Consider the following 56636-nt stretch of genomic DNA (forward strand, 5'->3'; position numbering starts at 1 on the left):
TGGGGGGGCGGTACTGTTGACGCCGCAGGCCGTGCAGGCGCTGGAAGTGAATGAGGGCGATTTCGTGCGCTGCGTTCCTGTTAATCCAACCGAGAAAATCGTATGAGCACCTTGTGTATTGCAGGCCAATGGCAAGCCGGCGCCGGCGACCATATGAGCAAGACCGATCCGGCCAGTGGCGAGATGTTGTGGCAGGGGCGTTCTGCCAGTGCAGATCAGGTGGATGCGGCCGTTGCTGCTGCGCGTGCGGCCTTTGTGCCATGGGCACGCCTGACGCTGGATGCGCGCCTGGCCGTGGTGCGTCGTTTTGGTGAGTGTCTGCTGGCCAAGCGTGAACAATTGGCCAGCGTGATTGCACGCGAAACCGGCAAGCCGCGTTGGGAGGCCTTGACCGAAGTCACCACCATGGCCAACAAAGTGGAGATTTCGGTTAAATCCTATCTGGAGCGCACCGGTGAGCGCTTTGCCGTGATGGGGGATGCGCAAGCCGTGCTGCGCCACAAGCCGCATGGCGTGGTGGCTGTGTTCGGCCCTTACAATTTTCCAGGTCACCTGCCCAATGGCCATATCGTGCCGGCGCTGATTGCCGGCAATAGTGTGGTGTTCAAGCCGTCCGAGCTGACGCCATGGACGGCTGAAGTCACCGTCCAGCTATGGCTGGAGGCGGGCTTGCCGGCAGGGGTGTTGAATCTGGTGCAGGGGGCGCGTGAAACGGGTATCGCGCTGGCCGGGCATGCCGGCATCGATGGCTTGTTCTTTACCGGTAGTTCGGCCACCGGCGGCGTGCTGCATCGCCAGTTTGCCGGTCACCCCGACAAGATTCTGGCGCTGGAGATGGGCGGCAATAATCCGCTGATCGTCACCGAAGTGGCCGAGCGCGATGCGGCTATCCATCATGTGATCCAGTCGGCCTTTATTTCTGCCGGTCAGCGTTGCACCTGTGCGCGGCGTTTGCTGGTGCCGATCGGGGCATGGGGCGACGCTTTTGTTTCCCGTCTGGTTGATGTCAGTCGCGATATCGTGGTCGGGCGCTGGGATGCCGAACCGCAGCCGTTTATGGGGGCGCTGGTGTCCAATGCGGCAGCCGATGCGCTGCTGCTAGCGCAGGACGCATTGCAGTCCATGGGCGGCAAAGTCTTGCTCGCCATGCGCCGTCTGGAAGAGGGCGCCGCCTTGCTGACACCGGGTATTATCGACGTCACGGCAGTCGGTACGCGGCCGGATGAAGAGTATTTCGGCCCCTTGCTGCAAATCATCCGCTATCGCGATTTTGATGAAGCCATTGCTGTCGCCAACGATACCCGTTTTGGTTTGGCCGGCGGGGTGCTGTCCGATGACAGGGCGAGCTACGAGCGTTACCTGCTGGAGAGTCGCGCCGGGGTGGTGAACTGGAACAAGCCGCTGACTGGCGCTTCCAGTGCTGCACCATTTGGGGGCGTTGGCGCATCGGGCAATCATAGGGCGAGTGCCTATTATGCGGCGGATTACTGTGCGTGGCCGGTCGCGTCGCTGGAGTGCGAGTCTTTGCTGTTACCGGCGCAGATCTCCCCAGGTTTGCATTTTTAGTCCTGATCGTTGATGGCACATTTTTTGCAAAAAGCCCGGTTCGTCCGGGCTTTTTGCAAGCTATGGCCTAGCATGGCGAGCGGCAGTTACTTAATAGGCATGGGTTTTGCACCAGTCTGTGATGAATGGCCGGGCAAATGCCGCAGATGTAAGGGAGGCTGGGGTGAAAATGCTACGGCTTTGCTGTATTGGACTAAGTTGGCACAGGGCGTAAGATAAAAACCCATTTATTTTCAATGGTTTGCATTTTATTTTCCCTGTTGAAAAAATAGCCTTTACGAGCATGTATTCTGCATTGACAGTCGATTGTAGACAAACGCATAATCCAGCCGTGTTTGACACATTTTGAACATAAAGTTGTGCTAGCGCACGATACGTGGGTGGAATATAAGAGGCTATAGCCCAATCCGCCGACTTGCAGCTCAATCAAAGGGGAGTCCTCATCGTGGACATTTTTCTGCAACAAATCCTTAACGGCCTGGTGCTGGGCAGTATTTATGCCTTGATCGCACTGGGTTACACCATGGTGTACGGCATCATGGGGCTGATCAACTTTGCGCACGGGGAAGTGGTGATGGTCGGCGGCATGGTCACGGTGACCGTGGTGTCCGCCCTCTTAGGCATGGGCATCAACTTGCCGGCACTGGCGTTGATCCTGATCGGGGTGATGGTGGCGATTCCGGCTTGCATGTTGCTGGGCTTTACCATCGAGCGCGTTGCTTACCGGCCTTTGCGCAATGCGCCGCGTCTGGCACCGCTGATTACCGCGATCGGTGTTTCCATCGTATTGCAGCAGCTGGCCATTCTGGTCTGGGGCCGCAATTACATCCCGTTTCCGCCCATTCTTGACCATGATGTGGTCGAGATCTTCGGCGCCAGCATTACCAAGCTGCAAGTGAGCATTGTGGTGCTGTGCTTTGTCATCATGACGGCGCTGCTGGTGGTGGTGGAAAAGACCAAACTGGGTCGCGCCATGCGCGCCACCAGCCAGAATCCGGCAGTCGCGGGCCTGATGGGGGTGAATGTGAATACCATCATCTCGACCACTTTCGTTATCGGTTCGGCTTTAGGCGCGATTGCCGGCCTGATGGTGGCCACCAACTATGAGCAAGTCCATTACTACATGGGCTTTATGATAGGTCTGAAGGCCTTTACCGCTGCGGTGCTGGGCGGGATCGGCAATCTGGGTGGTGCTGTCGCTGGCGGCATTTTGCTGGGCATTATCGAAAGTCTGGGTGCCGGCTATATCGGGGATCTGACCGGCGGCTTCCTGGGGTCGCACTATCAGGACATCTTTGCCTTTATGGTGCTGATTGCGGTGCTGATTTTCCGTCCGTCCGGTCTGATGGGCGAAAAAATGGCCGATCGCGCCTGATACAAGGGGAAGCATAATGACGGTTTCAGTTACAACAACGCCGCCGGCCAACGGCAAGAAAGTCCTGGGCTTTCTGGCTTCGGCCATCATTCTGGCCATCCTGCCTTTTGTTGTCGGTAATGCTTTCGGCAACTCGTGGGTACGTACGCTGGACTTTGCCCTGCTGTATGTGATGCTGGCACTGGGTCTGAATATCGTGGTGGGCTTTGCCGGGCTGCTGGACTTGGGCTTTATCGCGTTTTACGCGGTGGGGGCTTATACCTTTGCCTTGCTGGGTTCACCCCATTTCGGCATCCATCTGCCGTTCTATATCACGCTGCCTCTGGGCGCGCTGATTGCCGCCTGCTTTGGCTTGTTGCTGGGTACGCCGGTACTCAAGCTCAAGGGGGATTATCTGGCTATTGTCACGCTGGGTTTTGGCGAGATTATCCGGATCTTCCTGAACAATCTGAACGCGCCTTACAACCTGACCAACGGTCCGCAAGGGGTGAATCTGATTGATCCGGTGTCGGTCGGCGGTTTTTCGCTGGGCAAGACGCACGAGTTTTTCGGCATCTCCTTTAACAGCGTCTACATGTATTACTACTTCTTCCTGGCGCTGACCGTGCTGGTGGTCATCATGGCGTGGCGCTTGCAACACTCGCGCATCGGTCGCGCCTGGGTTGCCATGCGTGAGGACGATATTGCCGCCGCCGCCATGGGGATCAATATCCGCAATATCAAGTTGCTGGCTTTTGCCCTGGGCGCTTTGTCCGGTGGTGTGGCCGGTGGCCTGTTTGCCTCGTTCCAGGGCTTTATCTCGCCCGAGTCTTTCGGCTTGCTGGAGTCGATCATGATTCTGGCCATGGTCGTGCTGGGCGGCATGGGACATATTCCGGGGGTCATTCTGGGGGCGGTGGTATTGACCATCGCGCCGGAAATCCTGCGCGATGTCATCGGCCCGCTGCAAATGGCGACCTTCGGCAAGATGATTGTCGACCCGGAAAACGCCCGCATGCTGCTGTTCGGCTTGGCGTTGGTGGTGATGATGCTGGTGCGTCCGGAAGGGATGTGGCCATCCAAGCGGCGCAAGGCCGAGTTTGACGATGCGAAAAAGGGGCACTGATTTATGGCTGAAGTCCTGCTGAAAATAGACGGAATCGTCAAACGCTTCGGGGGTCTGGTCGCGCTTAATCAAGTGGCCCTGACCATCAATAAGGGCGAGATTTACGGCTTGATCGGGCCTAACGGTGCCGGCAAGACGACCTTGTTCAATGTGCTGACCGGTCTGTATATGCCGGACGAGGGCAGCTTTAGCTTTGACGGGAAAAACTTGTTCCGCGCCCAGCCGCATGTGGTGGTCGGCACCGGCATCGCCCGGACTTTCCAGAATATCCGTCTGTTTAAGGAAATGACGGCGCTGGAAAACGTGATGGTCGGCCGCCATATCCGCTCCAAGGCGGGTGCCTTGGGGGCCGTGCTGCGCGACAAGGGTACCCGGGCCGAGGAGGCCGCGATTCGCGCCAAGGCACAGGAGCTATTGGCCTATGTCGGGATTAGCGATGTAGCCGACGAGTTTGCCAAGAACCTGAGTTATGGCCATCAGCGCCGGCTGGAAATTGCCCGTGCGCTGGCGACCGAGCCCAAGCTGCTGGCACTGGACGAGCCGGCAGCCGGCATGAACCCGCGCGAAACCGAAGAGCTTAAGGCGCTGATGGAGAAAATCCGCAGCTCCGGTGTCACCGTGCTGCTGATCGAGCATGACGTGAAATTGATGATGGGCCTGTGCGACCGCATTGCGGTGCTCGACTACGGCAAAAAAATCGCCGAAGGCGTACCCGAGGCGGTACGCAAGGACCCGAAAGTGATCGAGGCATACCTTGGGGTGGCACATTCATGAGCATTCTTGACATCAAGAACCTGCAGGTTTCCTACGGCGGCATTCAGGCGGTCAAGGGTATAGACCTGCATATCGAAAAGGGCGAGCTGGTCACGTTGATTGGTGCCAACGGTGCCGGCAAGACGTCGACCTTGCGGACTCTGGTCGGTATGGAAAAGAAGTCCGGCGGCAGCATCAGCTTTGATGGCAAGGATACGGCGGGCACACCGGTGTATAACTTTGTGCGTCAGGGTCTGGTGATGGTGCCGGAAGGACGCGGTGTCTTTTCCAAGCTGACCGTGGCCGAAAACCTGCGCATGGGCGGTTACCACCGCAATGATGAAGACGGCATCAAGGCCGACATCGAGCATGTGTTTGAACTGTTTCCGCGCTTGAAAGAGCGCGAGAAGCAGTTGGCCGGCACGCTGTCCGGTGGCGAGCAGCAGATGGTCGCCATGGGGCGCGCCATCGTGTCCAAGCCCAAGCTCTTGCTGCTGGATGAGCCCTCCATGGGGCTGGCACCCTTGATCGTGGCCAAGATATTCGAAATCATCCGCATGGTGGCGGAGCAGGGTGTGACCATGCTCTTGGTCGAGCAAAATGCGCGTCTGGCACTGGAGGTGTCGCAGCGCGGCTATGTGATGGAGAGCGGGCGCATTACCATGAGTGGCAATGCGCAAGATCTGCTTAACGATGACCGGGTTCGCAACGCTTATCTTGGCGAGTAAACTGTCGGCTCTCGGCCCTGCCCCCGCATGGGAGCAGGGCCGTTTTACGTTTAAACAGGCGCCGGGCTTTGCTGCCGGCGCCTTGTCTTTAGTCTGGAGAGATGTGCGTGACGACTGCGCCGGGTGTGTTGTTCAATCAGGTTTTCGGGGCGCTGTTGCTGCCGCCGGTCAATTGCCTGCTGTTGGCCGGGTTTGGCTTTTGGCTGTTTCGGCGTAAAAAGCGGGGCGGGCTCGCCTTGCTTGTCCTCTCCATGTTGCTGCTGTATGCCTTTTCTACCCCGCGCATGGCGATAGCCCTGAATGCTGCACTGGAAAACCAGACCGTAGCCCGCCTTGCCGATGTACGCCAAAGCGGTGCCATTGTGGTGCTGGGGGGCGGCAAGAAGCCGGCCCCCGAATATGGTGAGAATGTACCGAGTGGCGACACGGCGGCGCGCTTGCGCTACGCCGTGCACCTGCATAAGGCCAGTACCGTGCCCTTATTGCTGACCGGCGGTGCACCCTTGGGCGGCGAGCCGGAAGCCTGGGTCATGCAGCGCATGCTGTGGCGTGATTATGGGGTCAAGCCTTACTGGGTGGAGTCCGAGTCGCTCAATACCGAAGCCAATGCGCGATTGTCGGCGGCCATGCTGAAAAATGCCGGTGTAAAACGCATCACGCTGGTGACGCAAGCCTGGCACTTGCGCCGTGCCGTGCCCTTGTTCGAAGCGCAGGGGCTGGAGGTGGTGCCGGCACCGACCGGATTTACCCGTTACGACGGCGAGGGCATTATTTGGTATCTGCCATCGGGCCGTGCCATGCAGGAAACGCATCAGGCGCTACGCGAGTGGGTCGGCATGTTTTATCATGGCATCAGAAATTCTTTCTCCTGAGGTCATCAGCATGAATGTAGGCGCGATCATTATTGGCGACGAGCTTTTGTCCGGCAAACGCCAGGACAAGCATCTGGCGGCACTGATTGCCATGCTGGCCGAGCGCGGCATGAAGTTAGCGTGGGTTGAATATCTGGGGGATGATCCTGTGCGCCTGCAGGCCTCTTTGGTGCGCGCCTTTGCTAGTGGTGATCTGGTGTTCAGCTTTGGTGGTATCGGCGCGACACCGGACGATTACACCCGTCAGTGCGCGGCGGCTGCCCTGGGGGTGCCGCTGGCCATCCATCCCGAGGCGCGCACGATTATCGAAGGACGCTTTGGTGCCGAGGCCTATCCGCACCGTATCAATATGGGCAATATCCCGGAAGGGGCGCGCCTGATCCCTAATCCGGTGAATCAGATGCCGGGCTTTTCTGTGGGAGATGTCCACTTTGTACCGGGCTTTCCTGCCATGGCTTGGCCCATGATTGCCTGGGTGCTGGATACGGCGTATCCGCAATTGAAAAACACCGTGCCCGATATCGAGCAAACGGTGATTGCGCTGGATGCACGCGAGGGTGATCTGATTACCTTGATGCAGGCTTTTACTGCCCGCTATCCGGCGCTGAGATTGTCCAGTCTGCCCAGTTTCGGTAGCGAGACTATCCCGCAGATGCATATCGAGTTCGGCTTCAGTGGTCAGCCCGCACGGGTGGCGCAGGCCATGGGCGAATGGCGTAAAGCCTTGCAAGACGCCGGCTATGCTTTATGCGAGCGCGGCACGGTAAGCAATTGAATCCATAGCGATGTATGAGGCTGAGTTAATTCAGCCTTGAAAGTCATGCAAAAGCCGGTTACGGTGGCAGCTTTTTGCGGCTTTTCATGAAATTCTGCTTTATTCCCCTTATCAGTGCCTTGCTGGTCGCGTGCTCCGGTCAGGGTAATGCCGAAACAGCGGCGCTTGCCAAGACGGCACAAACCACGCCCGTAGCCGCCATTTCGCTGACCGACCCTATCGTGCTGGTCAGCGGCAAGAACAGCGTCGGTCCGCGCGACTTCAATAACGCCAAAAAAGTGCTGCCTAGTGTTTTTAACGGTGAAGAAATCGATTTTTACTGTGGCTGCCCTTATACCGGCAAAACAATGGATCTGGCCTCCTGCGGCTATCAGCCGCGCAAAAATGCCAACCGTGCCAGCCGTCTGGAGTGGGAGCATGTGGTGCCGGCCTGGGTGTTGGGCCATCAGCGCCAATGCTGGCAACAGGGCGGGCGCAAGAACTGCACCGCTAGCGACGATGTGTTCCGTATGGCCGAGGGTGATCTGGTGAACCTGGTGCCGGCGGTAGGCGAAGTCAATGGTGACCGCAGCAACTTCTCGTTCGGCGCCTGGACGCGGAGTCCCGAGCCCATGTATGGCCAGTGCCAGACGATCGTCGACTTCAAGGGTCGCCGCGCTCAGCCGCGTGAAGAGGTCAGGGGACGCATTGCCCGTATCTATTTCTATATGCACGGCCGCTATGGCTTGAAAATGAGCAAGCAGGACACGCAGCTAATGTGCGCCTGGGCCAAGACCTATCCGGTCGATGCTTGGGAAAAGTCGCGCGATGCCCGTATTATCAAACTGCAAGGTAGCGGTAATGTCTTTGTACAGAACCCGCAGCAATTGGCTAGCGTGTGCGGCAAGCCGGCCTGATCGGGTCGTGTGCTTTAACCGGCCTACGCTGTTAAGGCGTGGGTCATGGCATATTTTACTCGCATGAGCTTCGCGTCACGGCTACCCCGGGTGCGCTGGTCTAGACTGAGTTCAGGCCATTTGAGCCTGACTATCAGGGAGGATAAGCATGCGAGTGCCGGGATGCGGTGTTTTGGCCTTAGGGCTGGTATTGGCCATGACGGGTTGTGCCAATACGGGCGGGATGGGAAATTTGGGGGAGTTGGGCAATCTGGGTGCGCTGGAGAACCAGGGGCAAGGTGGCGGGGGGTATAACAACCCGCAACTGCGTTTTGGTCGTGTGGTTTCCATTTCGCCAGTCCAGATTCCAAGTGCCAGCCACTTGGGTATCGGCTCGGTGATAGGTGCTGTCGCCGGCGGACTGCTGGGGAGTCAGGTAGGTGGAGGGACGGGGCGTGATGTCGCGGCCGTACTGGGCGCACTGGGAGGCGGCTATCTGGGTAACAGGCTGGAGCAAAACCAGAACGCGCAGCCGCAAGCCGGCCAGTATGTGGTTGTCAGCCTGCAAAATGGCGTAAATGTCGGGGTGACCCAGCCTGCCAGTGGCCAGCTCTTTGTCGGGCAGAATGTGGTGATCGAGGGGAGTGGCAACGAGGCGCGTGTCGTGCCCCAATAGTTCGGTGTGGCCGTACGGGTATAAGCGCATGCCGTTCACCTGCACATGGTGGGCGGCTTTTTTATGGCCAATTGAGCGGGCTGGGTCAGGTGCAGTTTTTGCGGCAGGCTGTTTCCCCTGACAGGGAGTACTGTGGCGTGCTGGCACTAGCCAGCTAGGCGCGTGCTTATGCCCTTCTAATTGGCATGCACGGTAGGGATCGCGCATGATAAAATCGATGGCATAAATTTAAGCACAGCTTGCGCCTTGAGCGATCCCCTGTAAACACTGGAGTTTGTATGAGCACTTCGATTTTCGCCGGCGTTGCGCTGGCTCCGCGTGATCCTATTCTTGGCCTGAACGAGGCTTATAACGCCGATGCGCGCGCAACCAAGGTTAATCTGGGCGTAGGCGTGTATTTTGACGAGAATGGCAAGATTCCATTGCTGTCTGCGGTGAAAGTTGCCGAGAAGGCGCGTCTGGAAGCCATGCCGCCACGCGGCTATCAGGCTATCGAGGGTAATGCCCAGTACAACCAGGCGGTACAAAAGCTGCTGCTAGGCGCAGACAGTGAATTGCTGGCCGCCGGCCGTGTCGTGACGGCACAGGCTCTGGGCGGCACCGGTGCACTGAAAATTGGTGCGGATTTTCTCAAGGGCCTGAAGGCCGATGCCAAGGTGTATATCAGCGATCCGTCGTGGGAAAACCACCGCGCGCTGTTCGAGGCGGCCGGTTTTGTCGTGGAAAACTACCCCTACTACGATGCGCAAACCCGTGGCGTGAACTTTGTTGCCATGAAAGCCTTCCTGCTGGGTCTGGCACCGGGTTCGGTCATCGTGCTGCATGCCTGCTGCCATAACCCGACGGGCGCCGATATGTCCGACGCGCAGTGGGCCGAAGTGGTGGATGTTTGTCGCGAGCGCGCTTTGGTGCCTTTCCTGGATATGGCATACCAAGGCTTTGCCGAGGGCATCGAGCCGGATGCCGTCGCTGTGCGCCTGTTCAGTGCCTCCGGTTTGCAGTTCTTCGTGTCCAGTTCCTTCTCCAAGAGTTTTTCCCTGTATGGCGAGCGTGTCGGTGCTTTGTCCATTATTACGGCGGACAAGGACGAGTCGGCGCGCGTGCTGTCGCAGCTTAAGCGCGTGATCCGCACCAACTATTCCAACCCGCCCATTCATGGCGGGGCGGTCGTTGCTGCGGTATTGAGCAGCCCAGAATTGCGCCAGATGTGGGAAGACGAGTTGGGCGGCATGCGGGTGCGCATTCGTGCGATGCGCGAGGGGCTGGTGTCGGCACTCAAGAGCAAGGGTGTCGCACAGGACTTCTCTTTTGTGACGGCTCAGCGCGGCATGTTCTCCTATACCGGTCTGAGTGCGGCGCAGGTTGAAGTCTTGCGTGCCGACTACGGCATTTACGCCGTTTCGACCGGCCGTATCTGTCTGGCTGCGTTGAACCAGAATAATCTGGCTTATGTCGCCGATGCGATTGCGGAAGTCGTTAAAGGCTGATCGCCGCGATAGTCATGAAACAAAGCCGCCAGCAATGCTGGCGGCTTTGTTTTGGTCTTCGGCTTACAATTCGTACAGGAATCTATGGCAGGAGGCCGTATGGTAAACGCACCGTCCCTTATCGCCAGCGATGATGATCAGCGCTTGGCCGAGCTTAAGCGCATGAAGGCCATCGCACTGGCCTTGCTGGTGGGGGCGCTATTGCTGGTGTTGCTGGCGCACTGGCAGCACGACGCCCATCCCTTATGGCCGTTTGTAGCCGCTTTTGCCGAGGCCGCGACAGTCGGTGCCATGGCTGACTGGTTTGCCGTAGTGGCGCTGTTTCGCCATCCGCTGGGGCTGCCAATCTGGCATACGGCGATCATTCCGCAGAATAAGAGCCGTATTGCGCGCAATCTGGGCAGTTTCGTCGTGGAGCATTTCTTTACCTCGTCGGCCTTGCTGTCGCGACTGGCGACATACAATCCGGCACAGCTGGCCGGTAACTGGCTCTCCCGTGTCTCGGTCTCGCCACGCGTGGCCCGTTTGGTCGCGGACGCAATGGCTACGGTGATTTCGTCGCTGGATGATCATGCGATGCGAAGCCATCTGGCAGACGGCGTGCGCTCGGGCCTGATGCGTATCGATATGGCGACGCTGGGCGGGCGCGTGTTAGATGGCTGGCTGGCCGGTGAGCGCCAGCATGAGTTGCTGGACACCCTGTTTAGCGGCATGGGGCGCAAGCTGGAAGCCGAAACCGTGCGCGAGCGTCTGGTTGCATTGCTGACCGAGTCGCTGCATCTGGAAGACGTCAAGGTCATGGGGGTGTCGCTGGGGAGTACTTTGCGGCCGTTGGCCCGCTCTGCCGCCGAGCGCCTGATCCAGCGCCTGCAGGCCGAGATGAGCGCGGCCGCGAGCGACCCGGCTCATCCGTGGCGCGAGATGCTGGACGTTTACCTGCATGAGTGTGCCTTACGGCTCAAGGCCGACCCGCGCTGGCGGGCCCGTGTCACGCGCAGCATGCAGGCCTTGCTGTCTGATCCGGTGTTTGATGCTTTGCTGGATGATGTCTGGGCGAGCATCAAGGACTGGGTGCTGTCTGATGTACGTGCACCCGATTCGAGGCTTGTGGCGGCCGGTATGGTGCTGTTGCGGGGGCTGGGTGAGCGTCTGGTGCACGACGCGCGTATGCAGGGGCGGCTTAACCGGCGGCTCATGGCTTTGTTGCCCGCTCTCGTCGAGCGTTATCGGCCGGCCGTGGCGATTTTTATTTCGGACAAGCTCGACAGCTGGAGCAAGGAAGAGGTGAGCGAGCGTATCGAGCTGGCGATCGGGCATGATCTGCAGTTTATTCGCATCAACGGGACACTGGTTGGTGGTGCGATTGGCCTGTGTCTGTATTCTGTGTCGCGCGTGTTTTATTAAAGGCGATCGCCGGCTTGCGAGTTTGAGCGATAGAAAAAGCGCCGCGCCCAATCCGGGCGTGGCGCTTTATGCTTGGCGTACGGCTTATTTTTTATTGCTGTACATGAAGCTTTCCATGCCCAGTTCAGCCAGATTGAACCAGCCATGCTCCATGGCGCGGAATTTCTTCCATGGGCCGTAGATCTTGGCAAAGGCCGGATTCTTGGCGGCTTCCTCTTCGTACAGTTTGAACGCTTCGGTGTGCGCGGCCTTCATGATATCGGCCGGATACTTCTTCAGCTTGACGCCTTTTTGCAGCAAGGACACCAGAGCCTGCGGGTTTTTGGCATCGTACTCTGCCAGCATCAGGAGGTTGGCTTCGGCAGACGCGACTTCAAACGCTTGCTGGTATTCCTTGGGCAGTTTGGCCCATTCTTTGCTGTTGACGTAGAACGACAGGTTCGGACCCGGTTCCCAGAAGCCCGGGTAGTAGTAGAACTTGGCAACCTTGTAAAAGCCCAGCTTCTCGTCGTCGTACGGGCCGACCCATTCGGTGGCATCGATGGTGCCTTTTTCCAGGGCCGGATAGATGTCGCCGCCGGGAATGGATTGCGGAATGGCACCGAGTTTGGCCATGATCTCGCCGCCAAAGCCCGGAATGCGCATTTTCAGGCCTTTGAGGCCGGCCAGATCCTTGACTTCATTGCGGAACCAGCCACCCATCTGGCAGCCGGTGTTGCCGCCGGGGAAGTTGACGATATTGTACTGGGCGAAGAGCTCGCGCATCGCCTTCATGCCGCCGCCGTAGTAGAGCCAGGCATTTTGCTGGCGAGCGGTCAGGCCAAAGGGCAGGGAGGTGTCGAAGGCAAAGGCCTTGTTCTTGCCGACATAGTAGTAACTGGCGGTGTGGCCGCACTCGACGGTGCCGTTTTGCACCACATCCAGGACCTGGTTGCCCGGGGCGATTTCACCACCCGGAAACACGCGGATCTGGAACTTGCCGCCGGTCAGTTCGGCGACACGCTTGGACAGCTGTTCGGCTGCGCCGTAAATGGTGTCCAGGCTTTTGGGAAAGCTGGATGCCAGGCGCCAGCGTACGGTGGGACCGTCGGCTGCCAGTGCGGGGGCGCTGACAACGGCAGCGGCAACGCCGGTAGCACCGGCTTTTTTCAGAAATGAACGTCTCTCCATCTTCTTCTCCTCCAGGGGTGGGCATTTGCCCGGTCGCAAAAGCGTCCGGCACCTTGGCTGCGGTCTTATGCCGCTTGATTGGCCAGGGTGCGAATAATTTAGCACATGGGATATTTGACCCGGTTTTTACGTAGGTAATGGGTATAAAAAACGGGGCATGACTGCCCCGTTTGTCGTTTATTTGCTGCGGTTGGTGTACATGAAGGATTCCATGCCCTGTTCTGCCAGGTTGAACCAGCCATGCTCCAGTGCGCGGAATTTTTTCCATGGGCCGTAGATCTTGCCAAAGGCCGGGTTTTTCTTCGCTTCTTCTTCGTACAAATTAAAAGCGATGGTCTGTGCGGCCTTCATGATGTCGGCCGGATACTTCTTCAGCTTGACGCCTTTTTGCAGCAGACGCACCAGCGCCTGCGGGTTCTGTGCGTCGTACTGGGCCAGCATGGTCAGGTTGGCTTCGGCTGCAGCCACTTCAAACGCCTGCTGGTACTCTTTGGGCAGCTTGGCCCACTGCTTGTTATTGACGTAGAACGACAGGTTCGGGCCCGGTTCCCAGAAGCCTGGATAGTAGTAGAACGGTGCGACCTTGTAGAAGCCGAGTTTTTCGTCATCGTACGGGCCGACCCACTCGGTGGCGTCGATCGTGCCTTTTTCCAGCGCCGGATAGATGTCCCCCGCCGGCAAGGACTGGGGGATGGCACCCATTTTGGCCATGATCTCGCCGCCAAAACCCGGGATGCGCATCTTCAGGCCCTTCAGGTCGGCCATCGATTTCACTTCATTGCGGAACCAGCCACCCATCTGGCAGCCGGTATTGCCGCCCGGGAAGTTGATGATGTTGTACTGGGCGTACAGTTCGCGCATCGCCTTGAGGCCGCCACCGTAGTAGAGCCAGGCGTTTTGCTGACGGGAGGTCAGGCCGAAAGGCAAGGAGGTATCGAAGGCAAAGGCCTTGTTCTTGCCGACGTAGTAGTAACCGGCGGTGTGGCCGCACTCGACGGTGCCGTTTTGCACCACATCCAGCACCTGGTTGCCCGGTGCGATCTCGCCGGCCGGGAATACGCGGATCTGGAATTTGCCGCCGGTCAGCTCGGAAATGCGCTTGGACATGCGCTCGGCCGCACCGTAAATGGTGTCCAGACTTTTCGGAAAGCTGGACGCCAGACGCCAGCGGATAACCGGCGTGTCTGCCGCCAGTGCAGGGGCGCTGACTGCGGCGGCTGCCGCGCCGGCAACACCGGCTTTTTTGAGGAAGGAACGTCTTTCCATGGTTTTCTCCTTTGATGGGGTAGCTTGTGCCGTGCCGGCTATTAGCCGGCACGCTTATTGTTATTGGCCGGACAACTGCTTAAGCAGCGCCGCACCATCGTCGGCAGCTTCACCGCTGGCAGCCGAGGCTTCGCCATCGGCAGGCGCCATGTTTTCCGGCAAAGCCGCATTGTCGATGGACAACTGTTCCAGCACCTGTTCCGACTTGGATTCATCGACCACGATTTCCTTGTCGCGGAATACCGTAGTCAGCGACGGGAAGGCGATCACCAGACCTATCATCACAATCTGGATGAGCACAAACGGGATCGCGCCCTTATAGATGCTGCTGCTCTTGACCTCTTTCGGTGCCACGCTACGCAGGTAGAACAGGGCAAAACCGAATGGTGGGTGCATGAACGAGGTCTGCATATTGACCGCCAGAATCACGCCGAACCACACCAGATCAATGCCCAGGCTTTGTGCCACAGGTGCCAGCAGCGGTACCAGAATAAAGGCGATTTCGAAGAAGTCGAGGAAGAAGGCCAGGAAGAACACCATGATGTTCACGGCAATCAAGAAGCCGACTTCGCCGCCGGGCAAGGCGGTCAGCAGGTGTTCAACCCACTGGTCGCCATTGACGCCCAAAAAGGCAATACGGAAGACGCGGGCACCGATCAGGATGAACACCACAAAGGTGGTCAGCTTGAGCGTCGAGTCCATCGCCTGCTTGAGCAGCTTGATATCCAGCTTGCGGTTGATCATGGCCAGTACGATGGCACCGACTGCGCCCATGGCGCCGCCCTCGGTCGGGGTGGCAATACCAAGGAAGATGGTGCCCAGTACCAGGAAGATCAGCAGCAGTGGCGGCACCATCACCAGCAGCACCTGCAGCATCAGCTTGCTGCCGCGCAAGGTGCGCGCCTCAGGTGGCAAAGCCGGTACCCATTGTGGGCGGAACAGCGAGATGCTGAAAATATACATGGCGTAAAAAACGCACAGCAGCAGACCCGGCAGCATGGCGGCAGCGTACATATCGCCTACCGAGGTGCCCAGCTGGTCAGCCAGTACGATCAGTACCAGACTTGGCGGAATGATCTGTGCCAGTGTGCCGGAGGCGGCAATTACGCCGGTGGCGACACGTTGGTCATAGCCGTAGCGCAGCATGATGGGCAGCGAAATCAGCCCCATCGAGATGACCGACGCGGCGACTACACCGGTGGTGGCCGCCAGCAAGGCACCCACAAAGATCACCGCATAGGCAATACCGCCTCGCACCCGGCCAAACAGCTGGCCTATGGTGTCCAGCATGGCCTCGGCCATGCCCGAGCGTTCCAGTACCAAACCCATAAAGGTGAAGAACGGAATCGCCAGCAGGGTGTCGTTGCGCATGATGTCGAACACCTGGCGCGGCAGTGCCTGCAATAGCTCGGGTCGGAGCAGGTCAAAATAGATGCCTACCCAGCTGAACAGCAGACCGACTGCAGACAGGGCAAAAGCAACAGGGTAGCCGATCAGCAAGAAGAAGATCAGCGACACAAACATAATGGGGGCGAGCATCTCGAGGCTCATACATGCTCCTTGTGCGGATCCAGTGCCTTGTCCAGCGGGTCGGCGGCGACGCCGGCAATAAAGCCCAGGCGTTTGATGATTTCGGACAGGCCTTGTGCCATCAGCAGGCTAAAGCCGATAGGAATCAACACCATGACGGGCCAGCGGATCAGGCCGCCGTTGTCGGAGGACATCTCGCCGCTGGTCCACGCGTCCATAAACATGGGCCAACCGTAGGCAATGATCAGGTAGCACATGGGGAACAGGAACAGCACGGTGCAGACGATTTCCAGCATGGCCTGCGCGCGGCGCGAGAGCTTGCTCGCCAGAATATCGATGCGGATATGCTCGTTTTTTTGCAGGGTATAAGCGCCGCCTAGCAAGAACATGGCGGAAAACAGATACCACTGAATTTCAAGAAAACCGTTCGAGCTGATATGAAGTGTTTTGCGGACAACGGCGTTGCCGGCACTGATAAGGACGACGACGAGGACAATCCATGAGGCGAACTGTCCTATGCGTGCATTGATCGCGTCGATGAGGCGCGATAGAGCGAGCAGCGACTGCACAAGTTTCTCCCGAGTATGAAGCATTGGAATTGTTGTAATTGGCAGGCGTGGAGTAGCCCCTGACCAGCGGGCAGTTTAGTCGCAATGGGTTTTGCTTGAGAAGACTCTAGGCATAAGGGGTATCCCTATGTCGTGATGCAGCCGCAAGCGGCTGCATGGAAGTCTAGGGTCGTTCGGGCGGGAAGCGGCTGGCGTTGAGCCGGGGGGTCAGTTAAACAGGGTGCGGGCGCCGTCAAAACGGCTCATAAACCAGGGGTTGTCCAGACGTTCGACCCGGATCTGGCTATTGGTGCGCGGGGCATGGACGAATTTGCCGTCGCCGATAAAAATGCCCATATGCGAGTAGCGGCGGTTCATGGTGTTGAAAAAGACGAAATCGCCGACCCGCAGCTGATTCATGCTGATCGATCTGCCTGCTTCGGCAATCTGTGCCGCAGTGCGTGGCAACTCGACACCCAGTGCATTGCGGTAGATGTAGCCGGCCATGCCACTGCAATCGAGACCGGCTTCCGGATTGGTGCCGCCGAATTTGTAATCATTACCCAATAGCCCCAGTGTCACCATCAGCACTTCGCGCCCGGCCCCATCGGCTTGAAGCCCGGCCAGCGAGATGCCGGGGCGCGGCTTGGGTGCGGGTTTTTTGGGCGGCGTGGTAGAGCAGGCAGCCAACAGCGTCAGCATGGCCAGCGTCGAGAGATGTTTGGCATTCATGGAGTCGTCCCTTGCAAGTCTTGCCTGCCCGTGTGCGTACTTGGGCAGGCAAGGGTGTGAGCTGCGATTTTTAGTTTTGCTTGGCTTCCAGTTCTTCCCAGCGCGCAAGTTTATCCAGCATGGCCAGCTCGATTTCCTCGATGCGCAACTGCCAGGCATGGGCTTGTTGCGGCTGATCGCGAAACACGGCCGGATCCAGCAGTTTTTGCGTCAACTCGGCCTGCTCGCCTTCCAGTGCGGCAATTTCATCCGGCAACTGGGTCAGCTCGCGCGTCTCATTAAACGATAGTTTGTTGCGGCTGGCCTTGTTGCGTTCGGCCTTGGCCGTGCTGGCGGCTGCCGGCTTGGCGGCGGCCTCGGCCGGTTTCATAGCGGCCATGCGTGCCTTGGTGTCGACCCAGTCCTGATAGCCGCCCGGGTATTCTTCCAGCTTGCCGTCGCCTTCAAACACGATGGTCTGGGTGACGACATTATCGAGGAAGGCACGGTCGTGGCTGACCAGAAACACGGTGCCGGCATACTGGGTGATCAGTTCTTCCAAGAGCTCCAGCGTATCGATATCCAGATCGTTGGTCGGTTCATCCAGCACCAGTACATTAGCCGGGCGGGTAAACAGGCGGGCCAGCAGCAGGCGGTTGCGCTCGCCACCGGACAGCGATTTGACCGGGCTGCGCGCGCGCGCAGGCTCGAACAAAAAGTCTTCCAGATAGCTCATGACATGCTTTCTGTGGCCGGCGACTTCGATAAAGTCGTTGCCCTGGCTGATCACGTCAGCCACGCTCATTTCTTCGTCCAGCTGGGTGCGGAACTGGTCGAAGTAGGCAATGTCGAGCTTGGTGCCACGCTTGATGTCGCCGCTATCGGCCTCCAGCTCACCCAGAATCAGTTTGAGCAAGGTGGTTTTGCCGGCACCATTGGGGCCGATCAGGCCGATCTTGTCGCCGCGCAGGATGCGGGTGGTGAAGTCGCGGATCAGGGTGCGGCTGCCAAAGCCCTTGCTGACATGTTCCAGCTCGGCCACCAGTTTGCCCGAACGCTCGCCCGGATCCAGCTGGAAGTTGACCTGGCCCACGCGCTCGCGCCGTTGCGAGCGGGCAACACGCAGCGCTTCCAGGCGGCGTACGCGGCCTTCGTTGCGGGTGCGGCGCGCTTCGACGCCCTTGCGTATCCACGCTTCTTCCTGTGCATGGAATTTGTCGAACAGACGGGCCTGCTCGGCTTCGACCGCCAGCTCTTCTGCCTTTTTGACGTGGTAGGCGGAGAAGCTGCCGGGGTAACTGCGCAGAATGCCGCGATCCAGTTCGATAATGCGCGTGGCGACATTGTCGAGGAAGCGGCGATCGTGAGTGACCAGCAAGACCGAGCCGGCAAAACCCTTGAGCAGGCCTTCCAGCCATTCGATGGCGGAAACGTCCAGATGGTTGGTCGGTTCGTCCAGTAGCAAGACATCGGGCTTGGCCGCCAGCGCGCGCGCCAGCGCCACACGCTTTTTCCAGCCGCCGGACAGGGCGCTGATCTTGACGTCGGGCTTGAGCTCGAGATGGGACAAAGTGGTGGCAATCAGCGCATCGAATGCCCAGCCGTCACGCAATTCGATCTCGTGCTGGATATGGGTCATGCGGTGCATCAGACTGTCAAAGTCGGCATCGGGTTGGGTCAGCGCGTCGGCCAGCGCGTGATATTCGGCCAAAAAGGCCTTGAGTTCGCCCAAACCCTCGGACACGGCTTCGAAAACGGTATGTTCGGGATTGAATTCGGGCTCTTGCGGTACCCAGCCTATGTTCAGATTGCCCTGAATATTGATGCGGCCATCGTCGAGGCGCACCATGCCGGCGATAGACTTGATCAGGGAAGATTTGCCGGCGCCATTGCGGCCGATCAGGCCGACGACTTCGCCTGCCTCCAGGGAAAAATCGACACGGTCCAGTAGGGCGTGGTGTCCGAAGGCAAGGCAAGCCTTCTCGACAGAAATGAGGGCCATGGATGGCTCGCTGGGTAGTTTGGGATGGCGCGATTGTAGCACGCCATGCGCGCCTGCCTTCGCTACGCCGTGCTAGCCATGTACAATGCGCGCCGTGATGGCTTGCCTTTCATTTTTTGCCATCACGTTTTGCCCGTCACCCAAGGATAAACCATGTATTTCGTTGATCGTTCCGTCGCCATTATCAAGCCGCGCGCGCCTTTTCTTGCGTGGCTGCGTACCGTATCCGGCGAGGACATGATAGATCTGACGCTGGACAGCCTGCGTGCCGACTGCACCGCCATGCTTTTGCCCGAGTTCGACGAGCCGGAGCAGGCGGTTGCCTATATCGACGAGATGGCCGAACAGCTATTCCGTATGGAGCTGGCCAGCTGGCACGAAGACGAGTCGGCCTGGCCTGGCGATATCTCGCTGCTGGCGTTCTGGCAGTGGTTCGATGTCGAGTTCCACAGCATGGTGCTGGATAGCGTGGACGCCGACATTCTGAATACGCCGACAACCGAGTTGTAAGCCCGGCATGGCGCTGCGGCCGTTTCGCGTGACTTTGCGCCGGTCGCGGCTGGCGCTGCTGCTGTTTTGCCTGTTGGCGGCCTGCTTTGCACTGGCGCTGCTGTATTGGCATGGGCCATGGCTTTTGCTGCTTGTGGATCTCGCCTTGTTGCTGGCTTGTTTGCAAAATGAAGGCTGGCTTGCCAATCGCCGCCGGCCCTTGTGTCTGGACGTGAGCGCCTCGGGTGTACTGAGTGCGGTGTTTGCGGATGGGTGTGAGCTTTGGCTGCTGGATGGCAATAGCCGCAGCAGCCCATGGTTGAGTGTCGTGATGGCGCATGCCGGCAGTCAAAAGCGCAGGCTGACCTTATGGCCGGACAGCGCAGACGCCGATGGCTTGCGTAAACTGCGCGTTTTTTTGCGCTGGCAGCCGGATGCGCGCCAGCCTTGACCCACCCTGACCCCATAATGAGAGTTGTCACCATGATGATACCCAACGCCAGTTCCACGCTTGAGCAGTGGCTTGCCTATCTGGAAGCCGCCCATCCGGTCACCATCGATATGGGGCTGGCCCGGGTCAATGCGGTCAAGGCGGCCATGCAGCTGGATACCGATTTCCCCGTAGTACTGATAGGCGGCACCAATGGCAAGGGTTCGGTCGCCGCCATGCTGTCGACCATTCTGAATCGCGCCGGCTTCAAGGTGGGCACTTATACCTCGCCGCATATCAACGACTACAACGAACGCGTCTCGATTGACCTGCAAAGCGCCAGCGATAGTCTGCTGATTGCCGGTTTTGTCGCGGTGGAGCAGGCGCGCGCCGCGGTGGGGGTGAGTCTGAGTTATTTCGAGGTGGGAACACTGGCGGCCATGCATTGCTTTATCGGCCAGCAGGTCGATGTCGCAGTGCTGGAAGTGGGCTTGGGCGGGCGGCTGGATGCCACCAATGCCTTCGATGCCGATGTTGCCGTCGTGGTGAGTGTGGATATTGATCATCAGGCTTTTCTGGGGAATGACCGGGAAAGCATAGGTTTTGAAAAAGCCGGTATTTACCGTAGCGGCAAGCCGGCCATTTGCGCCGACCCGAATCCGCCGGCTTCGCTGCTGGCTCATGCCAAGGCCATCGGTGCGCGTCTTGCGTGCATCGGGCGTGATTACAGCTATAGCCGCATGGATCATCAATGGTCGTTCCGCATGGGCGAGCGTGCCTTACATGCTTTGCCGGTGCCGGCGCTGCGCGGCGGCTACCAGATGGGTAATGCCGCGGCGGCCTTGGCCGTGCTGGAGGCGCTGCGCCCGCGTTTGCCGGTCAGTCTGGGGGCGATCAAGCGCGGCTTGCTCGAGGTTGAGTGGCCCGGGCGTTTTCAGGTGCTGCCGGGACGGCCGGTGACGGTGCTGGATGTCGGGCATAACCCGCATGCCGCGCGGGCCTTGTCGGCCAGCTTGCGCCAGCTGGCGTTTGCCGAAAACCGCTATGCGGTTTTCTCCATGCTGGCGGATAAGGATCTGGACGCGGTGGTCGAGATACTGCGTGACGATATCGACCATTGGTATGTGGGTGGACTGGATGGTCCGCGCTCGCAAAGCGGTGCCGAAATCGCCGAAAAGCTGGCCGCACATGGTCTGCGCAATATCCATGTTTTTCCCAAAGTAGAAGACGCATGGCATAGCGCCTTATCGCATGCCACAGAGAATGATAGAATCACCGTTTTCGGATCGTTTCATACTGTAGCGGCCGTAATGGCCGCACGGACCCAATCTGCTTGAGGGCGGCATGACCGGACTATCGAGAGATCAAGAACTTACCCAGTTGCGCAAACGTGCGCGCCGGCGTCTGGTCGGCGCTGTAGCGTTGGTACTGATTGCAACTGTTGTGTTGTGGAATGTGCTGGGCGCCATTCCCGACCAAAAAATGAAACCGGAAGCCATCGAGGTGATCGGGCATGCCGCATCGGAAGCCGCTGCCGCAGTCGCCGTGCCCGATGCGTCCGCGCCGGTGCTTGACGCCGTGCCCGAGGCATCCGGCCCGACCGAGATTGTGGCAAGCCTTCCGACCGAACCCGAGCCTGTGCCGTTACCGGCCGTTGCCGTTGCGTCGCCACCGGCAAGCTTGCCGGTCGTGAAGCCGGTGCCAGAGCCGGTCAAGGTTGCACCCAAACCCGAGCCGGTCAAGCCGCAGCCCAAGCTTGAAACCGTTAAGGCACCAGCGGCGGTTGAACGGGATCCGCTGGCCATTCTGGAAGGGCGTGAAAGCCATGCGCCGGCCAAGACCGAGGCGGCGCCATCCGGCCGCTTTATGGTGCAATTGGCCGCGCTAAGTGACCCGGCCAAGGTGGATGCGCTGCGCGCGCGTCTGGCGGCTAACGGCATGTCGGCCCAATTTAGCAAGGTACAGACCAGCAAGGGCGAAGTGGTGCGTGTGCGCATGGGGCCTTATGGCAGCCAGGCCGAAGCGCAGGCTGCGCTGGCCCGTTTGTCTAAAGCAGGCGTGAGCGGCATGGTGGTGTCGGCTAAATGACGACTTTTGACTATGTGATGCTGGCCGTGGTGGTCGGCTCCATGTTGCTGGCGCTGATGCGCGGGCTGATTGCCGAAGTCTTGTCGCTGACCGCCTGGCTGATGGCGTTCTGGGTGGCCAAGACCTTTGCGCCACTGGCAGCCCATTATCTGCCTTTACCTGGTGATGGTCTGCGTTTGATTGGCGGTTTTATCGTTCTGTTGCTATTGACCTGGCTTGGCAGCGCGCTCTTGCGTCTGACGCTGACCAGTGTGGTGGATTCGGTCGGTCTGGGCGGGATAAATAAATTGCTGGGGCTGTTTTTCGGGCTGGCGCGTGGCTTATTGCTGGCTACCGTGCTGGTGATGTTGGGCGGCTTAAGCGACTTGCCCAAAAGCCCGACATGGCAAAATGCGCTACTGGCGCAGCCATTTGAACAGGTTGCCTTGTCGTTACGGCCATGGCTGCCGCAAGTGCTGGCCGAGCGCATCAAGTTTGGCTGAGCTATTTTTGCCATCGGGCAGCATCGCTGCGCCGATGGCGCGTTCTACCCTTTAAAAACAGAAACCTTCGGGGAAGTCTTGATATGTGTGGAATTCTCGGCGTTGTTGCCCAGTCGCCCGTCAACCAGTTGCTGTATGACGGACTACAAGTCCTGCAGCACCGCGGTCAGGATGCAGCAGGGATTGCGACGGCCAATGGCAAGACCTTTCACATGCACAAAGGCAGCGGCCTGGTGCGTGATGTGTTCCGTACCCGCAATATGCGCTCCTTGTCCGGCCATGCGGGTATTGCGCATGTACGTTACCCGACAGCAGGCTCTGCCGATAATCTGGCCGAGGCGCAGCCTTTTTATGTGAACTCCCCCTTCGGTGTAGTGCTGGCGCATAACGGCAACCTGACCAACACCGAAGAGCTCAAGGCCGAGATGTACCGGCATGATCTGCGCCATATCAATACCAACTCCGATTCGGAAGTGCTGCTCAATGTATTCGCCCATGAGCTAGCCAACCGGGTCGAGGGCTTCGAGCTGTCGGTGGATGCGGTATTTGAAGCCATTGCTGCCGTCCACCGCCGGGTCAAGGGTGCTTATGCGGTGGTGGCGATGATTGCCGGTTATGGTCTGGTGGCCTTTCGCGATCCGAACGGCATTCGTCCGCTGGTGATCGGCACATGCGAGCAAAATGGCCATACCGAGTATATGTTTGCCTCCGAGTCGGTGGCGCTGGATTGCTCCGGCTACAGCCTGTTGCGCGATGTAGAGCCGGGTGAATGCGTATATGTCAGCTTTGAGGGTGACTTTCACAGCAAGATAGTCGCCGAAGGTGCCCAGCATGCGCCTTGCCTGTTTGAGTATGTGTATTTTGCCCGCCCCGATAGCGTGATCGACGGCGCCTCGGTCTATCAGGCCCGTCTGGTGATGGGCGATATGCTGGCCGACAAGGTGCGCCGCGTGTTGCCCGAGCTGGATATCGATGTGGTGGTGCCGATTCCGGACACGAGCCGTCCTAGTGCATTGCAACTGGCGGTAAGCCTGAATCTGCCATACCGCGAAGGCTTTATTAAAAACCGTTATATCGGCCGCACCTTCATTATGCCGGGCCAGGGCGTGCGCAAAAAATCCGTACGCCAGAAGCTCAACCCGGTGGGCTGCGAGTTCCGTGACCGCAATGTCTTGCTGGTGGACGACTCCATTGTGCGCGGCACAACCTCGCGCGAGATCGTGCAGATGGCGCGTGACGCCGGTGCCAAAAAAGTCTATTTTGCCTCGGCGGCCCCGGCGGTACGTTTCCCCAATGTTTACGGCATCGATATGCCGACCCGGGCCGAATTGCTGGCTACCGGTCGCAGCGAAGCCGAGATTGCGCGTGAAATCGGTGCCGATGCGGTGATTTACCAGGATCTGGAAGCGCTGGAAGAGGCCGTGCATTCGGTCAACCCCAAGCTTAAGCATTTCGAGACCTCGTGCTTCTCCGGGATCTATGTGACCGGCGACATCGATGATGCCTTCCTTGACCGTGTAGAGAGTGCACGCAAGAAGGGCAGTGAAGGCCCCGAAGCGCAGATGCTGGATTTGAATCTGAATGTGGCCGAGCAGAACCTGATATAAGGTCTGGCTATTCAAAGATAAAACGGGGATTTGGCGTCGTGCCTGGCACGGGTGCTGATCCCCGTTTTGCGTATCCGTTTTCTCTCAAATAAATTTATAACCACGACAAAAGAAACCATGATGAGCGAACCGAAGCTGCACCCAGAAACGCTGGCCATCCGTGCCGGGCGTGAAACCAGCGAATTTAACGAGCACAGTCAGGCGCTGTTTTTGTCGTCCAGTTTTACTTACGACAATGCCGCCGACGCCGCCGCGATGTTTCTGGGCGAAAAAGAAGGCTACACCTATTCCCGTTTCAGTAACCCGACGGTGACGGCTTTTCAGCAACGACTGGCGGCGCTGGAGGGCGGGGAGCGTGCCATCGCCACCGCCAGCGGCATGGCGGCCATTCAGGGCGTGATGCTGACCTTTCTGAAGGCAGGCGACCATATTGTCTCGTCGCAAAGCCTGTTCGGTTCGACCATCAACCTGTTTTCCGGCTTGCTGACCCGTTTTGGTGTCGAGGTCAGCTTTGTTTCGGCGACAGACCCCGCCGCTTGGCGCGCCGCCATGCGGCCTAATACGCGCTTGCTGTTCCTGGAAACGCCCTCCAATCCCTTGACCGAGATTTCGGACATTGCCGCGCTGGCCGAACTGGCGCACGCGCATGATGCGCTTTTGGTGGTGGATAACTGTTTTTGTTCGCCGGCCTTGCAGCAGCCTTTGCGTCTGGGGGCGGATCTGGTGGTGCACTCGGCGACCAAGTCGCTGGATGGCCATGGCCGCGTACACGGGGGGGCGGTCGTTGGTAACGATGCGCTGATCGAGCAGATTTATCTGCATGTGCGTACCGCAGGGCCGACCTTGTCGCCCTTCAATGCCTGGGTGCTGCTGTCGGGGTTGGAAACCCTGTTTATCCGCATGGAGCGCCAATGCGCTTCGGCGCTTGCTCTGGCGCAGTGGCTGGAAACGCAGCCTGGCGTCAAACGCGTGTTTTACCCCGGGCTTGCCAGTCACCCGCAGCACGCGCTGGCGATGCGCCAGCAAAATGCTGGCGGCACGGTGGTTTCGTTCGAACTGGAAGGCGGACGTGAAGCGGCGTGGCGTATTTACGATGCCTGTCAGGTGTTGTCGCGAACGGCCAACTTGGGTGATGTGAAGACGACGATTACCCATCCAGCCTCCACCACGCATGCGCGTGTCACACCAGAGGCGCGTGCCAAGGCGGGCATAGGCGAGGGATTGTTGCGTATTTCGGTTGGCCTTGAGCATATTGACGACCTGAAGCAGGATTTGCAGCGTGGATTGTGCTAAAGCGCAACAAATATAGAATAGTTACTCATTTTTCATACGTATAATTCAAACGGCAGCTACTTTAGCTGCCGGTTTTTTTTACCATGTGGCCATGCCATGGGCAAATTTGCTTGACATGGATCAACTTAAAACGTAAGTTTCAAACGATTGTTCGAACAATAAAATGAATACAACAGACCTCACTGCAAACATACAAAAGACGCTTAATGCTATGGAAGTGAATCGCTCCGATACCGCCACCCGAATACTCGAAGTTTCCGAGTTGCTGTTTGTCGAGCACGGATTCGAGGCGACTTCACTGCGCATGATTACCCAGCAAGCTGAAGTCAATCTTGCGGCGGTCAACTACCATTTCGGCTCCAAAGATGCGCTATTCGAGTCGGTATTCATGCGGCGCTTTACGCCGCTGATTAGCGCGTGCCTGACGGAACTGGATGCGATCGAGGCAAAAGGGGCAGGGGATTCGATAGAGCAGGTGGTGATGACGTTTATTCGTCCTTGCCTGGCGTTATCGCGCGATCCTGCGCGTGGCGGTGCCTTGTTTGTGCGGCTGCTATCGCGTGCGCTGGTGGAAAACCACAGATTGCTGCGCGAGGCGCTGTCACGCGAATACAGCGAATTTGTCGAGCGTTATACGCAGGCTTTTCGCCGTGCTTTGCCTGAGCTTGGCGAGCAGGATCTGTCATGGCGCATGCACTTCGCCTTTGGGCTGATGTTCAATGCCTTTGCCGGTAATGATGTGCTGAAAATCTTCCGTAAAAGCCCGGTGGTGACCGCGCGGGATCCGGAAGCCATTGTCCAGCATCTAGTGCCCTTTGTACTTGCAGGTCTGACCATGCCTGCTTCTGACTGAAACGGGTCAATACGAGGAAACCATAAGATGATTTACGCCCTTGCCCTTGTCTTGCTGATCGGTGTGCTCGCCTACTGGCGTGCTCCGGTTATTGCCTGGACGCTGCTTATTGCTGCCTGGCTTGCTGCCGCCCAGTTTATGGGTGGCTGTTCGATTGCTGCCGGGCTGTGGGGGGCATTTGCCGTTGTTGCGCTGATCCTGAATCTGCCGCCTTTGCGGCGTGCGGTCTTTACCGGTCCGGTGTTCAAGATTTTCAAGAAAATTACACCGGCCATGAGCCAGACCGAGCAGGAAGCCATTAACGCCGGCACGGTGTGGTGGGATAAGGATTTGTTTTCCGGCAAGCCTGACTGGAAGCGCCTCCTGGCTTTCCCCGATCCCAAGCTTTCGCCAGAAGAGCAGGCGTTTATCGATGGTCCAACCGAAGCGTTGTGCGCAATGGTGGACGACTGGAAAATCACCCATGAATTGAAGGACCTGCCGCCTGAAGTATGGCAGTTCATCAAGGACAACGGTTTCCTCGGCATGATCGTCAAGAAGAAATATGGCGGTCTTGAATTCTCCAACTACGCGCATGCCAAAGTGGTCACTAAAATCGCCACCCGTGGCGGTACGGCGGCGGTGTCGGTGATGGTACCCAACTCCTTGGGGCCGGGCGAGCTATTGCAGCACTACGGCACCGAGGTACAAAAAGACTATTACCTGCCACGCCTGGCCAAAGGCCTGGAGGTACCGTGCTTTGCGCTGACCAGCCCGTCGGCCGGCTCGGATGCGGGTTCGATTCCGGACTATGGCATTGTTTGCCGCGGTTCCTATACCGACCCGCGCTCGGGTGAGCACTTTGACAATGTGCTGGGCATTCGTGTGAGCTGGGAAAAGCGCTGGATTACGCTGGCGCCGGTAGCCACCATTCTTGGTCTGGCGTTCAAGATGTACGACCCGGATCATCTGATCGGGGATAAAGACGAGCTGGGCATTACCTGTGCGCTGGTGCCGACCGAGCATGTGGGGGTCGAGATCGGCCGTCGCCACTATCCGGGTGGTGCTGCCTTTATGAACGGCCCGACTTCGGGACGCGACGTATTCATTCCGATGGACTGGATTATCGGCGGTCAGGCTAATGCCGGTAAAGGCTGGCGCATGCTGGTCGAGTGCCTGTCGGTTGGCCGCTGCATTTCGTTGCCGGCCATGTCGGTTGCGACCGGCAAATTCACCAGCTTTGCCACCGGTGCTTTTGCCCGTGTACGCGACCAGTTCGGCCTGCCTATTGGCAAGTTCGAAGGCGTGGACGAAGCCATGGCGCGTATTGGCGCTTACACCTACCAGATGGAAGCGGCGCAGAATCTGGCGCTGGTCGGGCTGGACATCGGCGAGAAGCCATCGGTCTTGTCCGCCGTGCTCAAGTATCACAACACCGAGCGCATGCGCAAAGTGCTGAATGACGCGATGGATATACATGGCGGCAAGGCCGTGGTGCTGGGGCCGCGCAACTATCTGGGACGTGCCTATCAGGCTATTCCTATCGGCATTACGGTGGAAGGCGCCAATATCCTGACCCGTTCCATGATCATCTATGGTCAGGGCGCGATCCGTTGCCATCCTTTCGTGTTGCGCGAAATGAAGTCGGCCATGGCCAACGATGCGGTGGAGTTTGATCAGGCCATTACCGGTCATATCAACTTCGTAATCAGCAATATTTTCCGCTCGCTTTGGCTGGGCTTGTCCGGCGCGCGTTTTGCTGCGAGCCCGAAAGCCGGCGGGAGTGCACGCTACTACCGCCAGCTGACGCGTTACTCCAGTGCTTTTGCCCTGCTGTCAGATATGGCCATGTTTAGCCTGGGCGGCACGCTCAAGTTCCGCGAGAAACTCTCGGCCCGTCTGGGTGACATGCTGTCCGGCCTGTATATCGCCTCGGCTTCGCTCAAGCATTTCGAAGATCAGGGTGCGCAAAAGGATGATCTGCCGCTGATGCACTATGCGGTACAAAGCGCCATCTACGATGTGCAGCAGGCGATGGATGGCTTTTTGTGCAACTTGCCAAGCAAGCCGCTGGCCTGGGTGTTGCGCAAGATCATCTTCCCGTGGGGCATGACCGCCAAACCGGCTAGTGACCGTACCGGCACCAAGATTGCCCGCCTGATGATGACGCCGGGTGGCGCCCGCGACCGACTGGTGCAGGGGGTTTACAAGCCGCAGGATGAAGCGGATGCGGTAGGCGTGCTTGAGCCGGCCATGCTGGCCATCATTGCAAGCGAAGCGGCAGAGGCCAAGCTCAAGAAGCTGATGCGCGATGGCAAATTCGCGACCATTACCGCGCGCGAACGACTGGACGAGGCTTTGGCCAAGGGCTGGCTGTCGCAGGAAGAGTTTGATGTCGTGACCCGCGCCCGTCGCCTGAAGCGTGAAGTAATCATGGTCGATGATTTCGACAAGAGCATGACCCATCACGACGAGCAGATGTTGTCGCGCGTAATTTTCTGAGTATTGCTTGAGTGCGGGCTTTGCCCGCATCATCAAAAAAACCGGTTGCCTGAGTAAGGTAACCGGTTTTTTTGTAAGCAGCCCAGCTGCTCCAGCTTGCTAAACAAGCTTGGGGGTGGTTAATGCTTGATGGGGGGGCGTCGCGGCGGATACGTGTCAAACCCGTAAAGCTGACAGCTCGCGGTAATGGTCGGGCCGCTCTGTTGCCAAACTTTGAGATGAGTGTATGCGTATAGCGTGGTGCTGGGCGTGAGCGTTTATAGCATTTTTGGCTGGGGAAAACGCCGAGGATGCGTGTTGCTATTTTGGGATCGCAGGGTGGCTGGATGCTTGCTGCAGATTTCACGCTTCCGGTTTTTGCTTGGGGGCTGGTTTGCGCCCTCGCTTGGAGGGTGGCCTTGTCGATTGGGCATGGTACCACGTCTCGAGCGCCTCCTGTGCGTGGAGGATATGCTGGCGTAGAAAGGCAGTTGCGCTGACGCTGTCCTTTTTTCGGCATAGTTCGAGCAGTTGGTTGTGTTCGTGGTGGGCACGGTCGCTAAAGCCGGTCAGCAAGATCTGCATGCGGGTGTAGCGGTCGGTGCGGTTATGCAGTTGCTCGATGATTGCCAGTATCTGCGGCTGCCCGGCAGCACGGTATAGTTCGAGGTGAAAGCGTGCGTTGAGAATACCCCAGGCGGCGATGTCTTCGTCGCGTAGCGCGGTCTCGAACTGAGCGAGTAGCGCCTCAGCCTTGGCGAGATCGGTGCTGGTCTGGCGTGGAATCGCCGTCATTAGTGCATCACACTCGAGCAGTACACGTACATGCAGCAGTTCGACGATTTCCGGTAGCGATAGTTGCGATACCACCGCCCCCTTGTTTTCGACGATGGTTACCAGCCCTTCAGTTTCGAGTTGGCGCAGAGCCTCGCGGATTGGTACCCGGCTCATTCCCAGTTCGCGCGATAGCGCCTCCTGCCGCAACTGGCGTCCATCAGACCACTCTCCGGCCAGGATGCGCTGGCGGAGAGAGTCAGTGGCGATCGCGGTCAGGCTCTGAGAGGAGGGGGAGGTCTGTGTCATGCTGTTTTCCTTGCTGGCGGCGGCGCTACCATACCACAGCCGCCGCCGGCAATTCAGCTCTAAAGTTCAGACTAAGGGCAAGGTAGGACGGGTGGATAGGCGCTCTTCGATTACCGCAAGTACCCGTTCACGTTCGGCTCCGGCCAGAGGCAGGCGCGGCGCGCGCACATGTTCGGTGCCGACGCCAACCCTCGCCTCGCACAGCTTGAGGTTCTGCACGAGCTTCATCGACACGTCTAGGTGCAGCAGCGGCGCGAACCAGCGATATAGCGTGCGTGCCTCACTCCAGCGGCCCGCGCGTGCGAGCCGGTAGATGGCGACGGTCTCTTTGGGAAAGGCGACCACCAGCCCAGCCACCCAGCCGTCGGCGCCCATCAGCAGGCTTTCCAGTGCGAGATCGTCGACGCCGCAGAAGATCGCGTAGCGGTCGCCGACCGCGTTGATTACGTCGGTCAGCGTGCGGATGTCGCCGCTGGACTCCTTGATCGCGACGAACTTCGGTTCGGCAGCCAGCGCCCGGTACATGTCGGGGGTGATGTTCACGCCGTAGGCTACCGGATTGTTGTAGATCATAACCGGCAGCGGGCTGGCGTCGGCCACGCACCGGTAGTGGTTGAGCGTCTCGCGCTCGTCCGACACGTAGCGCATCGCCGGCAGCAGCATGATGCCGTCGGCACCCTGCGCGTGAGCAGCGGCGGCGAGCGCGCAGGCGGCGCGGGTGCTGTCCTCGGCGACGGTCAGCAGTACCGGCTTGTCGCCGGCGACCTCCTTGGCTGTCTGCAGGATGGCGAGCTTCTCGTCGGCCGTGAGCGTCGACGCCTCGCCCAGCGAGCCGCACACGATGATGCCGTCGGCGCCGCAATCGAGCTGCCAGCGGATATGGTGGGCGGTCGCGGCCAGGTCCAGAGATTCGTCGGCGTTGAACTTGGTGGTGACGGCGGGAAAGACGCCGCTCCAGCGTTGGGTCATGGCAGTGCTCCTTGCGTGGGGAATGCAGCTCTTTTTCATGCTGGTATTTCTGGATACAAAATTCAACTACTTTGCATGCAAAAACAGCTTTTTTAGTGCGGTTTGCGCTGCCATGAGTAAGTGGCGTATTTTTGCGACAAAACGTTAAGCATCTGTTTTAAAGCACATTTAAGTAAATTTGTGGTCGGCGAATGTGTTTTGTTGCTGTTGTATTTCAGCAAATTTAAGGCGTTAGATTGTATTCAAAAATTCGTGATCCTAGAGTGAGACGACACATTACGAGGAGCTCATGCGATGGCGATCACCGAATTCGAATGCATCGATGGCCACACCTGCGGCAACCCGGTCCGCCTAGTCACCCGCGGCGCGCCGGCGCTGGAGGGCGACAGCCAGGCCGTGCGGCGGCTCGACTTCCTCGCGCGTTACGACTGGATGCGTACCGGGCTGATGTTCGAGCCGCGTGGCCACGCGCAGATGTCCGGCGCCTTCCTCTACCCGCCGACGCGCGACGACTGCGACGTGGCAGTGCTCTACATCGAGACCAGCGGCTGCCTGCCAATGTGCGGGCACGGCACCATCGGTGTGGTGACGATGGCGATCGAGCACGGCCTCGTCCAGCCAGCGACGCCCGGCGTGCTCAATCTCGACACCCCGGCCGGCAAGGTCGTCGCCCGTTACAGGCAGGAAGGCGGCAAGGTGAAGTCGGTGAAGCTCACCAACGTGCCGTCCTTCCTCTTGATGCGCGACGTCGAGGTGGAAATCCGCGCGCTGGGCCGGCTCAAGGTCGACATCGCGTACGGCGGCAACTTCTACCCGATCGTCGAGGTGCAGCAGAACTACCGTGACATGGCCGACTACACGCCGGGCGAACTGGTGGCGATGGGCAACGAACTGCGCGACTTCCTGAACGCGCACTACGACGTCGTGCACCCGCTGGACCCCGACATCCGCGGCGTGCGCCACGTGCAGTGGACCGGCGCGCCCAAGCAGCCCGGCTCGCACGCGGCCAACGCCGTGCTGTACGGCGCAGCGGCGCTTGACCGCTCGCCGTGCGGCACCGGCACCTCGGCGAGGCTCGCGCAACGCTACGCGCGCGGCCTGATGAAGGCGGGCGACGTGCTGGTGCACGAGAGTCTCATCGGCAGCCAGTTTACCGGCACCATCGAGGCGGAAACCGAGGTCGCCGGCCTGCCGGCCATCATCCCGGGCATCGAGGGCTGGGCGGTGACCACCGGCTACAACCGCATCCTGCTCGACGATGCCGACCCGTATGTGCACGGCTTTGTGGTGGGCTGAAGGGTGAACGCGCGCGCAAGCCTCCGCCCAGGCCGGGTGCTCGTGGCCGGCGCCGGCGTGGTCGGCATCGCCACCGCGCTGCAATTGCGGCTGGCCGGCTGCGAGGTGGTACTGGTCGACCGCGGCGAGCCGGCGATGGCCACCAGCTACGGCAACGCCGGCGCCTTCGCCGTCAGCGACGTCATCCCGTTGGCCGAGCCGGGCGTACTGGCCAAGGTGCCCGGCTGGATGCTCGACCCGCTGGGGCCGCTGGCGGTGCGCTGGCGCTACCTGCCGACGCTCGCGCCGTGGCTTGCGCGCTTTGTCGCCGCCAGCCGCCCGCGCAAGGTCGCCGCACTGACCACCGCGCTCGCCGCGTTGTTGGGGCGGGTCAACGACGACTACGTGCCCTTGATCGGGCGCGCGGGGCTTGACCACCTGTGGCGGCGCCACGGCAACCTGACGCTGTACCGCGACGAGGCGGAATTCTCCGCCGCGTCCGCAGCCTGGCAGACCAAGCACGCGCACGGCGTGCGCTGGCGCAAGCTGGGCGGGCGTGAACTCGCGACTCTCGCGCCCGCACTGGCGGCCGAATGGCAGGTGGCGGTCGAGGTGCCGGATTGGTCGCACGTGGACGACCCCTATCTCTTCACCCGCGGCCTGTTCGACGCCTTCCTGCGCGAGGGCGGGCAGTTCGTGCAGGACGAGGTGACGGGCGTCTCGCGCGAGGGCGGCGGTGTGCGCGGCGTCGAGACCGCTGGCGGACAGATCCCGGCCGATTGCGTGGTGATCGCCTGCGGCGTGTGGAGCGACCGCTTCGCGCGGCAGGGGCGCTACCGCCTGCCGCTGGAGAGCGAGCGCGGCTACCATGTCACCCTGCCCAAGGCCGGCGTGCCGCTACACCATTTCATCCAGTGCGCGAGCGAGAGTTTCGTGATCCTGCCGATGGCAGGCGGCGCGCTGCGCCTGGCCGGCACCGTCGAGCTCGCGCACCGCGACGCGCCACCCGACTGGCGGCGCGCGCACCTGCTGCTGGACAAGGCCCGGCGCATCGTCGGCGACTTCGACGCCGAGGGCATGAGCGTGTGGATGGGCAACCGCCCGTCGCTGCCTGACACCCTGCCGGTGATCGGTCCGGCGCCCGACGTGCGCGGGCTCTACTTCGCGACCGGCCACGGCCACCTCGGGCTGACGCTGGCGGCAACTACCGGCGCCATGCTGACCAAACACATCCTGGGCGGTGCGATGGCCACCGACCCCCACCCTTATCGACTCGACCGGTTTTAGGCGGCCCTCGCGGCCAATCTTGGTGTGAAAGAGGAGGAGAACAGCATGGCACAGCAGGCATTTCGCAAGCTTCACCTAGTCCTGGCGCTGGGCGGCATGATGGCGCCGTTCGCGATCAGCGCCGCTCACGCCGACAGCGTGGTCAAACTCGGCTTCGCGTCGCCGCTGTCCGGGCCGCAGGCGCACTACGGCAAGGACAACGAAAACGCGGCGAAGATGGCGGTCGACGACCTCAACAAGCAGAACCTGGTGATCGGCGGGCAGAAGGTGAAGTTCGAGCTGGTGCCCGAGGACGACCAGGCCGACCCGCGCGTCGGCACTCAGGTCGCGCAGCGCCTGGTCGACTCAGGCGTCAAGGCGGTGATCGGCCACTTCAATTCCGGCGTGTCGATTCCCGCCTCGCGCATTTACTCGGACGCCGGCATTCCGCAGCTGTCGGTGGCGACCAACCCGGCGTATACCGCCAGCGGCTACAAGACCGCCTTCCGGTTGGTCGGTTCCGACAGTCAGATCGGCGGCTCGCTCGGCCAGTACGCGGTCAGGCAGCTCAAGGCGCAGCGTATCGCGGTGATCGACGACCGTACCGCCTACGGGCAGGGCATCGCCGACGAATTCGTGAAGTCGCTGGCCGCACAGGGCAAGCAGCCCATCAAGCGCGAGTACACCAACGACAAGGCGAACGACTTCACCGCGATCCTCACCAGCCTGAAGGCGCAAAAGCCCGACGTGATCTTCTACGGCGGGGCGGACGCGCAGGCCGCGCCGATGGCGCGCCAGATGAAGCGGCTGGGGCTCAACGCGCGGCTGATGGGGGGCGACATGCTCAACACGCCGAACTTCATCAAGCTGGCCGGCACCGACGCCACCGGCCACTACTCGGCGGTCGCCGGCGGCGAACTGGGTGCGCGCCCTGCCGGCAAGGACTTTGAACAGCGCTACAAGGCGCGTTACCAGCAGGACGTCGTGTTGCTCGGGCCGCAGTTCTACGACGGCGTGATGATTGTCGCCGATGCGATGAAACGCGCAGGCTCGACTGACCCTGCCAAGTTCCTGCCGTATATCGCCAAGACCGGCTACAAAGGTGTGACCGCCGACTTCGGCTTCGACGCGGCCGGCAACCTGAAAAACGCGCCGGTCACTATCTCTTCGGTGGAGAACAACGACTGGAAGGTCAAGTCGGTCGTCCAGTAAAGTGCACTTTTGGCAAGCTATAACCAAGGCAAGTCGCACCCGCGTTCGCGTGGGTGCGGCGTTGGCAGCGGACAGTCAAAGAGAGATATGTAACTTACCATCCGCAATGAAAACGGGTTATTTTCCGGCCGTGAATACACCAGCTGGTGCGCGGCTGTGATCTAACGCCTACTGGATATCGCTCGCCTCTAACGTTATCGAGCCATTGGCTTAGCTGAAAGAGACGTTCGAAAAGCTCCTCGTTTGGAAAAGCAGTCGCATCGATGATACTTCTCCCCATCAAGCATTAACCGCTCTAAAGCCTGTTTGACAAGGTGGGGCGGCTGGACGCTTGCGTTGAGCGCAGTGCAATAATGCGCTGTGAGTGCGAGCGTTACCCGTACCATCAAAAAAACCGGTTGCCTGAGTAAGGTAACCGGTTTTTTGTGAAGCGGGCTGTTTTACAGGCCCGCTTCGGTCAGGTCTTCGCGTGTCAACAGGAAGACAAAGCCATCGCCGCCGCTGGTTTCCAGCCAGACAAACGGCAGCTGCGGATAGGCTGCTTCCAGTACATCGCGGTTGTGGCCGATTTCGACCAGCAGCACGCCCTTGGGGTTCAGCAGGCGACTGGCTTCGGCCAGAATGACGCGGGTTGCATCCAGCCCGTCACGGCCGGAGCCCAGCGCCAGTTCCGGTTCGTGCAGATACTCTTCCGGCAGTTCGTCTACCGACTCCTGGTCGACATAAGGCGGGTTGGAGATGATCAGGTCGTAAGGCTCTTCCAGCCCTTCGGTCATGTCGGAGTGGATCAGCTGGATGCGCTCTTGCAAGCCGTAGTTTTCGATATTGATGGATGCCACTTCAAGTGCATCCAGCGAGATATCGACGGCATCGACTTGTGCATCCGGATAATGGTGTGCCAGCTGGATGGCGAGGCAGCCCGAGCCGGTGCACAGGTCCAGCGCGCGATGGACCAGCTCCGGGTGTTCGATCCATGGCTCAAGCGGCTCGCCCATCAGTTCGTAGATAAAGGAGCGTGGCACCAGTACGCGCTCGTCCACATAGAAATTGAATTCGCCCTGCCAGGCTTCGTGGGTCAGGTAGGCCGCGGGTACGCGTTCGACGGCACGCCGCGCAATGATGTCCAGCACGGTTTCAACTTCGCCCGGCAAGAGCCGTGCATCCAGATAAGGATCCAGCGTGTCGATAGGCAGCTTGAGCGTGGACAAAATCAGGTAGGCGGCTTCGTCATGGGCATTGCTGCTGCCGTGGCCATAGGACAACTCTGCTTCGTTGAAGCGGGAAATGGCGAAGCGCAACAGGTCGCGGATGGTCAGCAAGGTGCTGGCGGCTTGTGTGTACATAATGGTGTTCCGGTCGGGCTCAATAGGGAAGGGCGTGCATCGCGCACGCCCTGTCATTCAAGCGGATAAAAATCAGAATGGAAGTGCAGCGTCGGTCACGGCAGCTAATGTGCGGCGGAAATCCGCCTTGATGCGCTCCAGTGCCTCTTCGCTGTCGGCTTCAAAGCGCAATACGATCACCGGCGTGGTGTTGGATGCGCGTGCCAGGCCGAAGCCATCACGGTATTCGACGCGCAGGCCGTCCATGGTGATGATTTCTTCGGCGCCATCAAAGACGGCCGTTTCCTGCAGTTTGGCGATGAGTGCATGGTTTTCGCCCTCGGCCGCAAGCTTGATATTCAGCTCGGGGGTGGAGATGGCGTTAGGCAGTGCATTCAAAAGCGCACTAGGATCATCCACTCGCGACAAGATTTCCAGCAGGCGGGCACCGGCATAGAGACCGTCATCAAAACCGTACCAGCGCTCTTTGAAGAATACATGGCCGCTCATTTCGCCGGCCATCAGCGCGCCGGTCTCCTTGATCTTGGCCTTGATAAAGCTGTGGCCGGTACGCGCCATCACCGGAATGCCGCCATTGTCGCGTATCCAAGGCGCAAGCAAACGGGTGGACTTGACGTCGTAAATCACCTTGGCGCCCGGGTTGCGCTCCAGCACATCGGCGGCAAACAGCATCAGTTGGCGATCCGGCCAGATGATATTGCCCGCCTTGGTTACGACGCCGAGGCGATCGCCATCGCCATCGAAGGCCAGACCGATTTCAGCGTCGGTCTTGTCCAGCGCGGTCACCACATCGGCCAGGTTTTCCGGTTTGGCCGGGTCGGGATGATGGTTGGGGAAAGTTCCATCTACATCACAAAACAGCTCGCGCACCTTGCAACCCAGACGGCGGTACAGGGTAGGCGCAAAGGCTCCGGCGACACCGTTGCCGCAGTCGATGACGATATTCATCGGGCGCGACAACTTGATATCGCTGGTGATGCGCTCAAGATAGGCATCGGCAATGTCGTGTTCGCGATAGCTGCCTTCGCCGCTGGCCAAATCCTTGGCCACAATGCGCTGGTACAGGGCTTGAATGTCTTCGCCGGACAGGGTGTCGCCGGCAAGCATCATCTTGAAACCATTGTATTCAGGCGGATTATGGCTGCCGGTGACCATCACACCCGATAGCGTGCCCAGTTCGTAGGCGGCGAAATACAGCATGGGCGTGGCAACCATACCGACATCTATGACATCGATCCCGGCCGCGCGTATCCCTTTGGCAATGGCTGCGGCCAGATCCGGGCCGGACAGGCGGCCATCACGACCGACTACCATGGCCTTGACCTGGCGGGCGCGAGCTTCCGAGCCCAGTGCCTGGCCAATCAGTTGGGCGGTCTCTTGCGTCAGCGTCTTGCCGACTACGCCGCGAATATCGTAGGCCTTGAAAATTTCCTTGGAAAGTTTGGTCATTCCGGGCTCTTTCAGGTGCAAAAAGCCGCCCGCAGGCAGCAATTGAAGGATTAGTTGGCTAATTTTGTGCTCAATTGTACCAGTTCGGTCAGCTTTTCATGTGCCCGGCCGCTATCTATTGCTCGGCGTGCGGCAGCGATGCCGTCTGCCAGCGTAGGCGATACCCCGGCGCAGTAAATGGCGGCACCGGCATTGATGAGTACGATATCGCGCGCCGCGCCACTTTTGCCTTCCAATACCGAGAGCAGCAAGGCTTTGGATTGGGCGGCATTCTCGGCACGGATCTGTGCCGGATCGATGTAATCGAGGCCGTAGTCGCGCGGGTCTAGTTCATATTCGGTGATGTGGCCGTCTTTCAGTTCGGCGACCCGCGTCGTGCCGGTCAGGCTGATTTCGTCCAGCCCATCCCGGCCATGTACCACCATGACATGGCGGCTGCCCAGTTGCTGCAGCACGCGCGCCTGAATGCCGACCAGATCGGGGTGAAAGACCCCCATCACCTGATTGTCGGCCCCCGCCGGGTTGGTGAGCGGGCCCAGAATATTGAAAATGGTGCGCACCCCCAGCTCTTTGCGAATCGGTGCGACATGGCGCATCGCCGAGTGATGGTTGGGTGCAAACATAAAGCCGAGGCCGACTTCATCGATGCAGCGCGCTACGGCGGCGGCATCCAGCTGCAGACTGACCCCCAGTGCTTCAAGTACATCGGCGCTGCCCGAGCTTGAGCTGACCGAGCGGCCGCCATGCTTGGCCACGCGCGCCCCCGCTGCGGCCGCAACAAAAGCGGAGGTGGTTGAAATATTAAAGGTATGCGACTTGTCGCCTCCGGTGCCGCAGGTGTCAACCAGAAAGTGCCGCTCCTTGACCGGCACCAGCGTGGCAAACTCGCGCATGACTGTGGCGGCGGCGGCAATTTCGGATACGTTTTCTACCTTGACCCTAAGGCCGATCAAAATGGCAGCGGTTAGCGCCGGCGATATTTCGCCGCGCATGATCTGGCGCATCAGGTCCAGCATTTCGTCGTAGAACAACTCGTTCTGGTCTATCAGGCGGTTAAGCGCGGCTTGTGCGGTAATCATGATGGTTTCTCCGGTTTTTATTGTTGTATTGCTCGCCTGTTTATGCGGGATTTCAGGCGAATTCTTTGAGGAAATTGTCCAGCATGCGGTGGCCATGTTGCGTCAGTATGGCTTCGGGGTGAAATTGCACGCCTTCGATAGGCAGTGTCTTGTGGCGCACGCCCATGATTTCGCCATCGGCCGTCCAGGCGGTGATTTCCAGGCAGTCAGGCAATGTTTCGCGCTCGATCACCAGCGAGTGATAGCGGGTGCAGACCACCGGGTCGGGTAATGCACGGAACATGCCGGTATTGTGGTGGAATACGTCGGACACCTTGCCGTGCATCAGTTGTTTGGCGTGTACGATCTTGCCGCCAAATGCCTGCCCTATGCTCTGGTGGCCCAGACAAACGCCCAGAATAGGCAGCTTGCCGGCAAAGTGATGGATGGCGGCAACCGAAATACCGGCCTCGTTGGGTGAGCAAGGGCCGGGGGAAATCACCAGAAACTGCGGTGCCAGCGCTTCGATTTGCTCCAGCGTGATCTCGTCGTTGCGGAAAATTTTGACCTCTTGCCCCAACTCGCCAAAATACTGGACGAGGTTGTAGGTGAAGGAGTCGTAGTTATCGATCATGAGCAGCATGGTCGTGTCCTTTGTATAAAATTCTGATGGTGTTTAGTCTTTTTTATGCGCTCTGGGGTGCGCCTTGTCGTAGACCTCAGCCAGATGCTGGAAGTCCAGCGCGGTGTAAATTTGGGTGCTCGTGAGGTTGGCGTGGCCCAGCATTTCTTGTACTGCGCGCAGGTCGCCCGATGATTGCAGGATATGGCTGGCAAATGAATGGCGCAGCATATGCGGGTGGACGCGGCGGTCCATGCCGGCTTGTGTGGCCCAGCTGGCGAGGCGGTTTTGCACTTGGCGCGCGCCAAGCCGGGTGCCGCGCAGACTGACGAACAGCGCTTCTCCCGCATTCAGGCTTTGGCGCGTTTCAAGCCAGGCGTGCATGGCCTGTGATGCTTGGCTGCCGACTTGGCACAAACGTGCCTTATTGCCCTTGCCCATGACGCGAACCAGCCCTTCCTCCAGACTGAGGTCGCCAAGATCCAGTGCGCACAATTCGGCCAGACGCAATCCACCCGAATACATCAGTTCGAACATGGCCTGGTCGCGTGTAATCAGATACGCATTGCCTTGTTCAGGGCTCTCGTCCAGCAGTTGCATGGCTTTATCGACGGGCAAGGCTTTCGGTAGGCGTTTGGCGGACTTTGGTGCTTTCAGCCCCAGAAAGAGGGCGTCGCTGATAGCCTCTTTCTGGCTGATGAAGCCGAAAAAACGCCGCCATGCCGACAGCGCGCGTGATAGCGACTTGCCATTCAAGCCGCGCGCGGCCAGGCGCGCCAGTTCGCGGGTGAGTTGCTCCCGCGTCAGGCTGGCAGGAGGCTGCGCCGGGTAGCTTTGTTGCAAAATGGCAAGATCGCGCTCATAAGCCGCTATGGTGTGGGGGCTTAGCCCTTCCAGTTGCAGATGCGACACAAAGGCGCTGCGCGCGGTTTGCCAATCCATATCAGGCACCGCGGCGCAGGCGCGCCATCTGCATCAGGCGCTCGAATAGCTGCATATCCTGCTCGCTTTTAAGCAAGGCGCCAGCCATGGGCGGCAGTACTTGCGCTGCATGCTGGGCACGCAAAGTGGCGGGGGCGACCGATTCGGCGGCCAGCAGGCGTATCCAGTCCAGCAATTCGGAGGTGGACGGCTTTTTTTTCAGGCCGGGCAAGTCGCGCACCGAAAAGAACACATTCATTGCCTCTTGCACCAGTTGCTGCTGCAGCTGCGGGTAATGCACATCAATAATGGCTTGCATGGTGTCCCGCTCGGGAAAGCGGATGTAATGGAAGAAGCAGCGGCGCAGGAAGGCGTCCGGCAACTCCTTTTCATTATTGGAGGTGATCAGGATGATGGGGCGGTGACGCGCCCGTACGAACTCCTGCGTCTCGTGCACAAAAAATTCCATCTGGTCCAGTTCGCGCAGCAAATCGTTGGGAAATTCGATATCGGCCTTGTCGATTTCATCAATCAGCAAGACCGGTGCGACTTCCGCATCAAAAGCCTGCCACAGTTTGCCTTTGACGATGTAGTTGCGGATGTCGCTGACCTTGGCGTCTCCCAGTTGCGAGTCGCGCAGGCGTGAAACCGCATCGTATTCATACAGGCCGTGTTGTGCCTTGGTGGTGGATTTGATGGGCCAGACGATCAGCTCGCGTCCCAGACTCTTGGCAACCTGTTCTGCCAGCATGGTTTTGCCGGTGCCGGGCTCGCCCTTGATCAGCAGGGGGCGTTCCAGTGTGATGGCTGCATTGACTGCCATCATCAGGTCATCGGTAGCGACATAGTCGTGGGTGCCGGCAAAGCGTGGTTTCATCTCGTGGTTTCCTGTTGTTTTTTGATAAGGAAAAAGCCGCTCTTTGGCGGCTCTTGGCTGGACGGGGAGGTGCTTAGCGGCGAATCAGTTCGGCCTCTACATCGTCCAGCGTAATGCGCCAGGCGCCAAGCATGTAGCGCAGCAGAGCCATCTCGGCATCGCTGATCACGCCATCCGATTTGCAGACGTCAATCGCCAGCGCTGCGGTCAGCAGACGCTTTTGCCGGTCGGTAATGGCATCCAGATAGCCATCAATCCGGTCTTTGTCGAACATGCTGATGAGGCCATCATCCTGGGCCTCATCCGAAATCTCGTCACAGAGCTGGGTCAGCGTGGCGACAAAACGCTTGCGTGACAGCCCGAGCAAGGAATAGACATGCAGGTTTTCCAGTGCGTCGAGTTCTCTTTCATCCATATTGCCATCGGTAATCATGAACATGGCAAGCAGTCTTGCCATGGATTCCGGGCTGTTGGGCGCGTAACGGTTCAAGACATGTCTCCTGTATCTATACCGAATCGCCGGGCAAAAGCCTCAGGCATACGGGCTACTTTTTGTTGCGGATAGTCGAAAAATACAATACCTGTCTTTAATCTTGCCACTTCCTTACCTGTATTGTCATCGTTTACTTGGTAAAGAATGTCGCAGCCATAGCGATTGAAGTCAGTCAGTCCAATGGAAAATGAAAGCGTGTCGCCATGGAAGGCTTGGCTTTTGTAGCAAATGGCCGCATCCGTCATGATGATGCCGAGTCCTTCGACATCCATTTCGCTATAGCCTAGCGACTTGAGGAATTGCAGTCTTGCTTCATGTGCCAGTGATAAAACAGCGTCGTTGGCTAGGTGAGCACCATAGTTGATGTCACCAATGCGAACTGTGATCCGGGTGTTAAATAGAATAGGGTCAGGAAGGGATAGCTGCAGGCGGGCCATGTCGCACTTTCATTTGCTGATCGCTTGCAGAATAATGATCTATTTAATTTGAATCAAGTCTCGGGCGTGCCGCTTTGTTAGACTAGGCTCATAACATGACAAACCCCGTACGGAGAACAGCATGTACAAACGTATCTATGTTCCGGTTGATGACAGTCAGACGTCCAATCTGGCCTTGAATGAGGCTTGCCGCTTGGCTAAGGAGATGTCGGCCGCTGTCAGGCTGGTTCATGTGGTTGATCTGGCACAGTTTGGCTGGGGGGGCACCGAGTTCCTGGATGCCAGCGAGTTGCAGCAGTCAATCAAGCAGGCCGGTTCTCAGGTGTTGGCGCAGTCGGAAACCTTGGCTGCAGGCTTGGGTGTGGTGGCGGAAACGCAGATACTGGAAAGCTGGGGCGACAAGATTTCATCAGTGCTGATGGATGATGCGAGCGAGTGGGGTGCGGATTTGATTGTGATGGGCACCCACGGGTACAGCGGCTTGATGCATATCTTGATGGGCAGTGTAGCGGAAGGGCTGCTTAAGCTGGCCGATGTGCCGGTACTCTTGGTGCGAAGCAGCGAGCAGGAATAACAAGACTTGAACTTGTACGCTACCGCTATGGCAGCAGGGCCGTCATGACGGTAGCGCAGGAAAAAGCCGAACCTGTTTCACCATGAAACAACACGCTTGGTTCGGCTTCTTTATTTTAATATCAGCTATGGGCAGCTGCAGTATCGCCGCCTTCGCCTTCCAGGGCTTCAATACGAGCGCGTACAGCCTTGCGCAGGCTCTTGTACAGGTCGGGGTGAGTCTCTTTCAAGTACTCAACGATCTCGAAGTCTTCGCGCTTGACCTTGGCAAGATCAATCTGTTCGATATGAACCAGGCGCAGCAGTTCGCGTACCGGCTTAGGCATGTTGCGGCCGCTTTCGTAGCGGGAGCCACCGGATTGGGTGACGCCGATACGGCTCCAGAATTCCTGCTGGTTCAGGCCGAGCTTGCGGCGGATTTCGCGTGGGTTGGCGATTTTTTCGAAGAGTTTCATGGTGATTTCCTCAGCTTATGAAAAGGTAATTATCGTTATGGGCGTTGCACACCCTGTACCATAGCAAAAAACTACATTCCACCAAGTCAAATGCAGGTGGATTTGTTTTTATATCGTATAAATCTTATTTTAGCGCCAGCTAATACAGAAGTACAGCGGTATATGCTGAATGTGTCGCAAATGGAGATGCGTCTGTCGCCATGACGAAAGAATTGGGGTGTATCTGGGAAAAACAAGAGGGAAGGGGTGGCGAGCCCAACCCCCGGCACTTGCACTAAATAGCTGTGGCTGCTTCCTTCCGGACCTGACCAGGTTCACTACCGTGCAATGCGGGGAGGCCCGCCATAGAAACTACGGGGCGGACTATAGCGGGAATTCATTGCCAAGGCAAGCCTCGTCGATGTCTTCATGCTAGCCTGCACTTTGTTTCTATCTTTTTATCCTAGCTTGTAATGCTTAGTGGGTCGCGTGCTCGCAATGACGTGTCATGCGTTTACGCCATGTGCGTGCTCAAGCACAATAGAAGGGACGGCGTGCCGGGCAAAAGCCGGCATGTTTATATTTGGATCAACGACAAGAGCGATCATGACGCAACAGAACACAACGACAAGTAGTGCCAAGCTGGCCCGGGATGGTTTTACCTCCAGCTTCGGTGTATTGGCCGCCACGCTGGGCTCGGCGGTGGGTTTGGGTAATATCTGGAAGTTTCCTTATCTGACCGGCGCCAACGGCGGCGCAGGCTTCCTGCTGGTTTATTTGCTGGCGACCTTACTGGTTGGCCTGCCCGTGATGATTTCAGAAATCATGCTGGGGCGGGCTGCCAAGCGCGATGCGGTGTCCAGCCTGAAAATGCTGGCGCCAGCCGGGCAGCCGTGGTGGCTGATCGGCGCATTCGGTGTATTGGCTGCCTTCCTGATCATGTCGTTTTATTCGGAAGTGGCGGCATGGGTGTTTGCCTATGTATTTAAGGCGATGGGTGGCAGCATCCTGTCCAGTGACCCTGCCGTGACATCGGCGGCTTTTGCCGCTTTGGTGGCTGATCCGGTTCAGTCCCTGCTATGGCAGTGGGGGGTGTTGCTGTTTATTGGCGGCATTTTATTGCTGGGGGTGTCCAAGGGCATTGAAGCCGTCACCAAAAAGCTGATGCCGGTTTTGTTTCTGCTGCTGATTGTGCTGGGTGTGCGCAGCCTGATGCTGCCAGGCGCCGCTCAAGGCCTGAGTTTCCTATTTACGCCGGACTTTTCCAAAATCAGCGCCGGCGTGGTGCTGACCGCAATGGGTTTGGCTTTCTTTAAACTGTCCATTGGTATGGGTACCATGATTACCTATGGCAGCTACTTTAAGGATGACCAGAATATCCCGCTGACCACCGTGCGCGTGATGGGGGCGGACTTGTTTGTTTCCATGCTGGCCGGTATTGCCATCTTCCCTGCCGTGTTCTCGTTTGGTTTCGAGCCTGCCGCCGGCCCTTCACTGGTGTTTATTACCATTCCGGCCGTTTTTGCCAGCATGCCATTCGGTCATGTGTTTATGGTGCTGTTTTTCATCCTGACCGCCATCGCGGCGACCGGTGCCATGCTGTCCATTCTGGAGGTGCCGGTATCGGTCATGGTCGGGCGCTTTGGTGTCAGCCGTCCGCGTGCCGTGCTGTTTACCCTGTTGTTGCTGGCGCTGATCGGTTCGACCTGTGCGCTGTCCGGCAGCGTATTGGCAGACTTCAAGCTGTTTGGCCTGAATATGTTCGACCTGTTTGACGAGGTCAGCTCCAAGCTGATTATGCCGGCTGGCGGTATCGCCTTGTGCCTGTTTGTAGGCTGGGTATGGGGATTTGATCGTATGCGCGATGCGCTGAGCAATCATGGCAAACTGCAGAACGAGGGCTTGTTGCGTGCCTTGTTCTTTACTATTCGCTACGTTACGCCTTTGCTGGTGCTGCTGGTGATGCTGAGCGGTCTGGGCGTGTTCTGATTGTCTGCTTGCTCATGCTTTCTCGATACCCGCGCTTGCGCGGGTATTTTTTTTGGGAAGAGGAGCATCCTGTCGTTTGCGTTGGATGGCAGATGTAGTGTTTTGCTTATATAGCATGACTGGTGGGTTTTGAGTGCCTTGTTGCGATGGTCTGCTAGCAGAGAATAAGCCGGCACGCGGGTCGTAATGATCCTGTTTGTCGTAAAAAAATCAGGCAGCACGCTTTGCGCATGGCGTGGCTTGCGTAGCAGGAATGCGACACTGTGAAAAATCTGCTGAAACCTTGGTTTGACGTGCATTCAGGGGGTATTCACACCGTATAAAATGCGCTACAGTTCGCGTGCTGGTCATTCAAACGACCGTTTAGAACGATCAATCTAAAAAGTGGTGGAAATACTCTAGGGCTCTGGTAGTATCGCGGATGACTGCAGTTTGCAGTTCAAATAGGCAAACAACATTAAAGCTGCAAAGCATAAGAGGGACACATAATGAAGCTCAAACACCTCAGCCTGTCCGTGATGCTCATCGGCGCCGTTTCCACTGTGCATGCTTCCGGTTACCACTTTGGTACCCAGTCGGTTAGCTCGCAGTCGACGGCCAACGCAAGTGCTGCCGAAGCGTCCGATGCATCGACCATTTTCTACAACGCGGCCGGCATGACCAAGCTGCCCGGCACCAACTTCTCCGGCGCGCTGAATCTGGTAGCGCCGAGTGTGAAGTACAGCAATGCAGAGGCTTTTACAGCACCAACACCAGTTGCTCCAAATGGTACAAAGATCCAAGGGAGTAGTTCCGGCAAGATTGTCGACGATCTGATTGCCGTGCCTCACTTGTATGTGACGCACCAGTTGAATGACCGATTTACCGCAGGCTTGGGTATTTATGTTCCATTTGCCTCGGCAACCCACTATCAAACAAACTCGGTTCTGCGCTACAACCTGAATGAAACCGAGCTGAAGACGATTGACTTCAACCCGACCATTGCCTTCAAGCTAAATGATCAGCATTCGTTTGCGGTTGGTGTCGTTGCCCAGTACGCGGATGCCAAGCTGGTGCAATACGCAAACTTTGCCCAGTCGTTGGCGGGTGCCTATGGACGCGCCGCGTTGGATGCTAAAACCGCTGCTCAGAAATTAGGTGCGGCTGCGGCTGCTGAGACTGATTCCACCAAAAAAGCTGAGCTTGCAAAGAAAGCTCAGGACGCCGTTGCGCTCGCTACAAAAGCAAGTACGGCTGCTCAAGCAGCCCTAGCTCAAGATGGTACTGGAGCGCTTGATGGTCACGCCAAGATCAATGGCGATGACTGGGGCTTTGGTTATACATTGGCTTGGCTGTGGGATATCAACGAGAACGCCCGTATCGGCGTGAACTATCGCTCCAAGGTGAAGCACAAGCTGGAAGGTGAAGCTGACTGGACCGTACCTGCGGGGGCCGAAGGCCAGATTATGGAGGCCTTGGGTTACATTGATAGCAGTGCCAAGGTGGATATCGATACACCAGAGTCGCTGTCGCTGCATGGCATGTTCAAAGTGGCTCCGAAGTGGACGACGTTTGCTGATGTAACCTGGACCAAACACTCGCGCTTTGACCGTGCTGAAGTGGTTTACGGTGCAGACAAGCAGGTACTGCCGCCGCCAGCTGATAAGGCAAATAAGACCATCCTGAGCCCGTCGTGGAAGAACACCTACAAGGTAGCTCTGGGCGCTTCGTTCGATTACAGCGAACCATTGCAACTGCGTGCCGGTATTGCTTACGATAAGACGCCTGTTCCATCGGAAGATAAGCGTCTGGCAACCATGCCGGACAATGACCGTATCTGGTTCTCGTTCGGTGGCAACTACAAGCTGAACAAGGTCTCGTCCATTGATGTGGCTTACAGCTACATCAAGATTCAGGACGGATCGGCTAATGTAAACGGCTACTGTGGTGGCTCGGCACCTCGCGAAGTGAATTGCGTATCCAGTTACACCAAGGGTTCGGCTGATTACAAGGCCTACGCCAACTTGTTAGGCGTGCAGTACAACTACCGCTTCTGATCTCCCTTGACTGTATGAAGGGTTTGGAAGCGTGAGTTCTCGGGGCGGGTGGCTGCTTGGCCAGCGCCTGCCCCTATGAAAACAAGGTGGCGCATGATGCGCGCACCTGATGATTGTGTGTTTCAACCAACGAGGAAACCATGTCTCAATCCAAATTCATCGTACGCAAGGTCGCCGTGCTCGGCGCAGGCGTGATGGGTGCGCAGATCGCCGCTCATCTTGTGAATGCCAAAGTCCCGACGGTATTGTTCGACCTGCCGGCAAAAGAAGGCGATAAAAACGGCATCGTGCTCAAGGCGCTTGAAGGCTTGAAAAAGCTCAAGCCATCGCCGGTTTCCAGCAAGGAAGCCATCCAGTACATTACGCCTGCCAATTACGAAGACCATCTGCATCTGTTGAAGGATTGCGATGTGGTGATCGAAGCGATCGCCGAACGCGCCGACTGGAAAGCCGACCTGTATCACAAGGTGGCACCGTTCCTCGGCGAGCAGACCATTTTCGCGACTAATACTTCCGGACTGTCGATCAACAAGCTGGCTGCCGCCTGTCCGGACTCGGTGCGTCCGCGCTTCTGCGGTGTGCACTTCTTTAACCCGCCACGCTATATGCATCTGGTGGAAATCATTCCGTGCGTGACCAGCGATGCGGCCATGCTCGACAATCTCGAGCGCTTCCTGGTTACCACGCTGGGCAAGGGCGTGATTCGCGCCAAGGATACGCCTAACTTTGTGGCTAACCGCATCGGCGTGTTCTCGATGCTGGCGACCATCGCCAACGCCGAAAAATTCGGCATCCGCTTTGATGTGGTCGACGATTTGACCGGCCCGCGTCTGGGTCGTCCGAAGTCGGCCACCTTCCGTACCGCCGATGTGGTCGGTCTGGACACCTTCGCCCATGTGGTCAAGACCATGGACGACACGCTGCCGGAAGACCCGTGGCACGCTTACTTCAAGTCGCCGGAGTGGCTGCAAAAGCTGATCGCTGCCGGTGCCTTGGGCGCCAAGACCCGTGCTGGCATCTACAAAAAAGACGGCAAGATGATGACCGTGTTCGACCCGGCAAGCGGTGCCTATGTGGCTGGCGGCCAGAAGGGTGACGATGCGGTCAAGGACATCCTCAAGATTGCCGATCCGGCAGAAAAATTCAAGAAACTGCGCGAGAGCAGCCATCCGCAGGCCCAGTTCCTGTGGGCATGCTTCCGCGACGTATTCCACTATATCGGCTTCCATTTGGGCGATATCGCCAACTGCGCACGCGATGTCGATTTCGCGATTCGCTGGGGCTTTGGCTGGTCTACCGGCCCGTTCGAGACCTGGCAGTCGGCCGGCTGGCAGCAAGTCGCCGGCTGGATCGCCGAAGACATCGCTGCTGGCAAGGGCCTGTCGTCTGCAGCACTGCCAGCCTGGGTGCTGGAAGAAGATCGTGCAGGCGTGCATTTTGATGCCGGCTCGTTCGATGCAGCCAGCGGCAAACTGATTGGCCGCTCGCAGCTTGACGTTTACCAGCGTCAGCTCGCACCCGCCAAAGTGCTGGGCGAAACCAGCGCCCCACTGGGTGAAACCGTATTTGAAAACGCCGGCGTGCGGGCGTTTACCACCGGCGACGACGTGCTGGTGGTGTCGTTCAAGTCCAAGGCGCATGCCATTGGTCCGGACGTACTGGAAGGGCTGAGCACGGCGCTGGATATTGCCGAGTCCCGCTTCAAGGGTCTGGTGATCTGGCAGACCGAAGAGCCGTTCTCGGTGGGCGCGGACCTCGCGTCGATGATGCCGGCCTTCATGACTGGCGATTGGGAAGCGATTGATGCCGCGGTGTGCCGCTTCCAGGCCATGTCGATGCGCCTGAAGTACAGCCAGATTCCAGTGGTGGCCGCTACGCAGGGTTACGCCTTTGGTGGCGGCTGCGAGTTCGTGCTGCACGCCGACCGCGTTGTTTCGCATCTGGAAAGCTATATCGGTCTGGTTGAAGTCGGTGTCGGCTTGCTGCCGGCCGGTGGTGGTTGCAAGGAGTTTGCCCTGCGTGCCTCGCAAGAAGCGCGTGGCGACATTCTGTCTGCACTCAAAGACTACTTCATGACCATCGCCATGGCCAAGGTGGCCACCAGCGCGGTTGAAGCGCAGGAAATGGGCTTCCTGAAAAAGTCTGACGTTGTGGTGTTCAACGCGTATGAGTTGTTGTGCGTTGCCAAGAGCGAAGCGCTGGCCATGGCAAATGCCGGCTACCGTCCGCCGCTCAAGGTCAAGGGCTTCCCGGTTGCGGGTCGCGCCGGTGCCGCTTCGATCAAGGGCCAGTTGGTGAATATGCTGGCAGGTCGCTTTATTTCCGAGCATGACTACTATATCTCCGGCCTGGTTGCCGATGTGATGTGTGGTGGTGATGTCGAGCAAGGTACGCTGGTCGACGAGCAATGGATTCTGACGCTGGAGCGCAAGGCATTCATTACCTTGCTGAAAAACCCGAAGAGCCAGGCGCGTATCGCCAATATGCTGACCACTGGCAAGCCGCTGCGTAACTGATAGGGCAGGGTGTCATGGGGTGCGAGGCACGCGTTGTCTTTCGCCCTGGCGCATTCCCTCAATAGACGACTATGGAGTCAATCGGGTGTGGGTGATGGCTTGGCCAGATGGGTGCAGCAAGGCCCCTGCCGGCATCCCATGCCCGAAGTGGAGTAGAAAAAGATGACCAAACAAGTTCAAGAAGCTTATATCGTTGCGACGACCCGTACGCCGGTCGGTAAGGCTCCGCGCGGCATGATGCGCAATGTGCGCCCGGACGACATGCTGGCGCATGTTATCCGTAGCGCGATGGCCCAGGTGCCTGACCTCGATCCATCGCTGATTTCGGATGTGGTGACCGGCTGTGCTTTCCCCGAAGCCGAGCAGGGTCTGAATATGGCGCGTATTGGTGCGCTGCTGGCCGGTCTGCCGGAAACGGTTGGCGGCATCACCATCAACCGCTATTGCTCGTCCGGCATCAACGCCGTACAGATGGCCGCTGACCGTATCCGTCTGGGCGAAGCCGATATCTGCATCGCTTCGGGTTCTGAGTCGATGTCCATGGTGCCGATGATGGGCAACAAGGTATCGCTGAATCCGGAAATTTTCGCCAAGGATGAGAATCTGGCGATTGCCTACGGCATGGGCCTGACCGCCGAGAAAGTCGCCCAGCAGTGGGGCATCTCGCGCGAAGATCAGGATGCATTCGCGGTCGAGTCCAACCGTCGCGCTATTGCCGCCATCGATTCGGGTGCGTTCAAGGCGGAAATCAGCCCGCTGGAAGCGATCTACCGCACACCCAATCTGGAAACCGGCGAAGTCGTGCTGCGCAAGAAATGGCTGGAAAACGACGAAGGTCCGCGTCGCGAAACCACGATGGAAGGCTTGGCCAAGCTGCGTACCGTGTTTGATGCCAAGGGTTCGGTGACGGCAGGCAATAGCTCGCAAATGTCGGATGGTGCCGCTGCCGTGATCCTGGTATCGGAAAAAATCCTCAAGATGTTCAATCTTACGCCGCTGGCGCGTTATGTGACCTTTGCGGTCAAGGGCGTACCGCCGGAAATCATGGGGATTGGCCCGAAAGAAGCGATTCCGCTGGCCTTGCGTCAGGCCGGTATCAGCCAGTCCGACATCAAGTGGATGGAGCTGAACGAAGCTTTTGCTGCGCAGGCACTGGCGGTGGCGCGTGATCTGGAACTGGATATGAGCCTGGTTAACCCGAATGGCGGCGCCATCGCTTTGGGTCATCCGCTGGGTGCGACCGGCGCGATCCGTACTGCGACCTTGGTGCATGGCATGCGCAACCGTGGCGAAAAAGGTTACGGCATGGTGACCATGTGTATCGGCACCGGCATGGGCGCGGCAGGGATTCTGGAAATTCTGTAATACGGATGCAAGCCGGCCAGGTTGGTTACTGGCCGGAAATGGAAAACGCCAGTCTTTGAGGCTGGCGTTTTTGTCTTTGGGAAGGTCTTTTTGTCAGGTATTGACGCGTTCCAGTGTCTCGAAGTCGACTTGTGCCGTTTCTTCCAGTTTTGCCAGGCATGCCTTGATGCGGATTTGATAGGCTTTGGCATTGGCGGAAAAGATCAGTGTGCGCCCGGCTTCGGCCAGTCGTTGTGGTATCAGCAGCATGCGCTCCCCGCACTTGGCATTGGCTTGGGTAACATACAGCGCCGCCAGCGGGTTGCTGGTATCGGTATGCATTTCCGACAGGCCGACCACCAACGGGCTGTAGGCAATGACTTCCACCCCGACTTTTGTGCCGCCTTCGGACAGGCGCTGGATGCGGCGAATAACGCCCAAGGTACTGTTCTGGCTTTCAGTCGAGACCCAGATCAGGCGTCCAAGTTTAAGGCCGTCAACATTGCGGCCCAGATAGACCAGCCCCATGCCGGTATCGCTGATGTCGTTTACTTTCCAGTTGTCGACTCGCTCTTCGCTATTGCGATTGAGCTTGATGGCCAGGGTAATACGCTCCAGCCCGACTTCGACCAAGCTGTTGGCGAATGTAATGGTGCGCTCGTGGCGGCGCATCGATTTGCCGCCATCCTGTGACCAGCGGGTAGCCAGCTTGTCCAGCAGGTTTTGCCATGCCTGGCGATCCAGTGTTGGCAGGGCGCGCTTCAGGTTTTCCGGCGTTTGCTGGTCAAATGCCAGCATCAGGTCGGCCAGACGGTTAAGAACCGATTCGCCGGACCAATAGCGGCAGCCCTTGCCAATGGTGCCGCGACGTAAAAGCTGTGGAGCCAGTGCCTGATTCAGGTTCAATACATATTGAAACTCGCTCGCAGCCGGCTCTTCTTGTAGCTTGACATCACGCACCATGCCGATGAGCAGATGGCTGACCCCTTCTATTTCCTGAGGTAGCAGATTATCGGTCTGGGCAAGATGCAGCATGGCTGCGGCTATCAGCAGCCCTTCGGCGGAGGCCGCTTCGTGTTTAGGATAGATGCGCAGCATTTCACGCTGAAAATGCTGGGCTTCCGTGAACGCATAAATGTGATAAGCCTGTTGCCAGGTTGTAGCGTCGGCGGTGAGGTAGCGCAAGGCGCTCCATTTCACCAGTCCCAGCTGGTGATGCAGGGCGCGCAAAGTGGCTAGTTTGATATCGTCATCTAGCTGGGGGTTTTTGCTGCGCTGAAACTGGCGGATACATAGCTGGTAGCCGTTGGATAGCTCACTCCAGTAAGACAGAATACTGGGCAGGTAGGATTGCGATCTGGCATTATTGTCCAGCAATTCAGCGCAAATTTTTTCGTGGAATGTGTAGGAGGCCTCGTCGACATAAAGCAAGGCCTGCAGGCGCTCTTTGAGCGGCACATCCATATCGCTGTTGAGGCGGCTAATCGCCTTGATGATGTCAATGAAAGCACTATGAAACTCGGCCTCGGGCAGGTTCTGCGCCAGTTGGGTGACCGTTGCGGCACTCGCATGTTGCGATCCATTACGCCCCATGACCGAGCCGATAAAAGCTTTAAGATCAAACATGTCGCGCTGTACTCGCTGCGTTGTATTGTTTAATTTTCATAATTTTAATTTTTTCAGCTATGTCAGTGAAAATGTAAAACCAGTACAAGAAGCCCCAATGAAACTGTGTCGAATATTACTCACTTCTATTTTATTCGCTGTTGCCGCCCATCCTGCCTTAGCCAATTTGTCGATGCCCCCTCGCATTGGCGTCGTATTGGGTGGCGGCGGTGCGCGTGGTTTTGCCCACCTTGGTGCGCTACAGGAGCTGGAAAAGCTGAAAATCCCCATCAGTTGCATCGCCGGTACCAGTGCGGGCTCGCTGATTGGCGGTATCTATGCAAGTGGTGTGCCATTGTCGCAGCTTGCCGACACCTTTGCCAGAACAGACTGGGATCTATTGACCTCGGGCAAGCCGCCTCGTGCCGATGTGCCTTATATCCGTAAGCGTGAAGATACCCGCAACTATCTTGATCTGACGTTAGGAGTGGTCGATGGCAAGCTGCGCCTGCCGCGCGGCGCTATCAATTCGCAGTCCATAGATCTTTATATACGTTACCTGACACGCGATGCGGCACCCGGCAGTTTTGACGAGCTGCCCATACCATTCAGGGCGCTGGCGACTGATCTGGAAACGGGGGACGCCGTGGTGTTTGACAAGGGTGATCTGTCTACGGCGCTGCGCGCCAGTATGGCGGTGCCCGGTGTGTTTGATGCTGTGAATGTCGATGGCCGCGTGCTGGTCGATGGCATGCTGGCGCGCAACCTGCCAGTGTCCGATATCAAGGGGCGCTGTGCCGATGTGGTGATTGCCATTGATGTGGGCGAGCCCCTGAAACAAAGCAAGGAGATCGAGAGCTGGCTGGATGTCTTGAGCCAAAGTATCAACCTGGGTGTTAATCGCAATGTGCGCGAGCAATTGGCTTTGCTTGGTCCGGATGATGTTTTGTTGCGTCCCAAGCTGGGCAGTACTTCGGCCACCGCTTTTTCCGACAGTATGGCCATTGCGGAAACCGGGCGTCAGGCGGTGCGTGAGCATGCAGCATTACTGTCCCGTTTCTCGCGCACGGATCAGGATTATCAGGCTTGGCGTGCCAGTTTAAAGCGTAAGGCAGCCCCTCACATCAATGCGGTAGAGCTCAAGGAAACCAGTACGGTCAATCGGCAGGCCTTGCAAGAAAAGCTGGCCATTCACGCGGGCGAGGTGTCGCAGAAGGATTTTCTCGACCGTTTGCAATCGGTGTTTGCCGAGGGGGATTACGACAGCCTGTCTTATACCTTACAGCATGCCGATGGACGCAATGTCGCTGCCGTGATGCCGGTGGAGCGTAATAGCGGCCCCAGTACGCTGCGTTTTGGTCTGAGTCTGGAGGGGGCGAGTGACGGAGACGCCACGTTTGCCTTGCTGGCCAGCCAGCGTCGGGTATGGATGAATGCGGCAGGCGGCACCTGGTTTAACGAAGCGCGGGTTGGCGAGAATTTGTATTTGGGTAGCGAATTTTATCAGCCCTTAACCGCCACATCGCCCTTTTTTGTTTCGGCGCGGGCTTTTGTACGTGACGATATGTATTCGCTGTATGACGGCTCGCATAAGCGGCTGGCTGACTTCAATCTGCGCGAGCGCCAGCTAGGTCTGGCAGGGGGGCTTGCGCTGGGCAAGTATGGCGAGTGGCGATTGGGCCTGTTTAAGGGGGATCTCGACTCCGGCGTCAAGGTGGGCGATCCGGCCTTGCTGCCAGACACCCGCTACCATATCGGCGGCATCGAGACCTCGCTCACCATTGACCAGTTCGATAATCCACGCTGGCCGCGCAAGGGCTACGCCATGCAGTTGAAGGTGCAAAAAGCCATTGAGGCCTGGACCGACCCGGCCTTTGACCAACTCACCACTTTCGACGGCAGCTTTGATTATGTCACCACCACGGCGCAGGATCTGACCTTGCGTCTGACCGGCAAGTTTAATGGTGCTACTGACGAAGGCCGCTATATTGCCCCCTTGGGCGGCTTCCTTAATTTATCCGGTTACCAGAAGGATGAGTTGTTAGGCCAGCGCGCGGCCCTGGCCAGAGCCATGGCTTACTGGCGTGTGGCCTCTTTGCCTTCGGCTCTGGGTACCGGTGTGTATCTGGGGGGCTCGCTTGAGGCCGGGCGGGTGTAGGGCGGGCTGTGGCAAGAGAAACGCAGCAGCTGGCTGCCTGCCGGCTCGGTATTTGTCGGTGCCGACTCGCTGATCGGGCCCTTGTTTATCGGTGCCGGATATGGCGAGGGTGGGCGCCTGATTGGCTATTTCTATCTGGGGGCGGATTACTGATTAGCATGGGCATGCTCGGCTTAGCCTTGCCATTAGGTAATGTTATACAGTAACATCCGCGGTCTTGAAAATGGCCGGGGATGGCGTGCGATGGATACGCAACATTATTTGCAAGCGGCAGAGCGGCTTTGCGCCGCTAATGGCGGCAAGCTGACCGAGCTCAGACGCCAGGTGCTGGAGCTGGTGCTGGGCTACCCCGGCGTGGTCAAGGCCTATCAGGTGCTGGCCGATTTACAGCGCGACCGCGGTGCGGCCGCGCCCCCTACCGTCTATCGTGCGCTGGACTATCTGGCTCAGTACGGCATGCTGCATCGTGTCGATGCCTTGAATGGCTATATTGTCTGTCACCATTTCGAGTGCAGCCATCAAGCGCTGATTCTGGCCTGCGAGCAGTGTGGCGGGGTCGAAGAACTCGATGCCGACGCGACTTTCCAGTCTCTTTCCCAAACAACGGCCCGTGCCGGTTTTGTGCCGCGTGCACAAAGTCTGGTGCTGACCGGCAGTTGCAAGCATTGCCATTCATGAAAAAAACTCTAGTCAATCTGCTCAGCGGCTTTCTCGGTGTCGGCAAAACCACCGTATTGCGCCATCTGATCGCGCATAAGCCGGCACACGAGCGCTGGGCCATTATTGTCAACGAATTCGGCGAGATCGGTATCGATGGTGCCGTGCTCTCCGATGGCGAGGTGCCGGTGGCCGAAATCGCCGGCGGCTGCCTGTGTTGTGTGGCTGGGCCGCAAATGACCGTGACCGTTGCCACCTTGCTACGGCGCGAACGCCCTGACCGGCTGATTATCGAAGCCAGTGGCCTTGCCCACGCCGCCAGCGTAATCGACGAGTTGCGCGCCAAGCCCCTGGGCGATGCGCTGGAGGTCGGCGCGGTGCTGACGCTGGTCGATCCGCGCCAGTTTGTGAACCCCGATTACGCCTTGCAGCCGCTTTATCGCGATCAGGTTGCCATTGCCGATGTCTTGCTGGCGACCAAGCTGGATTTGTGCGACAGCGCAACGCTGGACGCATTTCGCGACAAGGCGGCGGCATTGTTCCCGGCCAAAATGCTGGTGGCTGAAGTCGCACAAGGCGCGGCGGATCCGGCTTGGCTGGGCCTGATGCCGGCAGCCAAGCCGCGTTATCGTCCGGCCCTGGCCAAAGGCGCCGATAGTGGTTGGCAGTCGCAGGGCTGGACCTTTCCTCCTGAGCGCGACTTCGACGGCGAGCGTCTGACCCGCCTGTTCGATGATCTGCCGCAGCGGGTGCCCGGCCTGGTGCGGGCCAAAGGGGTGTTTCGCGTGCTGGGGAGCTGGGTGTGGCTGAACTGGAGTGAAGGGCAGTGGGGGGCGGCGCAAGTTGCCTGGCGGCGTGACAGCCGCTTTGAAGTGATTGCGCCCGAAATCGATGCCGCCGCGCTTGAGTCGGCGCTCAATGCCTGTCTGGAGCCGCTCTGATGCATGCGCATACGCACGAAAAACCGCGCCGTCCGCGCCTGAGTCTGATCACGATGTCGGCACTCGATCGTTTGCTGGGCGTGGCCGTCCTGCTGATTATCTTGTGGACACTGGTGGCGTGGGCGCTGGGGGCGAATGCATGAAAATAGCCCTCAAAAACCTGACGGTTTCCTATCAGCGCCATCCCGCCGTACACCACGCATCGGGCGAATTTGTACTGGGAGACGCGACGGCGATTTTCGGGCCGAATGGCGCGGGGAAAAGCACCTTGCTCAAGGCGATGATGGGTGCGCTTAAACCGGATGCGGGCGCGGTGGAATTGTTCGGTCTTGCGGTGCGAGACCTCGCCTATTTGCCGCAACAGTCGGAAATAGACCGCTCCTTGCCGGTGTCGGTGACCGATCTGGTGGCGACCGGTCTATGGCATGAGTCCGGCGCTTTTGGCCGCATGGGGCGGCCTGCGCTGGCACGGGTGGCCCATGCGCTCGAGCAGGTGGGGCTCTCCGGTTTTGCCGATCGTCCTATCAGCGCCTTGTCCAGCGGGCAATTTCAGCGCGTTTTGTTTGCTCGCATCCTGGTGCAGGACGCACGACTGATTCTGCTGGACGAGCCCTTTAACGCGGTGGATGCCAAGACGACATTCGACCTGCTGGAACTGGTACGGCAATGGAAAGAGGAGGGCAGAACGGTGATTGCCGTGTTGCACGACTATGAACAGGTGCGTGCCTATTTCCCTTATACCTTGCTGATGGGGCGTGAAGTGATTGCCTGGGGGGAGACCGACACAGTCTTGACCGACGCCAATTTGCGCCGTGCAGTCGATCGCACCGCCA

General features: G+C 58.5%; 52 protein-coding genes and 1 other RNA gene (2 of these 53 running past the window's edge). 34 read left to right on the top strand and 19 right to left on the bottom strand.

Annotated features, from left to right (window positions below):
- The 12 genes from astA to M3P88_RS06920 all read left to right on the top strand — a co-directional run.
- On the top strand, window positions 1–106 hold the final stretch of the coding sequence (astA, locus tag M3P88_RS06865; protein WP_249615298.1) for an arginine N-succinyltransferase. It extends 932 nt beyond the left edge of the window; only the last 106 of its 1038 coding nucleotides appear in the window; the start codon falls outside the window, past its left edge; the stop codon is at window positions 104–106.
- Window positions 103–1566: a succinylglutamate-semialdehyde dehydrogenase gene (gene astD / locus M3P88_RS06870; RefSeq protein ID WP_249615299.1), complete on the top strand. Its 1464-nt coding sequence runs from the start codon at window positions 103–105 to the stop codon at window positions 1564–1566. The genes astA and astD overlap by 4 nt, the downstream gene beginning before the upstream one ends.
- A gap of 445 nt (window positions 1567–2011) precedes the next feature.
- Window positions 2012–2941: a branched-chain amino acid ABC transporter permease gene (locus M3P88_RS06875; protein ID WP_124734495.1), complete on the top strand. Its 930-nt coding sequence runs from the start codon at window positions 2012–2014 to the stop codon at window positions 2939–2941.
- Between the two features lie 16 nt (window positions 2942–2957).
- Entirely contained in the window at window positions 2958–4046 is a 1089-nt protein-coding gene (locus M3P88_RS06880; protein ID WP_160796585.1) for an ABC transporter permease subunit, read from the top strand.
- 3 nt (window positions 4047–4049) lie between these two features.
- Window positions 4050–4820 (top strand): ABC transporter ATP-binding protein, encoded by a 771-nt coding sequence (locus M3P88_RS06885; RefSeq protein WP_249615300.1) that lies wholly within the window; start codon window positions 4050–4052, stop codon window positions 4818–4820.
- Window positions 4817–5527 (top strand): ABC transporter ATP-binding protein, encoded by a 711-nt coding sequence (locus M3P88_RS06890; protein ID WP_160796589.1) that lies wholly within the window; start codon window positions 4817–4819, stop codon window positions 5525–5527. Before M3P88_RS06885 ends, M3P88_RS06890 begins: the two co-directional genes overlap by 4 nt.
- 101 nt (window positions 5528–5628) lie before the next feature.
- The gene (locus M3P88_RS06895; RefSeq protein WP_249615301.1) at window positions 5629–6399 is read left to right on the top strand and encodes a YdcF family protein; all 771 of its coding nucleotides are present in this window, start codon (window positions 5629–5631) and stop codon (window positions 6397–6399) included.
- The gene (locus M3P88_RS06900; RefSeq protein ID WP_249615302.1) at window positions 6374–7174 is read left to right on the top strand and encodes a competence/damage-inducible protein A; all 801 of its coding nucleotides are present in this window, start codon (window positions 6374–6376) and stop codon (window positions 7172–7174) included. Before M3P88_RS06895 ends, M3P88_RS06900 begins: the two co-directional genes overlap by 26 nt.
- A gap of 86 nt (window positions 7175–7260) precedes the next feature.
- A complete protein-coding gene (locus M3P88_RS06905) occupies window positions 7261–8070 on the top strand; it encodes an endonuclease (protein WP_283773146.1) in 810 nt (269 codons plus the stop codon).
- 148 nt (window positions 8071–8218) lie between these two features.
- Window positions 8219–8725: an outer membrane lipoprotein gene (locus M3P88_RS06910; protein ID WP_249615303.1), complete on the top strand. Its 507-nt coding sequence runs from the start codon at window positions 8219–8221 to the stop codon at window positions 8723–8725.
- A gap of 278 nt (window positions 8726–9003) precedes the next feature.
- Window positions 9004–10212, top strand: a complete 1209-nt coding sequence (locus M3P88_RS06915; RefSeq protein WP_249615304.1) for an amino acid aminotransferase — start codon at window positions 9004–9006, stop codon at window positions 10210–10212.
- Window positions 10213–10311: 99 nt separating this feature from the next.
- The gene (locus M3P88_RS06920) at window positions 10312–11616 is read left to right on the top strand and encodes a DUF445 domain-containing protein (RefSeq protein WP_249615305.1); all 1305 of its coding nucleotides are present in this window, start codon (window positions 10312–10314) and stop codon (window positions 11614–11616) included.
- A gap of 84 nt (window positions 11617–11700) precedes the next feature.
- Here the strand turns inward: M3P88_RS06920 and M3P88_RS06925 are convergent, their stop codons facing one another.
- The 6 genes from M3P88_RS06925 to M3P88_RS06950 form a co-directional block, all read right to left on the bottom strand.
- Window positions 11701–12786, bottom strand: coding sequence for a TRAP transporter substrate-binding protein (locus tag M3P88_RS06925; RefSeq protein WP_249615306.1), 1086 nt, complete (start codon window positions 12784–12786; stop codon window positions 11701–11703).
- 177 nt (window positions 12787–12963) lie between these two features.
- Window positions 12964–14052: a TRAP transporter substrate-binding protein gene (locus tag M3P88_RS06930; RefSeq protein WP_249615307.1), complete on the bottom strand. Its 1089-nt coding sequence runs from the start codon at window positions 14050–14052 to the stop codon at window positions 12964–12966.
- Window positions 14053–14112: 60 nt separating this feature from the next.
- Window positions 14113–15603 carry a TRAP transporter large permease gene (locus M3P88_RS06935; RefSeq protein ID WP_249615308.1) on the bottom strand — a complete coding sequence of 497 codons (1491 nt, stop codon included), beginning with the start codon at window positions 15601–15603 and terminating at the stop codon, window positions 14113–14115.
- The gene (locus tag M3P88_RS06940) at window positions 15600–16151 is read right to left on the bottom strand and encodes a TRAP transporter small permease subunit (RefSeq protein ID WP_249615309.1); all 552 of its coding nucleotides are present in this window, start codon (window positions 16149–16151) and stop codon (window positions 15600–15602) included. Before M3P88_RS06940 ends, M3P88_RS06935 begins: the two co-directional genes overlap by 4 nt.
- A gap of 207 nt (window positions 16152–16358) precedes the next feature.
- The gene (locus M3P88_RS06945) at window positions 16359–16862 is read right to left on the bottom strand and encodes a C40 family peptidase (RefSeq protein WP_249615310.1); all 504 of its coding nucleotides are present in this window, start codon (window positions 16860–16862) and stop codon (window positions 16359–16361) included.
- Window positions 16863–16932: 70 nt separating this feature from the next.
- Window positions 16933–18843, bottom strand: coding sequence for an ATP-binding cassette domain-containing protein (locus tag M3P88_RS06950; protein ID WP_249615311.1), 1911 nt, complete (start codon window positions 18841–18843; stop codon window positions 16933–16935).
- 153 nt (window positions 18844–18996) lie between these two features.
- Between M3P88_RS06950 and M3P88_RS06955 the strand changes: the two genes are divergently transcribed.
- The 9 genes from M3P88_RS06955 (at window position 18997) to M3P88_RS06995 (ending at window position 28566) form a co-directional block, all read left to right on the top strand.
- Entirely contained in the window at window positions 18997–19353 is a 357-nt protein-coding gene (locus tag M3P88_RS06955; protein ID WP_249615312.1) for a hypothetical protein, read from the top strand.
- 7 nt (window positions 19354–19360) lie between these two features.
- Window positions 19361–19783 carry a protein YgfX gene (locus tag M3P88_RS06960; RefSeq protein ID WP_249615313.1) on the top strand — a complete coding sequence of 141 codons (423 nt, stop codon included), beginning with the start codon at window positions 19361–19363 and terminating at the stop codon, window positions 19781–19783.
- A 35-nt stretch (window positions 19784–19818) separates the two neighbouring features.
- Window positions 19819–21099, top strand: coding sequence for a bifunctional tetrahydrofolate synthase/dihydrofolate synthase (folC, locus tag M3P88_RS06965; protein WP_502798947.1), 1281 nt, complete (start codon window positions 19819–19821; stop codon window positions 21097–21099).
- Window positions 21100–21142: 43 nt separating this feature from the next.
- Window positions 21143–21850 (top strand): SPOR domain-containing protein, encoded by a 708-nt coding sequence (locus M3P88_RS06970; RefSeq protein WP_249615315.1) that lies wholly within the window; start codon window positions 21143–21145, stop codon window positions 21848–21850.
- Window positions 21847–22332 (top strand): CvpA family protein, encoded by a 486-nt coding sequence (locus tag M3P88_RS06975; RefSeq protein WP_160796615.1) that lies wholly within the window; start codon window positions 21847–21849, stop codon window positions 22330–22332. Before M3P88_RS06970 ends, M3P88_RS06975 begins: the two co-directional genes overlap by 4 nt.
- A gap of 83 nt (window positions 22333–22415) precedes the next feature.
- Window positions 22416–23939: an amidophosphoribosyltransferase gene (gene purF / locus M3P88_RS06980; protein ID WP_249615316.1), complete on the top strand. Its 1524-nt coding sequence runs from the start codon at window positions 22416–22418 to the stop codon at window positions 23937–23939.
- A gap of 120 nt (window positions 23940–24059) precedes the next feature.
- On the top strand, window positions 24060–25232 hold the full coding sequence (locus M3P88_RS06985; protein WP_249615523.1) for an O-succinylhomoserine sulfhydrylase: 1173 nt from the start codon (window positions 24060–24062) through the stop codon (window positions 25230–25232).
- Window positions 25233–25443: 211 nt separating this feature from the next.
- On the top strand, window positions 25444–26085 hold the full coding sequence (locus M3P88_RS06990; protein WP_249615317.1) for a TetR/AcrR family transcriptional regulator: 642 nt from the start codon (window positions 25444–25446) through the stop codon (window positions 26083–26085).
- A gap of 27 nt (window positions 26086–26112) precedes the next feature.
- Window positions 26113–28566: an acyl-CoA dehydrogenase gene (locus M3P88_RS06995; protein WP_249615318.1), complete on the top strand. Its 2454-nt coding sequence runs from the start codon at window positions 26113–26115 to the stop codon at window positions 28564–28566.
- 342 nt (window positions 28567–28908) lie between these two features.
- Here M3P88_RS06995 and M3P88_RS07000 read toward each other — a convergent pair whose 3' ends face one another.
- Window positions 28909–29628 carry a GntR family transcriptional regulator gene (locus M3P88_RS07000; protein ID WP_249615319.1) on the bottom strand — a complete coding sequence of 240 codons (720 nt, stop codon included), beginning with the start codon at window positions 29626–29628 and terminating at the stop codon, window positions 28909–28911.
- Between the two features lie 66 nt (window positions 29629–29694).
- Window positions 29695–30597 (bottom strand): dihydrodipicolinate synthase family protein, encoded by a 903-nt coding sequence (locus M3P88_RS07005; RefSeq protein WP_249615320.1) that lies wholly within the window; start codon window positions 30595–30597, stop codon window positions 29695–29697.
- Between the two features lie 294 nt (window positions 30598–30891).
- Here M3P88_RS07005 and M3P88_RS07010 point away from each other — a divergent pair, with 294 nt between their 5' ends.
- Genes M3P88_RS07010 through M3P88_RS07020 form a run of 3 tightly spaced genes read left to right on the top strand, consistent with a single transcriptional unit; the run spans window position 30892 to window position 34350 of the window.
- Window positions 30892–31893, top strand: a complete 1002-nt coding sequence (locus M3P88_RS07010; RefSeq protein WP_249615321.1) for a 4-hydroxyproline epimerase — start codon at window positions 30892–30894, stop codon at window positions 31891–31893.
- A 42-nt stretch (window positions 31894–31935) separates the two neighbouring features.
- A complete protein-coding gene (locus M3P88_RS07015; protein ID WP_249615322.1) occupies window positions 31936–33159 on the top strand; it encodes an NAD(P)/FAD-dependent oxidoreductase in 1224 nt (407 codons plus the stop codon).
- 45 nt (window positions 33160–33204) lie between these two features.
- Complete coding sequence (locus M3P88_RS07020) at window positions 33205–34350, top strand: branched-chain amino acid ABC transporter substrate-binding protein (protein WP_249615323.1); 1146 nt, start codon at window positions 33205–33207, stop codon at window positions 34348–34350.
- 440 nt (window positions 34351–34790) lie between these two features.
- Here M3P88_RS07020 and prmB read toward each other — a convergent pair whose 3' ends face one another.
- The 8 genes from prmB to M3P88_RS07060 all read right to left on the bottom strand — a co-directional run bounded on the left by prmB (window position 34791) and on the right by M3P88_RS07060 (window position 41550).
- Window positions 34791–35693 (bottom strand): 50S ribosomal protein L3 N(5)-glutamine methyltransferase, encoded by a 903-nt coding sequence (gene prmB, locus M3P88_RS07025; RefSeq protein ID WP_249615324.1) that lies wholly within the window; start codon window positions 35691–35693, stop codon window positions 34791–34793.
- A gap of 72 nt (window positions 35694–35765) precedes the next feature.
- Entirely contained in the window at window positions 35766–37142 is a 1377-nt protein-coding gene (locus M3P88_RS07030; RefSeq protein WP_249615325.1) for a phosphomannomutase/phosphoglucomutase, read from the bottom strand.
- A gap of 50 nt (window positions 37143–37192) precedes the next feature.
- Entirely contained in the window at window positions 37193–38221 is a 1029-nt protein-coding gene (gene trpD / locus M3P88_RS07035; RefSeq protein WP_249615326.1) for an anthranilate phosphoribosyltransferase, read from the bottom strand.
- Window positions 38222–38273: 52 nt separating this feature from the next.
- A complete protein-coding gene (locus M3P88_RS07040) occupies window positions 38274–38843 on the bottom strand; it encodes an aminodeoxychorismate/anthranilate synthase component II (protein ID WP_249615327.1) in 570 nt (189 codons plus the stop codon).
- Window positions 38844–38876: 33 nt separating this feature from the next.
- Window positions 38877–39764, bottom strand: a complete 888-nt coding sequence (locus M3P88_RS07045; protein ID WP_249615328.1) for a tyrosine recombinase XerC — start codon at window positions 39762–39764, stop codon at window positions 38877–38879.
- 1 nt (window position 39765) lies between these two features.
- Window positions 39766–40620 (bottom strand): AAA family ATPase, encoded by an 855-nt coding sequence (locus M3P88_RS07050; protein ID WP_249615329.1) that lies wholly within the window; start codon window positions 40618–40620, stop codon window positions 39766–39768.
- A gap of 73 nt (window positions 40621–40693) precedes the next feature.
- Complete coding sequence (locus M3P88_RS07055; protein ID WP_249615330.1) at window positions 40694–41110, bottom strand: tellurite resistance TerB family protein; 417 nt, start codon at window positions 41108–41110, stop codon at window positions 40694–40696.
- Window positions 41107–41550 (bottom strand): acyl-CoA thioesterase, encoded by a 444-nt coding sequence (locus tag M3P88_RS07060; RefSeq protein ID WP_249615331.1) that lies wholly within the window; start codon window positions 41548–41550, stop codon window positions 41107–41109. Before M3P88_RS07060 ends, M3P88_RS07055 begins: the two co-directional genes overlap by 4 nt.
- A gap of 121 nt (window positions 41551–41671) precedes the next feature.
- Between M3P88_RS07060 and M3P88_RS07065 the strand changes: the two genes are divergently transcribed.
- Entirely contained in the window at window positions 41672–42124 is a 453-nt protein-coding gene (locus tag M3P88_RS07065) for a universal stress protein (RefSeq protein ID WP_249615332.1), read from the top strand.
- A gap of 121 nt (window positions 42125–42245) precedes the next feature.
- On the opposite strand, the gene M3P88_RS07070 is transcribed toward M3P88_RS07065, so the two are convergent.
- Window positions 42246–42578, bottom strand: a complete 333-nt coding sequence (locus M3P88_RS07070; protein ID WP_249615333.1) for a helix-turn-helix domain-containing protein — start codon at window positions 42576–42578, stop codon at window positions 42246–42248.
- A 245-nt stretch (window positions 42579–42823) separates the two neighbouring features.
- Window positions 42824–42922, bottom strand: an RNA gene (gene ffs, locus M3P88_RS07075) — signal recognition particle sRNA small type.
- Window positions 42923–43163: 241 nt separating this feature from the next.
- On the opposite strand from ffs, the gene M3P88_RS07080 reads away from it, so the two are divergent.
- The 4 genes from M3P88_RS07080 to M3P88_RS07095 all read left to right on the top strand — a co-directional run bounded on the left by M3P88_RS07080 (window position 43164) and on the right by M3P88_RS07095 (window position 50463).
- Window positions 43164–44546, top strand: coding sequence for a sodium-dependent transporter (locus M3P88_RS07080; protein WP_249615334.1), 1383 nt, complete (start codon window positions 43164–43166; stop codon window positions 44544–44546).
- 488 nt (window positions 44547–45034) lie between these two features.
- A complete protein-coding gene (locus M3P88_RS07085) occupies window positions 45035–46582 on the top strand; it encodes an OmpP1/FadL family transporter (RefSeq protein WP_249615335.1) in 1548 nt (515 codons plus the stop codon).
- A 140-nt stretch (window positions 46583–46722) separates the two neighbouring features.
- Entirely contained in the window at window positions 46723–49098 is a 2376-nt protein-coding gene (locus M3P88_RS07090; protein WP_249615337.1) for a 3-hydroxyacyl-CoA dehydrogenase/enoyl-CoA hydratase family protein, read from the top strand.
- A 162-nt stretch (window positions 49099–49260) separates the two neighbouring features.
- Window positions 49261–50463 (top strand): acetyl-CoA C-acyltransferase, encoded by a 1203-nt coding sequence (locus tag M3P88_RS07095; protein ID WP_249615338.1) that lies wholly within the window; start codon window positions 49261–49263, stop codon window positions 50461–50463.
- Window positions 50464–50556: 93 nt separating this feature from the next.
- Here M3P88_RS07095 and M3P88_RS07100 read toward each other — a convergent pair whose 3' ends face one another.
- Window positions 50557–52068, bottom strand: a complete 1512-nt coding sequence (locus M3P88_RS07100; RefSeq protein WP_249615339.1) for a cyclic-di-GMP receptor FimW-related protein — start codon at window positions 52066–52068, stop codon at window positions 50557–50559.
- A 172-nt stretch (window positions 52069–52240) separates the two neighbouring features.
- On the opposite strand from M3P88_RS07100, the gene M3P88_RS07105 reads away from it, so the two are divergent.
- From M3P88_RS07105 to M3P88_RS07125, 5 genes are all read left to right on the top strand, one after another.
- Window positions 52241–54205, top strand: a complete 1965-nt coding sequence (locus M3P88_RS07105; RefSeq protein ID WP_249615340.1) for a patatin-like phospholipase family protein — start codon at window positions 52241–52243, stop codon at window positions 54203–54205.
- A 243-nt stretch (window positions 54206–54448) separates the two neighbouring features.
- Complete coding sequence (locus M3P88_RS07110; RefSeq protein ID WP_249615341.1) at window positions 54449–54883, top strand: transcriptional repressor; 435 nt, start codon at window positions 54449–54451, stop codon at window positions 54881–54883.
- Window positions 54871–55803 (top strand): CobW family GTP-binding protein, encoded by a 933-nt coding sequence (locus tag M3P88_RS07115; protein WP_249615342.1) that lies wholly within the window; start codon window positions 54871–54873, stop codon window positions 55801–55803. The genes M3P88_RS07110 and M3P88_RS07115 overlap by 13 nt, the downstream gene beginning before the upstream one ends.
- Window positions 55803–55946 (top strand): hypothetical protein, encoded by a 144-nt coding sequence (locus M3P88_RS07120; RefSeq protein ID WP_249615343.1) that lies wholly within the window; start codon window positions 55803–55805, stop codon window positions 55944–55946. The genes M3P88_RS07115 and M3P88_RS07120 overlap by 1 nt, the downstream gene beginning before the upstream one ends.
- Window positions 55943–56636 carry the 5' portion of a metal ABC transporter ATP-binding protein gene (locus tag M3P88_RS07125; RefSeq protein ID WP_249615346.1) on the top strand. 50 nt of this gene lie beyond the right edge of the window, so the window shows 694 of its 744 coding nt (coding positions 1–694); its start codon is at window positions 55943–55945; its stop codon lies off the right edge, out of view. The genes M3P88_RS07120 and M3P88_RS07125 overlap by 4 nt, the downstream gene beginning before the upstream one ends.

The organism is Craterilacuibacter sp. RT1T (genome assembly GCF_023502145.1).
In the GTDB taxonomy this organism is placed as follows: domain Bacteria; phylum Pseudomonadota; class Gammaproteobacteria; order Burkholderiales; family Chromobacteriaceae; genus Craterilacuibacter.

Excerpts from the sequence above, each read along its gene's own strand:
- astD (WP_249615299.1), top strand. The coding sequence starts at position 103 with ATGAGCACCTTGTGTATTGCAGGCCAATGGCAAGCCGGCGCCGGCGAC.
- M3P88_RS06880 (WP_160796585.1), top strand. The coding sequence starts at position 2,958 with ATGACGGTTTCAGTTACAACAACGCCGCCGGCCAACGGCAAGAAAGTC.
- M3P88_RS06885 (WP_249615300.1), top strand. The coding sequence starts at position 4,050 with ATGGCTGAAGTCCTGCTGAAAATAGACGGAATCGTCAAACGCTTCGGG.
- M3P88_RS06890 (WP_160796589.1), top strand. The coding sequence starts at position 4,817 with ATGAGCATTCTTGACATCAAGAACCTGCAGGTTTCCTACGGCGGCATT.
- M3P88_RS06895 (WP_249615301.1), top strand. The coding sequence starts at position 5,629 with ATGTGCGTGACGACTGCGCCGGGTGTGTTGTTCAATCAGGTTTTCGGG.
- M3P88_RS06900 (WP_249615302.1), top strand. The coding sequence starts at position 6,374 with ATGGCATCAGAAATTCTTTCTCCTGAGGTCATCAGCATGAATGTAGGC.
- M3P88_RS06905 (WP_283773146.1), top strand. The coding sequence starts at position 7,261 with ATGAAATTCTGCTTTATTCCCCTTATCAGTGCCTTGCTGGTCGCGTGC.
- M3P88_RS06910 (WP_249615303.1), top strand. The coding sequence starts at position 8,219 with ATGCGAGTGCCGGGATGCGGTGTTTTGGCCTTAGGGCTGGTATTGGCC.
- M3P88_RS06915 (WP_249615304.1), top strand. The coding sequence starts at position 9,004 with ATGAGCACTTCGATTTTCGCCGGCGTTGCGCTGGCTCCGCGTGATCCT.
- M3P88_RS06920 (WP_249615305.1), top strand. The coding sequence starts at position 10,312 with ATGGTAAACGCACCGTCCCTTATCGCCAGCGATGATGATCAGCGCTTG.
- M3P88_RS06925 (WP_249615306.1), bottom strand. The coding sequence starts at position 12,786 with ATGGAGAGACGTTCATTTCTGAAAAAAGCCGGTGCTACCGGCGTTGCC.
- M3P88_RS06930 (WP_249615307.1), bottom strand. The coding sequence starts at position 14,052 with ATGGAAAGACGTTCCTTCCTCAAAAAAGCCGGTGTTGCCGGCGCGGCA.
- M3P88_RS06935 (WP_249615308.1), bottom strand. The coding sequence starts at position 15,603 with ATGAGCCTCGAGATGCTCGCCCCCATTATGTTTGTGTCGCTGATCTTC.
- M3P88_RS06945 (WP_249615310.1), bottom strand. The coding sequence starts at position 16,862 with ATGAATGCCAAACATCTCTCGACGCTGGCCATGCTGACGCTGTTGGCT.
- M3P88_RS06950 (WP_249615311.1), bottom strand. The coding sequence starts at position 18,843 with ATGGCCCTCATTTCTGTCGAGAAGGCTTGCCTTGCCTTCGGACACCAC.
- M3P88_RS06955 (WP_249615312.1), top strand. The coding sequence starts at position 18,997 with ATGTATTTCGTTGATCGTTCCGTCGCCATTATCAAGCCGCGCGCGCCT.
- M3P88_RS06960 (WP_249615313.1), top strand. The coding sequence starts at position 19,361 with ATGGCGCTGCGGCCGTTTCGCGTGACTTTGCGCCGGTCGCGGCTGGCG.
- folC (WP_502798947.1), top strand. The coding sequence starts at position 19,819 with ATGATACCCAACGCCAGTTCCACGCTTGAGCAGTGGCTTGCCTATCTG.
- M3P88_RS06975 (WP_160796615.1), top strand. The coding sequence starts at position 21,847 with ATGACGACTTTTGACTATGTGATGCTGGCCGTGGTGGTCGGCTCCATG.
- purF (WP_249615316.1), top strand. The coding sequence starts at position 22,416 with ATGTGTGGAATTCTCGGCGTTGTTGCCCAGTCGCCCGTCAACCAGTTG.
- M3P88_RS06985 (WP_249615523.1), top strand. The coding sequence starts at position 24,060 with ATGAGCGAACCGAAGCTGCACCCAGAAACGCTGGCCATCCGTGCCGGG.
- M3P88_RS06990 (WP_249615317.1), top strand. The coding sequence starts at position 25,444 with ATGGAAGTGAATCGCTCCGATACCGCCACCCGAATACTCGAAGTTTCC.
- M3P88_RS06995 (WP_249615318.1), top strand. The coding sequence starts at position 26,113 with ATGATTTACGCCCTTGCCCTTGTCTTGCTGATCGGTGTGCTCGCCTAC.
- M3P88_RS07000 (WP_249615319.1), bottom strand. The coding sequence starts at position 29,628 with ATGACACAGACCTCCCCCTCCTCTCAGAGCCTGACCGCGATCGCCACT.
- M3P88_RS07005 (WP_249615320.1), bottom strand. The coding sequence starts at position 30,597 with ATGACCCAACGCTGGAGCGGCGTCTTTCCCGCCGTCACCACCAAGTTC.
- M3P88_RS07010 (WP_249615321.1), top strand. The coding sequence starts at position 30,892 with ATGGCGATCACCGAATTCGAATGCATCGATGGCCACACCTGCGGCAAC.
- M3P88_RS07020 (WP_249615323.1), top strand. The coding sequence starts at position 33,205 with ATGGCACAGCAGGCATTTCGCAAGCTTCACCTAGTCCTGGCGCTGGGC.
- prmB (WP_249615324.1), bottom strand. The coding sequence starts at position 35,693 with ATGTACACACAAGCCGCCAGCACCTTGCTGACCATCCGCGACCTGTTG.
- M3P88_RS07030 (WP_249615325.1), bottom strand. The coding sequence starts at position 37,142 with ATGACCAAACTTTCCAAGGAAATTTTCAAGGCCTACGATATTCGCGGC.
- trpD (WP_249615326.1), bottom strand. The coding sequence starts at position 38,221 with ATGATTACCGCACAAGCCGCGCTTAACCGCCTGATAGACCAGAACGAG.
- M3P88_RS07040 (WP_249615327.1), bottom strand. The coding sequence starts at position 38,843 with ATGCTGCTCATGATCGATAACTACGACTCCTTCACCTACAACCTCGTC.
- M3P88_RS07045 (WP_249615328.1), bottom strand. The coding sequence starts at position 39,764 with ATGGATTGGCAAACCGCGCGCAGCGCCTTTGTGTCGCATCTGCAACTG.
- M3P88_RS07050 (WP_249615329.1), bottom strand. The coding sequence starts at position 40,620 with ATGAAACCACGCTTTGCCGGCACCCACGACTATGTCGCTACCGATGAC.
- M3P88_RS07060 (WP_249615331.1), bottom strand. The coding sequence starts at position 41,550 with ATGGCCCGCCTGCAGCTATCCCTTCCTGACCCTATTCTATTTAACACC.
- M3P88_RS07065 (WP_249615332.1), top strand. The coding sequence starts at position 41,672 with ATGTACAAACGTATCTATGTTCCGGTTGATGACAGTCAGACGTCCAAT.
- M3P88_RS07070 (WP_249615333.1), bottom strand. The coding sequence starts at position 42,578 with ATGAAACTCTTCGAAAAAATCGCCAACCCACGCGAAATCCGCCGCAAG.
- M3P88_RS07080 (WP_249615334.1), top strand. The coding sequence starts at position 43,164 with ATGACGCAACAGAACACAACGACAAGTAGTGCCAAGCTGGCCCGGGAT.
- M3P88_RS07085 (WP_249615335.1), top strand. The coding sequence starts at position 45,035 with ATGAAGCTCAAACACCTCAGCCTGTCCGTGATGCTCATCGGCGCCGTT.
- M3P88_RS07090 (WP_249615337.1), top strand. The coding sequence starts at position 46,723 with ATGTCTCAATCCAAATTCATCGTACGCAAGGTCGCCGTGCTCGGCGCA.
- M3P88_RS07095 (WP_249615338.1), top strand. The coding sequence starts at position 49,261 with ATGACCAAACAAGTTCAAGAAGCTTATATCGTTGCGACGACCCGTACG.
- M3P88_RS07100 (WP_249615339.1), bottom strand. The coding sequence starts at position 52,068 with ATGTTTGATCTTAAAGCTTTTATCGGCTCGGTCATGGGGCGTAATGGA.
- M3P88_RS07105 (WP_249615340.1), top strand. The coding sequence starts at position 52,241 with ATGCCCCCTCGCATTGGCGTCGTATTGGGTGGCGGCGGTGCGCGTGGT.
- M3P88_RS07110 (WP_249615341.1), top strand. The coding sequence starts at position 54,449 with ATGGATACGCAACATTATTTGCAAGCGGCAGAGCGGCTTTGCGCCGCT.
- M3P88_RS07120 (WP_249615343.1), top strand. The coding sequence starts at position 55,803 with ATGCATGCGCATACGCACGAAAAACCGCGCCGTCCGCGCCTGAGTCTG.